Annotated in this window: 53 protein-coding genes, 1 tRNA gene and 1 riboswitch (2 of these 55 cut by a window edge); of the genes, 28 read left to right on the forward strand and 26 right to left on the reverse strand. The window is 68.6% G+C overall.

The window, feature by feature from the left end; genetic code table 11:
- From U1T56_RS10120 to U1T56_RS10130, 3 genes are all read left to right on the forward strand, one after another.
- Positions 1-112, forward strand: the end of a protein-coding gene (locus tag U1T56_RS10120; protein ID WP_418159344.1) for a Spy/CpxP family protein refolding chaperone. Its footprint begins 437 nt before the window's first position; the window shows 112 of its 549 coding nt (coding positions 438-549); its start codon lies off the left edge, out of view; the stop codon is at positions 110-112.
- A 73-nt stretch (positions 113-185) separates the two neighbouring features.
- Positions 186-347: a DUF411 domain-containing protein gene (locus U1T56_RS10125; RefSeq protein ID WP_418159345.1), complete on the forward strand. Its 162-nt coding sequence runs from the start codon at positions 186-188 to the stop codon at positions 345-347.
- Positions 348-677, forward strand: coding sequence for a DUF411 domain-containing protein (locus U1T56_RS10130; RefSeq protein WP_418159346.1), 330 nt, complete (start codon positions 348-350; stop codon positions 675-677). It begins immediately after the preceding gene.
- Between the two features lie 12 nt (positions 678-689).
- Here the strand turns inward: U1T56_RS10130 and lon are convergent, their stop codons facing one another.
- Together lon and U1T56_RS10140 are read right to left on the reverse strand one after the other, a co-directional pair.
- On the reverse strand, positions 690-3,065 hold the full coding sequence (lon, locus tag U1T56_RS10135; RefSeq protein ID WP_418159347.1) for an endopeptidase La: 2,376 nt from the start codon (positions 3,063-3,065) through the stop codon (positions 690-692).
- Between the two features lie 15 nt (positions 3,066-3,080).
- A complete protein-coding gene (locus U1T56_RS10140; protein ID WP_418159348.1) occupies positions 3,081-3,497 on the reverse strand; it encodes an Hsp20/alpha crystallin family protein in 417 nt (138 codons plus the stop codon).
- 172 nt (positions 3,498-3,669) lie between these two features.
- Between U1T56_RS10140 and U1T56_RS10145 the strand changes: the two genes are divergently transcribed.
- From U1T56_RS10145 to U1T56_RS10155, 3 genes are all read left to right on the forward strand, one after another.
- Positions 3,670-4,044 (forward strand): uracil-DNA glycosylase family protein, encoded by a 375-nt coding sequence (locus U1T56_RS10145; RefSeq protein WP_418159349.1) that lies wholly within the window; start codon positions 3,670-3,672, stop codon positions 4,042-4,044.
- 52 nt (positions 4,045-4,096) lie between these two features.
- Complete coding sequence (locus U1T56_RS10150; RefSeq protein ID WP_418159350.1) at positions 4,097-4,276, forward strand: hypothetical protein; 180 nt, start codon at positions 4,097-4,099, stop codon at positions 4,274-4,276.
- A gap of 93 nt (positions 4,277-4,369) precedes the next feature.
- Positions 4,370-5,275 (forward strand): hypothetical protein, encoded by a 906-nt coding sequence (locus U1T56_RS10155; RefSeq protein ID WP_418159351.1) that lies wholly within the window; start codon positions 4,370-4,372, stop codon positions 5,273-5,275.
- Between the two features lie 13 nt (positions 5,276-5,288).
- On the opposite strand, the gene U1T56_RS10160 is transcribed toward U1T56_RS10155, so the two are convergent.
- From U1T56_RS10160 to U1T56_RS10190, 7 genes are read right to left on the reverse strand one after another with little or no spacing between them, the layout of a single operon-like run.
- Positions 5,289-6,287, reverse strand: coding sequence for a formate dehydrogenase subunit gamma (locus tag U1T56_RS10160; protein WP_418159352.1), 999 nt, complete (start codon positions 6,285-6,287; stop codon positions 5,289-5,291).
- A 17-nt stretch (positions 6,288-6,304) separates the two neighbouring features.
- Positions 6,305-6,940: a formate dehydrogenase FDH3 subunit beta gene (fdh3B, locus tag U1T56_RS10165; protein WP_418159353.1), complete on the reverse strand. Its 636-nt coding sequence runs from the start codon at positions 6,938-6,940 to the stop codon at positions 6,305-6,307.
- A 12-nt stretch (positions 6,941-6,952) separates the two neighbouring features.
- Positions 6,953-9,850 carry a formate dehydrogenase subunit alpha gene (locus U1T56_RS10170; protein ID WP_418159354.1) on the reverse strand — a complete coding sequence of 966 codons (2,898 nt, stop codon included), beginning with the start codon at positions 9,848-9,850 and terminating at the stop codon, positions 6,953-6,955.
- 18 nt (positions 9,851-9,868) lie between these two features.
- Positions 9,869-10,075, reverse strand: coding sequence for a twin-arginine translocation signal domain-containing protein (locus tag U1T56_RS10175; RefSeq protein WP_418159355.1), 207 nt, complete (start codon positions 10,073-10,075; stop codon positions 9,869-9,871).
- 12 nt (positions 10,076-10,087) lie between these two features.
- On the reverse strand, positions 10,088-10,720 hold the full coding sequence (locus tag U1T56_RS10180) for a TorD/DmsD family molecular chaperone (RefSeq protein ID WP_418159356.1): 633 nt from the start codon (positions 10,718-10,720) through the stop codon (positions 10,088-10,090).
- The gene (locus U1T56_RS10185) at positions 10,717-11,262 is read right to left on the reverse strand and encodes a DUF3306 domain-containing protein (protein ID WP_418159357.1); all 546 of its coding nucleotides are present in this window, start codon (positions 11,260-11,262) and stop codon (positions 10,717-10,719) included. The genes U1T56_RS10180 and U1T56_RS10185 overlap by 4 nt, the downstream gene beginning before the upstream one ends.
- The gene (locus U1T56_RS10190) at positions 11,255-11,773 is read right to left on the reverse strand and encodes a DUF3305 domain-containing protein (RefSeq protein WP_418159358.1); all 519 of its coding nucleotides are present in this window, start codon (positions 11,771-11,773) and stop codon (positions 11,255-11,257) included. The genes U1T56_RS10185 and U1T56_RS10190 overlap by 8 nt, the downstream gene beginning before the upstream one ends.
- 156 nt (positions 11,774-11,929) lie before the next feature.
- Here U1T56_RS10190 and U1T56_RS10195 point away from each other — a divergent pair, with 156 nt between their 5' ends.
- Entirely contained in the window at positions 11,930-12,319 is a 390-nt protein-coding gene (locus U1T56_RS10195; protein WP_418159359.1) for a hypothetical protein, read from the forward strand.
- 6 nt (positions 12,320-12,325) lie between these two features.
- On the opposite strand, the gene xylB is transcribed toward U1T56_RS10195, so the two are convergent.
- The 8 genes from xylB to U1T56_RS10235 all read right to left on the reverse strand — a co-directional run bounded on the left by xylB (position 12,326) and on the right by U1T56_RS10235 (position 21,608).
- Complete coding sequence (gene xylB, locus U1T56_RS10200; protein WP_418159360.1) at positions 12,326-13,801, reverse strand: xylulokinase; 1,476 nt, start codon at positions 13,799-13,801, stop codon at positions 12,326-12,328.
- Positions 13,802-13,820: 19 nt separating this feature from the next.
- Positions 13,821-14,675, reverse strand: coding sequence for a sugar phosphate isomerase/epimerase family protein (locus tag U1T56_RS10205; RefSeq protein ID WP_418159361.1), 855 nt, complete (start codon positions 14,673-14,675; stop codon positions 13,821-13,823).
- Positions 14,676-14,703: 28 nt separating this feature from the next.
- On the reverse strand, positions 14,704-15,762 hold the full coding sequence (locus U1T56_RS10210; protein WP_418159362.1) for an ABC transporter permease: 1,059 nt from the start codon (positions 15,760-15,762) through the stop codon (positions 14,704-14,706).
- Positions 15,763-15,773: 11 nt separating this feature from the next.
- Positions 15,774-16,775: an ABC transporter permease gene (locus U1T56_RS10215; RefSeq protein WP_418159363.1), complete on the reverse strand. Its 1,002-nt coding sequence runs from the start codon at positions 16,773-16,775 to the stop codon at positions 15,774-15,776.
- Positions 16,768-18,258: a sugar ABC transporter ATP-binding protein gene (locus tag U1T56_RS10220; protein ID WP_418159364.1), complete on the reverse strand. Its 1,491-nt coding sequence runs from the start codon at positions 18,256-18,258 to the stop codon at positions 16,768-16,770. Before U1T56_RS10220 ends, U1T56_RS10215 begins: the two co-directional genes overlap by 8 nt.
- Positions 18,259-18,317: 59 nt before the next feature.
- Positions 18,318-19,325, reverse strand: coding sequence for a substrate-binding domain-containing protein (locus U1T56_RS10225; RefSeq protein ID WP_418159365.1), 1,008 nt, complete (start codon positions 19,323-19,325; stop codon positions 18,318-18,320).
- Positions 19,322-20,446 carry a LacI family DNA-binding transcriptional regulator gene (locus U1T56_RS10230; RefSeq protein WP_418159366.1) on the reverse strand — a complete coding sequence of 375 codons (1,125 nt, stop codon included), beginning with the start codon at positions 20,444-20,446 and terminating at the stop codon, positions 19,322-19,324. The genes U1T56_RS10225 and U1T56_RS10230 overlap by 4 nt, the downstream gene beginning before the upstream one ends.
- A 97-nt stretch (positions 20,447-20,543) precedes the next feature.
- Positions 20,544-21,608: a D-TA family PLP-dependent enzyme gene (locus U1T56_RS10235; protein ID WP_418159367.1), complete on the reverse strand. Its 1,065-nt coding sequence runs from the start codon at positions 21,606-21,608 to the stop codon at positions 20,544-20,546.
- Positions 21,609-21,963: 355 nt separating this feature from the next.
- Between U1T56_RS10235 and U1T56_RS10240 the strand changes: the two genes are divergently transcribed.
- The 5 genes from U1T56_RS10240 (at position 21,964) to U1T56_RS10260 (ending at position 28,966) form a co-directional block, all read left to right on the forward strand.
- The gene (locus U1T56_RS10240; protein ID WP_418159368.1) at positions 21,964-23,592 is read left to right on the forward strand and encodes an OpgD/OpgG family glucan biosynthesis protein; all 1,629 of its coding nucleotides are present in this window, start codon (positions 21,964-21,966) and stop codon (positions 23,590-23,592) included.
- Between the two features lie 18 nt (positions 23,593-23,610).
- On the forward strand, positions 23,611-24,336 hold the full coding sequence (locus U1T56_RS10245) for a ribonuclease activity regulator RraA (protein ID WP_418159369.1): 726 nt from the start codon (positions 23,611-23,613) through the stop codon (positions 24,334-24,336).
- Positions 24,337-24,439: 103 nt separating this feature from the next.
- Positions 24,440-25,639: a ChaN family lipoprotein gene (locus tag U1T56_RS10250; protein WP_418159370.1), complete on the forward strand. Its 1,200-nt coding sequence runs from the start codon at positions 24,440-24,442 to the stop codon at positions 25,637-25,639.
- Entirely contained in the window at positions 25,636-27,606 is a 1,971-nt protein-coding gene (locus tag U1T56_RS10255) for a M1 family metallopeptidase (RefSeq protein ID WP_418159371.1), read from the forward strand. The genes U1T56_RS10250 and U1T56_RS10255 overlap by 4 nt, the downstream gene beginning before the upstream one ends.
- 19 nt (positions 27,607-27,625) lie before the next feature.
- Positions 27,626-27,811, forward strand: a riboswitch (cobalamin riboswitch).
- Positions 27,812-27,907: 96 nt separating this feature from the next.
- On the forward strand, positions 27,908-28,966 hold the full coding sequence (locus tag U1T56_RS10260) for a HoxN/HupN/NixA family nickel/cobalt transporter (protein ID WP_418159372.1): 1,059 nt from the start codon (positions 27,908-27,910) through the stop codon (positions 28,964-28,966).
- Between the two features lie 64 nt (positions 28,967-29,030).
- Here U1T56_RS10260 and U1T56_RS10265 read toward each other — a convergent pair whose 3' ends face one another.
- The 4 genes from U1T56_RS10265 to U1T56_RS10280 all read right to left on the reverse strand — a co-directional run bounded on the left by U1T56_RS10265 (position 29,031) and on the right by U1T56_RS10280 (position 32,705).
- Positions 29,031-29,939, reverse strand: a complete 909-nt coding sequence (locus U1T56_RS10265) for a hypothetical protein (RefSeq protein ID WP_418159373.1) — start codon at positions 29,937-29,939, stop codon at positions 29,031-29,033.
- Between the two features lie 81 nt (positions 29,940-30,020).
- Positions 30,021-30,965, reverse strand: coding sequence for a sulfotransferase domain-containing protein (locus U1T56_RS10270; protein ID WP_418159374.1), 945 nt, complete (start codon positions 30,963-30,965; stop codon positions 30,021-30,023).
- 193 nt (positions 30,966-31,158) lie between these two features.
- On the reverse strand, positions 31,159-31,392 hold the full coding sequence (locus U1T56_RS10275; protein ID WP_418159375.1) for a CopG family antitoxin: 234 nt from the start codon (positions 31,390-31,392) through the stop codon (positions 31,159-31,161).
- A 188-nt stretch (positions 31,393-31,580) separates the two neighbouring features.
- Positions 31,581-32,705: a mitochondrial fission ELM1 family protein gene (locus U1T56_RS10280; RefSeq protein WP_418159376.1), complete on the reverse strand. Its 1,125-nt coding sequence runs from the start codon at positions 32,703-32,705 to the stop codon at positions 31,581-31,583.
- Between the two features lie 182 nt (positions 32,706-32,887).
- Between U1T56_RS10280 and U1T56_RS10285 the strand changes: the two genes are divergently transcribed.
- From U1T56_RS10285 to U1T56_RS10295, 3 genes are read left to right on the forward strand one after another with little or no spacing between them, the layout of a single operon-like run.
- Positions 32,888-34,192: a paraquat-inducible protein A gene (locus U1T56_RS10285; RefSeq protein ID WP_418159377.1), complete on the forward strand. Its 1,305-nt coding sequence runs from the start codon at positions 32,888-32,890 to the stop codon at positions 34,190-34,192.
- Entirely contained in the window at positions 34,155-35,867 is a 1,713-nt protein-coding gene (locus U1T56_RS10290) for a PqiB family protein (RefSeq protein ID WP_418159378.1), read from the forward strand. Before U1T56_RS10285 ends, U1T56_RS10290 begins: the two co-directional genes overlap by 38 nt.
- Entirely contained in the window at positions 35,864-36,481 is a 618-nt protein-coding gene (locus U1T56_RS10295) for a PqiC family protein (protein ID WP_418159379.1), read from the forward strand. The genes U1T56_RS10290 and U1T56_RS10295 overlap by 4 nt, the downstream gene beginning before the upstream one ends.
- A 14-nt stretch (positions 36,482-36,495) precedes the next feature.
- Here U1T56_RS10295 and U1T56_RS10300 read toward each other — a convergent pair whose 3' ends face one another.
- A complete protein-coding gene (locus tag U1T56_RS10300) occupies positions 36,496-37,098 on the reverse strand; it encodes a cupin domain-containing protein (protein WP_418159380.1) in 603 nt (200 codons plus the stop codon).
- Between the two features lie 151 nt (positions 37,099-37,249).
- On the opposite strand from U1T56_RS10300, the gene U1T56_RS10305 reads away from it, so the two are divergent.
- The 6 genes from U1T56_RS10305 (at position 37,250) to U1T56_RS10330 (ending at position 42,782) form a co-directional block, all read left to right on the forward strand.
- On the forward strand, positions 37,250-38,134 hold the full coding sequence (locus U1T56_RS10305; RefSeq protein ID WP_418159381.1) for a nitrilase family protein: 885 nt from the start codon (positions 37,250-37,252) through the stop codon (positions 38,132-38,134).
- Positions 38,135-38,158: 24 nt separating this feature from the next.
- A complete protein-coding gene (locus U1T56_RS10310; protein ID WP_418159382.1) occupies positions 38,159-39,412 on the forward strand; it encodes an ABC transporter substrate-binding protein in 1,254 nt (417 codons plus the stop codon).
- A gap of 88 nt (positions 39,413-39,500) precedes the next feature.
- Entirely contained in the window at positions 39,501-40,361 is an 861-nt protein-coding gene (locus U1T56_RS10315) for a branched-chain amino acid ABC transporter permease (protein ID WP_418159383.1), read from the forward strand.
- Positions 40,358-41,365 carry a branched-chain amino acid ABC transporter permease gene (locus U1T56_RS10320; RefSeq protein WP_418159384.1) on the forward strand — a complete coding sequence of 336 codons (1,008 nt, stop codon included), beginning with the start codon at positions 40,358-40,360 and terminating at the stop codon, positions 41,363-41,365. Before U1T56_RS10315 ends, U1T56_RS10320 begins: the two co-directional genes overlap by 4 nt.
- On the forward strand, positions 41,362-42,081 hold the full coding sequence (locus U1T56_RS10325) for an ATP-binding cassette domain-containing protein (protein ID WP_418159385.1): 720 nt from the start codon (positions 41,362-41,364) through the stop codon (positions 42,079-42,081). The genes U1T56_RS10320 and U1T56_RS10325 overlap by 4 nt, the downstream gene beginning before the upstream one ends.
- A complete protein-coding gene (locus U1T56_RS10330) occupies positions 42,081-42,782 on the forward strand; it encodes an ABC transporter ATP-binding protein (RefSeq protein ID WP_418159386.1) in 702 nt (233 codons plus the stop codon). The genes U1T56_RS10325 and U1T56_RS10330 overlap by 1 nt, the downstream gene beginning before the upstream one ends.
- 345 nt (positions 42,783-43,127) lie before the next feature.
- On the opposite strand, the gene U1T56_RS10335 is transcribed toward U1T56_RS10330, so the two are convergent.
- Positions 43,128-43,883, reverse strand: coding sequence for a DUF2238 domain-containing protein (locus tag U1T56_RS10335; protein ID WP_418159387.1), 756 nt, complete (start codon positions 43,881-43,883; stop codon positions 43,128-43,130).
- 301 nt (positions 43,884-44,184) lie between these two features.
- On the opposite strand from U1T56_RS10335, the gene ipdC reads away from it, so the two are divergent.
- Both ipdC and U1T56_RS10345 read left to right on the forward strand, forming a co-directional pair.
- Positions 44,185-45,816, forward strand: a complete 1,632-nt coding sequence (ipdC, locus tag U1T56_RS10340; protein WP_418159388.1) for an indolepyruvate/phenylpyruvate decarboxylase — start codon at positions 44,185-44,187, stop codon at positions 45,814-45,816.
- Positions 45,816-47,984, forward strand: coding sequence for an AMP-binding protein (locus U1T56_RS10345; protein WP_418159389.1), 2,169 nt, complete (start codon positions 45,816-45,818; stop codon positions 47,982-47,984). The genes ipdC and U1T56_RS10345 overlap by 1 nt, the downstream gene beginning before the upstream one ends.
- Positions 47,985-48,002: 18 nt before the next feature.
- On the opposite strand, the gene U1T56_RS10350 is transcribed toward U1T56_RS10345, so the two are convergent.
- Positions 48,003-49,187, reverse strand: a complete 1,185-nt coding sequence (locus U1T56_RS10350; protein ID WP_418159390.1) for a type III PLP-dependent enzyme — start codon at positions 49,185-49,187, stop codon at positions 48,003-48,005.
- A 356-nt stretch (positions 49,188-49,543) separates the two neighbouring features.
- On the opposite strand from U1T56_RS10350, the gene U1T56_RS10355 reads away from it, so the two are divergent.
- From U1T56_RS10355 to U1T56_RS10375, 5 genes are all read left to right on the forward strand, one after another.
- The gene (locus tag U1T56_RS10355) at positions 49,544-50,176 is read left to right on the forward strand and encodes a flavin reductase family protein (protein ID WP_418159391.1); all 633 of its coding nucleotides are present in this window, start codon (positions 49,544-49,546) and stop codon (positions 50,174-50,176) included.
- 316 nt (positions 50,177-50,492) lie between these two features.
- Positions 50,493-50,984 (forward strand): YbaK/EbsC family protein, encoded by a 492-nt coding sequence (locus U1T56_RS10360; protein ID WP_418159392.1) that lies wholly within the window; start codon positions 50,493-50,495, stop codon positions 50,982-50,984.
- Between the two features lie 50 nt (positions 50,985-51,034).
- Positions 51,035-51,127: transfer RNA gene (locus U1T56_RS10365), tRNA-Ser, on the forward strand.
- Between the two features lie 393 nt (positions 51,128-51,520).
- A complete protein-coding gene (locus U1T56_RS10370) occupies positions 51,521-53,422 on the forward strand; it encodes a potassium transporter Kup (RefSeq protein WP_418159393.1) in 1,902 nt (633 codons plus the stop codon).
- Positions 53,423-53,608: 186 nt separating this feature from the next.
- A complete protein-coding gene (locus U1T56_RS10375; RefSeq protein ID WP_418159394.1) occupies positions 53,609-54,568 on the forward strand; it encodes a sulfotransferase domain-containing protein in 960 nt (319 codons plus the stop codon).
- A gap of 25 nt (positions 54,569-54,593) precedes the next feature.
- Here U1T56_RS10375 and U1T56_RS10380 read toward each other — a convergent pair whose 3' ends face one another.
- Both U1T56_RS10380 and U1T56_RS10385 read right to left on the reverse strand, forming a co-directional pair.
- Positions 54,594-54,986 carry a response regulator gene (locus U1T56_RS10380; protein ID WP_418159395.1) on the reverse strand — a complete coding sequence of 131 codons (393 nt, stop codon included), beginning with the start codon at positions 54,984-54,986 and terminating at the stop codon, positions 54,594-54,596.
- 36 nt (positions 54,987-55,022) lie between these two features.
- Positions 55,023-56,636 carry the 3' portion of a sensor histidine kinase gene (locus U1T56_RS10385; RefSeq protein WP_418159396.1) on the reverse strand. The gene runs 447 nt beyond the window's last position, so the window shows 1,614 of its 2,061 coding nt (coding positions 448-2,061); the start codon falls outside the window, past its right edge; it ends in the stop codon at positions 55,023-55,025.

The raw sequence follows: 56,636 nt of genomic DNA on the forward strand, positions 1-56,636 counted from the left end.
CGATGCCATGAAGGCGGTGCAAGCCGCGGCGGCGAAGCTCTACGAGCAGCTCCAGCCCCAGCAGCGGGCCGTGTTCGACCGCTACGTCGCCATGGGCATGTGGATGATGTAGGATCGGGCCGGGCCTACCTGCCGGAGGCTGCCCACGGGCGGGCGGCTCCCCTGCCTCGAAGGGGCATCAGCCGATGCTCGCTCGCCGCGATCTGCTCGCCGCCTGGGCCAAGCACCTCGAGGCCGCCGGGTTCCAGACTCTCGTGCACGAGCTGGACGATCCTGCCCCGGTTCGTGCTGCCGCGGGCGTGCCGGACGACCTCGGCGGCTGTCACGCGGCCAAGATCGCAGGCTAAGTGGTCGAGGGCCATGCTCCCGTCGCAGCGGTGCAGCGCCTGCTTGCCGAACGGCCTGCGGCCCTCGGCCTCGCCGTGCCCGGGATGCCGCCGGGCACGCCAGGGGTGGAGGCCGAAGGCCAGCCCGCGCGGTGGTTCGACGTGAACGCGATCGCCTTCGCCGCCGACGGCAGCCGCGCGGTGTTCATGGCGGTGCGCCCGTGGCCCGCCACTGTCCGCGACGGCAACAGCGGGCTCGAGATCGGCATCCTGCGCTCGACCGCCTCGGGTGCTCCAGCACAATCCCGCTCGCTCCAGCCCGAGGCGGCGGAAGCTTCCAGCCGCTCGTAGGCCGCATCATCGTCACGATGCGGCCGCAACCCGTGGCTGCTCCTCCTGCCCTTCCAGGGCCGCCGCCAGCACGTCGTCCACCTGCTCGCACCAGACGAACTGGAGCCCCTGGCGCGCGGCTTCGGGGATCTCCTCGAACTCCTTCCGGTTGCGGGCCGGGAGCAGCACCTGCTTGATGCCGGCGGCGTGCGCCGCCACCACCTTCTGCTTGATCCCGCCCACCGGCAGCACGAGGCCGCGCAAGGAGATCTCGCCGGTCATGGCGACGTCGGCGCGCACCTTCCGCCCGGTCATGAGGGAGGCGAGGGCCGTGAACATCGCCACACCGGCCGAGGGGCCGTCCTTGGGGATGGCACCTGCCGGGACGTGGACGTGGATGTCCGAGCGCTCGAACAGCCGCTCGTCGATGCCGAGCGAGGCGGCGCGCGACTTCACGAGGCTGAGCGCGGCCTGGGCGCTCTCGCGCATCACGTCGCCGAGCTGGCCCGTGAGGATCAGCTTGCCGCTGCCCGGCACGCGCGTCGCCTCGATGAACAGGATGTCGCCGCCCGTGGGCGTCCAGGCGAGGCCGGTCGCCACCCCCGGCACGGCGGTGCGCTCGGCCACCTCGCTCTCGAACCGCCGCGGACCCAGGATGGTGTCGAGATCCTCGGGCTGGATCACCGTCTTCTCGGTGCGCCCCTCGGCGACCCGTACGGCGACCCAGCGCAGGACGGCGCCGATCATCCGCTCGAGGTTGCGCACGCCAGCCTCGCGCGTGTAGTCGCGCACGATGGCATGGAGCGCCGCGTCCGTGATCTCGACCTGCTCCGGGGTCAGGCCCGTGGCCTCGAGCTGCCGGCGGACGAGGTAGCGCTTGGCAATGCCGACCTTCTCGTCCTCGGTGTAGCTCGGCAGCTCGATCACCTCCATCCGGTCGCGCAAGGGGCCGGGGATGGTGTCGAGCACGTTGGCCGTGCCGATGAACAGCACCCGGCTCAGGTCGAACGGCACGCCGAGATAGGCGTCGCGGAACGTGCTGTTCTGCTCGGGGTCGAGGACCTCGAGCAGGGCGGCCGAGGGATCGCCGTGGAAGCCCACGCCGAGCTTGTCCATCTCGTCCAGCATCATCACGGGATTGCGCGTGCCGGCTTTGCGGATCGCCTGGATGATGTTGCCGGGAAGCGCGCCTACGTAGGTGCGCCGGTGGCCGCGGATTTCGGATTCGTCATGGACACCGCCCAAGGAGACGCGCACGAACTTCCGCCCCATGGCTCTCGCGATGCTCTGGCCGAGGCTGGTCTTGCCGACACCGGGCGGGCCGACGAAGCACAAGATCGGGCTGCGGCCCTGAGGCGCCAGCTTCTTCACCGCCAGGAACTCGATGATCCGGCGCTTGATCTTGTCGAGGTCGTAATGGTCCTCGTCGAGCACGCGCCGGGCCTCGACCACGTCGATCCGGTCCTCGGTCTCCTTGTTCCAGGGCAGCTCGATCAGCCAGTCGAGATAGGTCCTGATCATGCCGTGCTCGGCCGCGGCCTCGGGCATCCGCTCGAGCCGGCGCAGCTCCTTTCGCGCCTGCTCGGCGACCTCCTCCGGCATCCCGGCCGCGTCGATCGCCTTCTTCAGGTCCTCGATCTCGGCCGCCGTGCCCTCGTCCTCGCCGAGCTCGCGGCGGATGGTCTGGAGCTGCTCGCGCAAGAGCGCCTCGCGCTGGCGCTTCTCGAGGCTGCCGCGGGTCGATTCGCCGATCTCGCGCGAGAGCCGCAGCACGCTCAGGCGATAGTTCAGGAACTCGAGCACCCGATCGAGGCGGCGGACGAGGTCGAACGTCTCGAGCACCTCCTGCTTCTCGGACGGGGTGATGTCCATCGTGCTCGCGACGAGATCCGCGAGCTGGGCCGCGGAGGGGATGGCGCGGATCGTGTCGGCGAGCTCGCGCGGCGCCTGCGGCAGGAGCTCGACCGCCTCCAGCGCGCGCTCGCGCAGGAGCATGAGCCGCGCCTCGATCTCGGGCCGGTGCTCGTCCGGCTCCGCGATGCGCTCGACCCGGGCGGCGAGGAAGGGATAGCCGCCCACGAACTCCAGGATCTTGAAGCGCTGCTGCCCCTGGCAGATCAGATGATGGCCGCCGTCGGGGGCGGTGACGTAGCGCAGGATCTGACCCGTGGTGCCCACACGGTGGAGATCGAGCGGCGTGGGCTCTTCGACTCCGGCCTCGCGCTGGAGGATGATGCCCACCGGCCGCTCGGCGCGCACCGCGGCCTGGGCGGCCGCGATCGAACGCGGCCGGCCCATCGTCACCGGCACCACCGTGCCGGGGAACAGCACGAGATTGCGCACCGGCACCAAAGGCAGGATGTCGGCCGGGAGCGGGTTCGTATCGGTGGGGTTTCGTTCGTCTGCCATTCGTGCTTCTCCCGCTCAGCCGATCTTGCGCAAGGTCAGGGTGAGGCAGCCCAGCGTGAGATCGCGCCGACCGATCTCGTAATGTCCCGGTGGTAGGGTGATGCGGCGCTCGAAGCAGCCGTAAGGGGTCTCCAGACGATGGATGACGCCCGTGCCGGGCGGGAGCGGCAAGGACCGCTCGCCCGCCACGACGAGCTGGTTGCCCTCGATCCGGATCTCGACCTGCTCGGGCGACACGCCCGGCAGCATTACCTGAATCCATATCGCGCCGTCGACCTCGAGCACGTCGACGGGCGGTTCCCAGCAGGTGGGGCCGGAGGCAGGCTGCCCGCCCGAGCCCGGCCGGAACATCGCCCGGTGGACCCGCTCGGCCCGATCCAAAAGCTCCAGGGCTTGCGCCCACATCCGGTTCCGCATCTCGTCGCGCCCCATGGACCCGCTCGCTCCTCGCAGACCCTACTCGTCACATCGCAGGACTGCCTCATTCCGGCTCCCGCCTCAACGCCCGAGGACGGGTCCGGTTGACGTTCGACCCATCAAAGATAGGCGACAAAGCCGCCTGTCGACACCCGTGCCCGGCGAAAAACCGCCCTCCAGAAGCCGCATGAGACGCCACGAGCCTGCGCTCGGCAGAACATCACACCGTGCCGGGTCCAACAACCAGTTCCAGCACCTCCTCGCGGAAGCCGGGCTCGCCCCGCGTCTGCTGCGGCCCGAGGAGAGGCAGCACGTGCCGTCGGGGCTCGGCATCGGCCTCACCAACCTCGTCATGCGGCCCGACCAGAAGCGCCGCCGATCTCACGCTGCCGGAGCCGCGCGCCGGCGGCCGGCCGGATGCGCCCTGGGCCTGCAGCAGGATGCGCCGTTTCCTCTTGCTCGCGATTTCGTGCTCCCTTCGCCGAGCGAACTCGTGCGAACGTCGTTCGCCGAGAAGCTGGTCTGGTACCGGGGGCTCGCCCGGCTGGCGGCGGCACGGTAGCATCGGCGCCGCTCGGCCGTTCGAAAGGCAGGAAGCAGGAAGTGAGGTGGCGATGAAGGCATTCCTTGCAGGAGCCGTGCTCGCGGTTCTGCTCGCGGTCGGCTCGTCCTACGTGCTCGAGAACTATTTCAGCCGCAGCGCCGTCGAGGCGTTCTCGGCGCCCAGCGCCCGTGTCGTCGAGCCCGTGACCAGCGGCGAGCTCGAGGAGCTGCCCGACCGTCCACGGCAGTAAGGGCCGGAACAGCGGCGACGGTCGGACCCACGGACCTTTGCAGAGGCCTCGCCTTGTGCCAATGAAAGCACGATAGATTCAAGATAGAGAACCATGCAGCTTTCAGTTGGGCAAGGCGAGGATCGGTCCGTCCTCCTGTTCCACCCCTGCCCGAGCGAGCCGGGCTGTCCCTACTGTGCGGGCTCGCCACCGCCGGGGGGCTTCGACTGGTCGTTCCTGGGCGGTGCTTACTGCATCTCGCTCGCGAGCCGGCCCGACCGGGCGACGAGCGCGGCCGAGCAGCTTCACAAAGTGGGCTTGTGCCGGCTCGTCACGTTCTACCGCCCGACCAGGCATCCGAAGTCGCCCAAGATCGGCATCTGGGAGTCGCACCGGGCAGTGGCGCTGGATGCGCTGGAGAAAGGGCTCGAGACGGTGCTCGTGCTCGAGGACGATGTCCGGTTCGCGCGCTTCGTGCGCCCGCGCACGGTACGCGCGGTTCAGCGCGCCCTGGCCCGACTGCCGCAGGACTGGATGATCTTCTTCCTCGGCCACTGGGTCCTGCGCGCCTGGTTCGTGCGGCCCAACGTGCTGCGCAGCGCTTCCGCCTGCACCCATGCCTACATCGCGAGCCGGCGGCTCCTGACCTGGCTGCGCGACCACCCGTTCGGAACGGCACCGATCGTCCGCATCGCCGGCACGGGCATCGATGCGGCCTTCGCCGCCCTTCCCGGCACCTATGCCTATTTCCCGATGCTCGCGACCCAGACCGCGAGCCGCAGCGACCACCTCACCTACAAGCCCGGACGGAAGAAGGCCTGGAAGCTCAAGCACCTCTTCACCCGCTCCCGCTTTCGCGAGCGGATGCTGTCCGGACTGATGCGGCCGAACGAGCTCGCGATCGTGGCGCTCTCGCCCCTGTTCTATCTGATCGAGCGCTTGCGAGGGCCGCTCCTGGTCCGGCCCGCGACCCCACCGCTGTCCGACCCTGCGCTCCCCGGCAGGCAGCGGGACGCCTGATCGGCTTCGAGCCTCACTCCGCCGGCAGGCTGCGTGGCACCTCGCCCCGCTCCTGCAGCTCCTCGTACCAGCGGCTGTGGTGCTCGCGCGCCCAGTTGGCGTCGACCTCGCCACGCCCCATGGCGTCGAAGGCACCCTCCATCCCGAGCGTGCCGATATAAATGTGGGCGACGATGACGGCGGCGAGCACCGAGGCCACGAGCGCGTGGACGGCGTGCGCTGCCTGCATCCCGCCGATGCCGGTGACGGCGAACGGCGCCATCAGCATGAAGCCGGTGATGCCCAGCGCGATCCCGCCCAGCACCACGGCCCAGAAGATCAGCTTCTGGCCGGCGTTGAACCGGCCGGCCTCGGGATGGACCCGTCCGCCCGAGAACAGGCCGCCGCCCTGCTTGATCCAGTCGATGTCGGCCCGCTCCGGCAGATTGTCCTTAATCCACAGGATCAGGATCAGGAACACGCCGACGAGGAACGGCACGCTGAAGAAGTTGTGGGCGAGCTTCGACCAGTCGGCGAGCGCGGAGAACCACCCGTGGCCCAGGAGCGGGATCAGGACCGGCCGGCCGAAGGTGATGACGAGGCCGGTGAGCGCCATGACGATGAAGCTCACCGCCGTAAGCCAGTGCGCCATGCGCTCGAAGCCGTTGAAGCGTTGCACGAGATAGCCCGACCAGCCGCGCTCCAGCCGGATCCGACCCCTGACGAGATAGAAGGCGGCCAGCGCCAGCACGGTGCCGATGACGAGGACGGTGGCAACGGTGCGGAAGATGAACAGCCGGAACGAGCGCCACTCGCGGCCTTCGGGCTGGATCAGGGTGGCGAGCTTCTCGTCGGGAATGCTCACCCGGCCGACGATCTTGTCCGGCTCCTGCCGATAGATCGGAACGTCCTCCTTCTTGGTCGGCGAGTTCGGACCCGGAACCTGATAGAGCTGGGCCACGGACGGGAAGCTCAGGAAGAGGGCCAGCATCAGGCAGAGGGGTGCGAGCCAGAAGGCGATACGCTTCCTCATGGTTCTCCTCCCGCCGCTCAGCTCTTGCCGATCCCGACCCGGCCGGGCGAGAAGGCGTTGCCCCAGTCCTCGTCGGCATAGGCCGTGCTCCAGCCCCAGGCCCCGGAGCCGTAGCCACGGCGCACGCTGCGCTCGCGGTAGATGTCCTCGAGCACCGCACCGTCGCCGGCCATCAGCGCCCGGGTCGAGCACATCTCGGCGCACAGAGGCAGCTTGCCTTCGGCGAGCCGGTTCGAGCCGTACTTCGCGTACTCCTCGGGCGTGTTGTCCTGGACCGGCCCTGCGGTGCAGAACGTGCACTTGTCCATCTTGCCCCGGCTGCCGAAGTTGGTGGCCTTGGGGTATTGCGGCGCCCCGAACGGGCAGGCGTAGAAGCAATAGCCACAGCCGATGCAGAGATCCTTGTCGTGCAGCACCACGCCGTCGGCCGTCTGGTAGAAGCAGTCGACCGGGCAAACGGCAGCGCAGGGCGGATCGCTGCAGTGCATGCACGACATCGAGATCGAACGCTCGCCGGGGTTGCCGTCGTCGAGCGTGACCAGCCGGCGGCGCTGGATGCCCCAAGGCACCTCATGCTCGTTCTTGCAGGCGGTGACGCAGGCGTTGCACTCGATGCAGCGCTCGGCGTCGCACAGGAACTTCATGCGGGCCATGTCCGTACCCCCTTACGCCGGCTCGACGCGGCAGAGCGTCACCTTGGTTTCCTGCATGAAGGTCACGGGATCGTAGCCGTAGGTCGTGACCCCGTTGCAGGGCTCGCCGAGGACGATGGGATCGGTGCCGGGCGGGTAGTTCTCGCGCAGGCTCGCCCCTTGCCAGTAGCCCGAGAAGTGGAACGGCATGAACACCGTTCCCGGCCCGATGCGGTTGGTGACGAGGGCCCGCACCTTGGCGCGGGCATCGTTCTCGGGGCCGTAGACCCAGATCCAGGCGCCGTCCTCGATTCCGAGCCGCTCCGCGTCCTTCGTGTTGATCTCGGCGAACATGACCTGCTGCAGCTCGGCGAGCCAGCGGTTCGAGCGTGTCTCCTCGCCGCCGCCTTCGTACTCGACGAGGCGCCCCGAGGTGAGGACGAAGGGGAACCTGTTCGGGACGCCGTGCTCCTGCACGCCCATCTGCAGGCTCTTCGCGAGCTGGACCAGGCGGAAGTCGCGCCGGTCGTCGATGGCCGGAAAGCGGGTGACGAGGTCGCGACGCGGCGTGTAGATCGGCTCGCGGTGCACCGGCACGGGATCGGGCAGGTTCCAGGCGACGCAGCGCGCCTTGGCGTTGCCGTAGGGCAGGCAGCCGTGCTTGAGGGCGATGCGGATGATCCCCATCGAGAGGTCGGTCTGCCAGCTCACCTCGTCGACCTTGTCGCCGCCGATGAGCTCGATCACCCGCCGTTCCTCAGGCGTCAGTTCCTTGTCCCAGCCCAGCTTCTTGAGCACGGCCATCGTGAACTCGGGATAGCCGTCCTTGAGCTCCGAGCCCTTGGAGTAGGAGCCCTCGGCGAGGAGGCTCACCCCGTTGCGCTCGACGCCGAAGCGTGCGCGGAAGGTGCCGCCGCCCTCCATGACGTGCTTGGAGGTGTCGTAGAGGATGGGCGAGCCCGGATGCTTCCATTCCGGCAGGCCCCAGCACGGCCAGGGCAGGCCGTAATACTCGCCCTTGAGCGGCCCCCGCGTCGCCTGCATGGTGATGCGGTCGAAGTCGGCCTGGTACTGCATGTGCAGCTTCAGCCGCTCGGGTGAGGAGCCCGTGTAGCCCGTGGAAAGGCAGCCGCGGTTGATCTCGCGCGTGATGTCCTCGGAGACGGGCTTCGTGCCGTTCACCGTGATCCGCTTGAACATCGCGTCCGCGAAGCCGAGTTTCCTGGCCAGGAGATACATGATCTCGTAATCGTCCTTCGACTCGAAGATCGGCTCCACGAACTTCTCGCCCCACTGGATCGAGCGATTCGAGCACACGCGCGAGCCCGAGGTCTCGAACTGGGTGCAGCCCGGCAGGACGTAGGTGTTGTCCTTGCGGTCGGGAATCGCGGCAAAGGTCGTGGGATGCGGGTCGGCGATGACGAGGAGCTTCAGCTTCGCGAGTCCTTTCACCATCTCCGGCATGCGCGTGACGGTATTGCCGCCGTGGCCGAAGCAAACGAAGGCCTGGATCGGGTTCGGCTGGTCGATCTGGCCGGGTTCGGCCAGGACGGCATCGAACCAGCGCGTGGTCGGGATGCCCTTCTTCTCCATGAGGTCCTTGGAGGCGAAGCGGCCCTTCAGCCACTCGTAATCCACCTCCCAGACCCGCGCGAAGTGCCGCCACGCCCCTTCGGTGAGGCCGTAGTAGGAAGGCAGGGTCGAGACGTCGAGCCCCATGTCCGTGGCCCCCTGCACGTTGCAGTGGCCGCGGTAGATGTTGGCCCCGCCGCCGGCAACGCCGATGTTGCCGAGTGCCAGCTGCAGGATGCTGAAGGCGCGCACGTTGGCCGTGCCCACGGTCTTCTGCGTGGCGCCCATGCACCAGATCAAGGTGCTCGGCCGGTTCTTCGCCATCGCCTCGGCGACGCGCCTGAGCTGCTCGCCGGGTGCGCCCGAGACCTGCTCGACGAGGTCGGGCGTCCACTTCTTCACCTCGGCACGGACCTCGTCCATGCCGTAGACGCGCTGGCGGATGTACTCCTTGTCCTCCCAGCCGTTCTCGAAGACGTGCCACAGGATGCCCCAGACCACCGGGATGTCGGTGCCGGGGCGGATGCGGACATATTCGGTCGCATGCGCGGCCGTGCGGGTGAAGCGCGGGTCGATGACAATGAAGGGGGCCTTGTTGCGCTCCTTGCCGCGCAGCATGTGCTGCATCGAGACCGGGTGCGCCTCGGCGGGGTTGCCGCCGATGATCACGAGGCACTTCGAGTTCTGGATGTCGTTGTAGGAGTTGGTCATCGCGCCATAGCCCCAGGTGTTGGCGACACCTGCGACCGTGGTCGAATGGCAGATGCGGGCCTGGTGATCGACGTTGTTCGTCCCCCAGAACGCCGCGAACTTGCGGTAGAGATAAGCACCTTCGTTCGAGAACTTGGCCGAGCCCAGCCAGAACACCGAATCCGGTCCCGCCTTTTGACGGATGTCGAGGAGCTGGTTGCCGATCTCCTCGATCGCCTGCTCCCAGGAGATCCGCCGCCAGTGGCCGCCCTCGAGCTTCATCGGGTATTTCACCCGCCGCTCGCCCTTGGTGAGCTCGCGCACCGACGCGCCCTTGGCGCAGTGCGTGCCCTGGCTGATCGGGCTGTCCCAGCCCGGCTCCTGCCCGACCCAGACATCGTTCTGGATCTCGCCGATCACCGTGCAGCCCACCGAGCAGTGGGTACAGATGTTCTTGCGCGTGATCACCTCGATGCCGGGCATGATCGGTCCGGCCTCGGCCTTCTGCACCATGGCGGGGCCGAGCGAGCCCAGGGCCGCGAGCCCGCCTGCGGCGATCCCGGAGCGCTCGAGGAAGGCGCGGCGGCTCACCGGGGCGTCGGCCACGGCGGCGAAGGCGTTCGCGAGGTGACGGCGGATCGGCGCCCCGCTGTTGCGCTTGACGAGCATCGGCCTGCCTCCCGGCTCTCAGAGACGGTTCAGTTCGTAGTAGCGCCTGACGTGATCGTTCTCTTGGTAGCGGGATTTCACCTGCTCCTGCGGATTCTCCTTGACCTCTGCAGCGCCCGCCGTGCCGGGCAGCGCCGCCGCGGCACCCGCCGCCGCGATGCCGGCCCCGCGCAGGAAATCGCGCCGCTCGATGCCGGATGCCTGCCGCTTCTGCTCCTGCCTCATCGTTCCGCCTCCTTACCTTCCCGCTCCCATCACGGCGCTCTCCGGCTCGATCGGCGCCGTCATCGCGAAAGCCTGCTCCTCGATCGTCATGAACAGCCGCCCGAGCGTGCCGAGCGGGCGATAGAGATCGGCCGCGCGGGCCGATTCCAGATCCTGGAAGAACCGTCCGGCCCAGGGTGCCAGATAGCCCTCGAAGAACCCGCGCTCCCGGCTCCCGCCCTCGGTGCCCGCGAGCTCGCCGCGGATCAGGCCGGCCATGATCTCGCAGATGGTGGCGATGTGGTCCTCGGGCTCCGCCACGCCGGGCCGCCGCTCGATGCCGAGCGTACGCATCTCCTGCCTGAGGCGCGCGAGAGGCCGGTCGTTGAGGAAGCCCGTGAGATAGTAGGAGGCGTAAGGGACGAGCTCGCCGCGCTCGACGCCGATGAAGAGCGCGTTGTACTCGCGCTCGGCGCTCGTGGCCGTGCTCGCCCGCGCCCGCGCGGCGAGCTGCTGCACCACTTCGCCCACGGGCGAGGGCGGCAGGCTCAGGCTGCCCACGCGGGCGAGCAGATCCTGGTCCGGCGGCCGCGCCAGGAGGACTGCCAGGAGCGTGTAGAGCCCCACCCGTGCCAGCTCCACCTCGTCGGCCGCCGCGTTGCTCATCCCGCCTCCTGCGCTTTCGTCTCCGCGATCTCGATGACCGCTGGCGGCGCCGCGGTCGCGACGAGCTCCAGCACCTGCTCGTGCTCCAGAAGCGGCGGCGGCTTCTCCGGCGGTGGCGGAGGCTCCTCCTCGGTTGGCTCCTGCTTCTCCTCGAGCGCGTTCAACACCGACCGGCACAGCTTCACGACGTCGTCCGCCGGCAGGAGAGCGCCATAGCCCGGAGCATTGCAGTCCCAGTCGTACTCGGCGAAGCCGCGGAACCCGCTGATGACGGGATCGGTGGTCCAGGCCTTGCGCAGGGCCAGGCGCTGCAGCTCCTCGGGGACACCCTTCCTCAGGAATGCCGTGTAGTCGCTCTCCGCCGTCAGGGTCTCGACCGGCGGCAGGCCCTCGAGGTCGAGCGTCTCGGGCTCCGCGACGGGAAGGTCGTCGGGTGGCAGCTCCTCCTCCGGCACTGCGGCGGACTCGGGCGGCGCTTCGGTCTCGAGCCGGGCTTCGTGCTTGAGGCGCGACCAGCGCGCGAGGAAGCCTTCCTCAGCCATGCCGGCCCTCCTGCCGCAGAACGGCGGGGCGACGCCCGAGCATGTCCGGATCGGCCCGGTCGCGCTGGCGCTTCAGGAACGGCCGCTCGACATGGTGCCGGTCGATGAAATCCTGCATCCAGGCAGCGACCGGCTCGGGCAGCGGCACGGCCTCGATCAGATCGTCTCCGGCCTCGGCATGGGCCTCGATCTCGCCCGGATCGACCGTGGCCTCGCGCAAGGCCACGCCGCGCTCGGCGTCGCGGCGCAGGACGACGTAGACCGCCGGGCGCGAGCTCGAGAGATTGTCGCGATAGCTCGCGGTCTCGCCGGGGAACAGCTCGAGCTCGACCCGGCCCACGTAGAGCCGCCGCCAGCCTTCGCCTTCGGCCATCACGGTCCAGGGCTCGAGCGCGTCGTCGACCCCGGACGGCAGAAGGCCGACGACCCGCCACTCGTCCGTCTGCCAGCCGCGCGGAACCCGGCGATGCTCGAGCACGACCCCCAGGCTCAAGCGCTCGGTGCGGCTCACGTCGTGCGCCCTCTTCCGGCTTGCGGGCCTGCCACCCCCGACGGCTTCATGCGCCCTCTCCCCTGCCGGCACGAAGCAACTTTCAGCTTAGCGAAACCCTGGCCCGAATGGAACGTTCCATGACGTGAGGCGTTGCGGAAGTCGAAAGGAGCTCACGTGCGCACCGTGCTCCCCACCCTGGCGATCATGACCCTGCTCGCTGCTCCGGCCTTGGCGCAGCAGCCACAGTCGGCGCAGCCGCAGGCGGCGCAGCCCGCCCCGGTGCAGCCGCAAGCGGCACAGCCTTCGGCCGAGCAGTCGCTGAAGCAGGATCCGAACGTCGTGCAGAGCCAGGGCCCGCAGCCCTCGCCGCAGGGCACCCGGGTGCCGGAGCCCAGCCCGAGCGATACGGGCAACGTGACCCTCACCCAGGCCCTGGAGCAGGTCTGGAACGCGCCGGTGGATCTGCAAGGGAACGCGATCCAGCGGCCGAACCCGCTCGGGAGCGGACCGCCGCCGGCGAAGAATCCGGACGCCGGCCGCCTGCCCGAGGGTGCGAGGCCCTGAGCCGGCTCACGCGCCGGCGAGCCGGAATTCCTCTTTGAGGCTGCGATAGAGCCGGCGGAAGCGGGCATCCAGCGGCCGGTAGGCGGCGACCAGATCGGGCTCGGGCTCGATCACGGCCGCAACGGGCGGCTTCCTGCACACCTCCTGCGGACTTTCGCCGGTGAGCGCCAGGCGTGCGAGGCGGGCAGCGCCGAAGGCCGGGCCCTTCTCGCTGCCGGCATAGAGGGTGATCGGCCGGTTCAGCACGTTGGCGAGGATGCGTATCCAGATCCGGCTCCGTGCCCCGCCGCCGATCGCCGCCACCTGCCCCGGCACGGTGCCGGCATCGGCGAGGCAGTCCTGTGCCTCGGCGAAGGAGAAGGCGACACCTTCGAGCACGGCCTGGACTACGTCGGTGGCCGAGCTGTCGGGGTCGATCCCGAACAGCACGCCGCGCGCATCGGCATCGTTGTGTGGTGTCCGCTCGCCGGTGAGATAGGGCAGGAACAGAAGCCGCGAGGGGCCGCGATAGGCTGCCGTCACGCGGGCGAGGAGCGCTCCGATGTCGGTCTCGCCCAGGAGCCGCGCCGCCCAGGCGAGGCAGCTCGCCCCGTTGAGGAGGGCGGCCGTCTGGGTCCAGCGCCCCGGCAGCGCATGGCAGAAGGCGTGGATGAAGGCCTCGGGATAAGGCCGGTAGCTGTCGGCCGCGACGAGATATTGCGCGCTCGTTCCGATCGAGCAGAACGCATCGCCGTCCTCGACCGCGCCGATCCCGATCCCACCCGCGGCCGCATCGCCCGCCCCGCCGGCCACGAGCACACCCCGCGGCAGGCCGAGCCGGTCCGCGATCTCGGGCCGGATCGTGCCGGCCGGGTCCGAGCCTTCGACGAGACGCGGCACGTGCGCGAGGGTCAGGCCGCTGGCCGCCAGGATCTCCGGCGACCAGGCCCGCCGCGCCTCGTCGAGCCAGAGTGTCCCCGCCGCATCCGAAAGATCGGTGACGTGCTCGCCGGTGAGCTGCAGCCGCACGTAGTCCTTGGGCAGGAGCACCCTCGCGATGCGCGTCGCCACTTCGGGCTCGTGCGTCCGCAGCCAGAGCAGCTTGGGCGCGGTGAAGCCCGGCATGGCGGGCACACCGGCGATCCTGCCGAGCCCCGGCACGCGCTCCTCGAGCACGCGGCACTCGACCACGGCGCGCGCGTCGTTCCACAGGATCGCGGGCCGCAGCACGCGATCCTCGGCGTCGAGGAGAACCGCCCCGTGCATCTGTCCGGAGAGGCCGAGCGCCTCGACGGCAGCGAAGGCCCGAGGCTCGGCTGCCCGCAGCCTTCCCAGCACCGTCTCCGTCGTGGCCCACCAGGCGGCGGGGTCCTGCTCGGACCAGGCCGGCCGCGGCCGCGAGGTCGCAAGCGACGCTTCGGCCTCGGCGACCGCCCGCTCCGTCTCGTCCACGAGCACGGCCTTGACGGCCGAGGTGCCGATGTCGATGCCGATGAAGGTCATGGGCGGCCGCCGCTCGGGCTCAGGCGAGGAGGCCGTGCTTCCTCGCGAGATCGCGAAGGAACGGCACGCCCTGCTCCAGCACCTCCTGCCGGCTCTTCGCGACCGGACGCCAGACCGAAAGGGCGGCTGCGATCTCGGGCGGGAGGGTGATGAAGCTCTCGCCGACGAGGTCACCCTCGAAGCCCGCGTCCCTCAGACCCTCGAACACGTCCTCCCAGTCGATCGTGCCGGTGCCGGGGACGCCGCGGTCGCTCTCGGAGAGATGGATGTAGGAGGAGCGCCTGCCGGCCTTGCGGATGCCGTTGCCGATGCCCTTCTCCTCGATGTTCATGTGGTAGGTGTCGAGGTGGATCGTGACGTTGGGCTCGTCGATCCGCTCGAGGAGCATCAGCGACTGCTCGGCCGTGTTGAGGAGGTGGGTCTCGTAGCGGTTGCAGGGCTCGACCCCGAGCCGCATGCCGTAGCCACGCGCCTTCTTCGCGATCGGCTTCAGGGCCTTCACGATGTTGGCGTATTCCTGCTCCGTCGGCGGCTTGCCCGAGCGCCAGCCGAGCGTGGAGTAGGTGACGCCGCAGAGAATGTCGCAGCCGAGCGCGTGCGCCACGTCGAGCGCCCGGTGCAGGAAAGCCTCGCCGCGCTCGGGATGAAGCGCGGCATTGTCCTCGGCCGGCAGGCACAAGGAGGCCGAGGGCTGGACATGGTAGCGCTCGAACAGGCGGCGCGAATGCTCGACGTCGATGCTCTCGGGGGAGAGCAGCGCCACCTCGATCACCTCGAGCCCGTGCTCGGCCGCTTCCGGCACGCACAGTTCCGCCGCCTCGCGCGTCCAGTTGGCGGTCCACAAGCTCGAATGCATGCCGAAGCGTATCGTCACCGTCGTTTCCTCCCGCAGGATTGCCGGATCAGGCACGCCGCCGCCCGGCCCACTTCTCGGCGAGCCAGGGAGCGACGAGGAACTTGACGCCCATGACCACGATCAGGGTGAGGCCCCACATGGCGAGCGTCAGGTGCTGGCTGAGGCCCAGGAGATTGCAGCCCGAGGAGATCACCTGCAGCACGACGAGGGCCAGCATCAGCCCCGAGATCCGGCCGAAGCCGCCGTCGGGGTCGACGCCGCCGAGCACGGCCGCGACGATGGTCACGAGGAGATAGGACTGGGCGTAAGCGGCGCTCGCCGAGTTGAAGCGGGCGAGCATCAGGCAGGCCGCCACGAAGCAGAGCACGCTCGAGAACGTGTAGACGCCGATCAGGACGCGCCGCGTGTCGATGCCGGAATAGCGCGTGGCCTCGAGGTTCGAGCCCACCATGTAGACCGAAACACCGAAGGCGGTGCGCGTCAGGATCAGCCCGACCGTAACAGCGGCCGCGATCAGCACGAGGAACGGCACCGGCACGCCGAGCACGATCCGGCTGCCCACCCATTGGAAGACGTCCGGGAAACCCGAGATCACCGTGCCGCGGGTGAGATAGATCGAGATCCCATCGATCAAGGACATGGTGCCGAGCGTCACCAGGATCGGGTGCACCCCCATGGTGGCGACGAGAAAGCCCGTGACGAGACCGATGGCGAGAGCAAGGGCGAGCCCCGCGAGAAGTGCCAGCGCCACGGCCAGCGCCACCTCGGGCCCGGCGGCCCCGGCCGGAGCCAGGCTCTTCATGATGAAGGCCATGAGCAGCGCGCACTGGTTCGTGGTCGCGATGATGGCGAGGTTGAGCCCGCCCGAGATCAGGGGAAGCACCATGGCGAGCGCCAGAAGCCCCAGCTCGGGGAGCTGGAACATCATCGACTGCACGGTGCCGAAGGTCGGAAAGCGGTCGGGCAGCAGCAGCGAGAACAGAAGGACGAGGCAGACGAGCAGGAGGGCGAGGCCGCCGGCACCACCCGGAAAGGCGTTCCTCGCCAGGCGGGTGAGCGCCGAGAGATCGCGATCCAAGGGACCCGGAGCCACGGTTTCGCGCATGGGGCTCTATCTCACGCCGCGACCGCGACGCGGCGCTGCCGCCGCCGCGACCGGCTCGAAAGCCCGGTGATCGAGGTCGAGACCAGGATCACGAGGCCGATGACGATCTGGAAGAAGTAGGGCGAGACACCGAGTAGGTTGAGCCCGTTCTGGAGCATGGCGAGAAGGAGGATGCCGAGGAGCACGCCCCCCACCGAGCCGATGCCACCCGTGAGGCTGGCTCCGCCGAGCACGGCCGCCGCCAGCACGTTGAGCTCGCCGCCGACCATGGCATTGGGCACGGACTCGCCGACCCGGTGCGCCTGGAGCAGCCCGCCCAGGCCCGCCATGATGCCGAGATAGCCATAGGCCAGAAAGCGCATGCCGGCGATGTTGATGCCGAGCCGGCGCGCGGCCTCGAGATTGCCGCCCATGGCGGTGAGCTGGCGGCCGGCCGAGGTACGCGTCATGAAGAGCCAGGTGACGAGCGCGGCACCGGCCGCCACCACGATCGGCAGCGTGATCCGCACGAGATCGCCGTTCGCGGTCTCGGTCTGGAAGAACACCACCCGGCTCGACCACCAGTCCGGGAGCGCATAGATCGACTTTCCCCCTGTGATCCACATCAGGAGCGCGAAATAGACGCTCATGGTGGCGATCGTGATAATGATCGAGGTCACGCGCAGATAGTGGATCAGGGCGGCGTTGATGCAGCCCAGGAGGAGCCCCACGGTGAGGCCGAAGGGGATGCACACATAGGCCGGCAGGCCCCAGTTCGTCGCGACATAGGCCGTGGCGTACTGCGCGACCGAGGCCGTGGCCGCGAACGAGATGTCGATCCCGCCCGCGACCAGCACGACGAAGACGCCGAGCGCCAGAACGGTCGTGACCGAATAGCTCTCGACGAGATCGACGATGTTCTGGAGCGTGAGGAAATAAGGGGTCGAGAGCGTCAGGACGATGCCCAGGAGCAAGATGACGAGAAGGAGGAGCCCTTCCGTATGCTCGATCAGGCGGCGCGCGAGGTCACGCATAGACCTGCTCCTCGAGAGCGTGCTCGGCGATCCGGCCCGGCACGTGCTCGCCCACGATCCGCCCCTCGCGCATGTGCAGGACCCGGTCGGCGTTGTAGTAGACTTCCGGAATCTCGTCCGAGATCAGAAGGATGCCGACTCCTTCGGCGGCGAGCGCGTGAACGATCTCGTAGATCCCGCGCTTGTTGCCGATGTCGACACCCACGGTGGGCGAATCCAGGATCAGCACCTTGGGCGAGGTGGCGAGCCACTTCGCCAGCACGATCCGCTGCTGGTTGCCGCCCGAGAGCTGCTGCACCGGGTTGTCGAGCCCCGGCAGCTTGATCTTGAGCCGCCGCGCCCAGTCGGCAGCGAGTGATCGGCGTCGCGCCGGCGGGACCCAGCCGAGCGCCCCGGCGAGCCGGTCGAGCGAGGCCAGGGCCAGGTTGTCGGCCACGCTCTGGCGCATGTTGAGGCCGAGATGGAGCCGGTCCTCGGAGACGTAGGCGATGCCGGCCCGGATCGCGTCCTGGTTCGAGCCCAGGGCCAGTGGCTTGCCGTCGAGCCGGATCTCGCCCGCATCGGGCCGGGTCATGCCGAAGAGGGAAAGGGCGAGCTCGGTACGGCCGGCGCCGAGGAGGCCCGTGATGCCGAGGATCTCGCCGCGCCGCAGCGTGAAGCTCACGTCCGCATACTCGCCCGCACGGAAGAGGCCCCTCACCTCGAGGAGCGGCGGCGCTTCGCTCATGTCGCGTGCGGTGATCACGTGTTCGATGGAGAGCCCGGTCATCAGCTCGCCGATCCGGCGCGCATCGACCTCGCCCGCGGCATAGGTGCCGACCTTGCGGCCGTCGCGCATTACCGTGACCCGCTCGGCGATCTCGACCACCTCGTCGAGGCGGTGGCTCACGAACACGACGGCGATGCCGTGCGCCTTCAGCCGGTCGACGATGGCGAGGAGCGATCTCACCTCGGCCCGGGTGAGCGATGCCGTGGGCTCGTCCATGAACAGGAGCCGCGCGTCGGCGGCGAGCCCGCGGCAGATCGCGACCACCTGCCGCTCGGCGATCGGCAGCGAGCCCACCTTAGCATCGAGCGGCAGACTGAAGCCGAGCCGGCTCAAGACCTCCTGCGCCACCGCCTCCAGGCGGCCGTAGGCCACGGGCTTCGCGAGTCCGCCCAGATGCGCATCGATCGCGATGTTCTCGGCGACCGAGAGGTTCGGGAAGAGAGAAAGATCCTGGAAGATGACCTGGATGCCGAGGCGATGGGCGAGCGCCGGGTCGAGCTGCTCGTGCACCTCGCCCGCGATCTCGATCCGGCTGCCGGGATCGGGCGCGTGCACGCCCGCCACGAGCTTGATGAGCGTGGACTTGCCGCAGCCGTTCTCGCCGACGAGGCAGTGCACCTCGCCGGGGAGCACGTCCCAGTCGATGCGATCCAGCGCCAGCACGCCGCCGAAGCGCTTGCTGACCCGGGTCAGGCGCAGGAAGGGCTCGCTCATCGAAGCTCACCGGCAGCAGAGAACGGGGCGCCGCCAGGGGCGCCCCCTCGGATCATCGCTCAGAGTCCCATCTTCACGAGCTCGTCGATCGTGTCCTTGTTGATGGGCTGGAGCTTCTGGGCGAGAATGTTGCGGGTCGCGGGATCGACCTTCACCGGCCCGAGCCCCGGAATCTCCATCCCGTCCTTGGGCGTCTCGTCCTTGGCCAGCATGGCGCCGACATAGACGATCGCCTCACCCGCCAGCATCGGGTTCCAGATGAAGCCCTCGCGGATGGCGCCGGACTTGATGTACTTCGCTCCCTGGCCCGGCGAGAACGGCCCGACGACCGCGATCGACTTCTCCTTGCCGCGCTCCTCGACCGCGCGCGCCGCCCCGATCGGCCCTTGCGAGCCGAAGGCGAGGATGCCCTTGAGGTTCGGATTCGCGCGCATCTGGTCGAGCGCCGTCTTGTAGCTGTCGTCCAGGCTCTCCGCGACGCCGAAGCGGTCGGCGACCAGCTTCATCTCGGGATACTTGGCCTTCTGGTACGCGATCGCGGCGTCGGCCCACTTGTTGTGGAGCGGCACGGTGAGCGAGCCGACATAGACGATGTAGTCGCCCTTGCCGCCCATGGCCTTGGCGAGCGCTTCCATGTGCTGCTCGCCGAAGCCCTGGACCGTGGTGAGCTCGATGTTCCAGTCGTTGTTCTTCTGGTCGGGGCTCTCGTGGGTCAGCACCTTGATCCCGGCTTCCTGTGCGCGCTTGAACACGGGCTCGAGCGCGGTCGCGTCGTTCGGGACCACCGCGATCACGTCCACTTTACGGGCGATCAGGTCCTCGACGGCGCGCACCTGCTGCGCGGCATCGGCCTGGGTCGGGCCGATCATCCAGGCATCCACGCCGAGCTCCTTGCCCATCTTCTGGATGCCGACCTCCATGGCGTTGAACCACGGAATGCCGCCGATCTTCACCACGGTGGCGATCTGCGGCTTGCCGGCGGCAAGGGCCAAGCCGCCCTTCGCCGCGATCAACGCCGCCGGTGCGGCGACGCCGAGCGCGAGCAAGCGACGTCGTGTCGAGGTCATGACGAGCAACTCCCTGTCGTGGCGGCAGCGCTTTTGCTGGACGAGCTGCCAATGCGCACTTCCGGCGGCACCGCCACCGAGCCTCGCCAGATCAGGTGGCAGGGTAGCCGGAGATGGCATGGGGTGCCGGCCACGGTATCCTCCGCGGCCGGCCCGATCCGCTCGGCGAGCCGCTGCCACGCCATGTGCGCGAGCTCCGGCACCGGCTGGCGGACCGCCGTGAGCGGCGGACGGAAGACTTCCATCCAGTCGTAATCGTCGAAGCCGATCAGCGAGAAGTCGTCGGGCACGACGAGCCCGATGTCGGCGCTGGCCCTGAGCACGCCCAGCGTCAGCACGTTGTTGAGCGCGAACACCGCTGTCGGCCGCGGCTCTCGGGCCAGCCTCGCGGCGACGGCCGTCGTGATCTCCTCGGGCTCGAACCCGGCCTCGAGCGTCTCGAGCTCCGCCCCGTCCACGGCGGCCACCTCGGCCTCCACACCCGCGAGCCGCTCGCGCATGTTGCCGAGCGCCAGCGAGGAGGCGATCGCGAGCACGCGGCGATGGCCGAGCGCCAGAAGACGGTGGGCCGCCTCGGCGGCGGCCGCCGCATTGTCGACCGCTATCGTGTCGACGGGCTCCCCTTCCTCGAGCGGCCGGTCGACCACGACGAACGGCACACCCTCGCGCTCGAGCAGACGGCGTGCGCCGAACCGGCCGTCGCACGGCACCACGATCAGTCCGGCCGGCCGCCAAGCGGCGAGCGCTGCGACCTCGCGCTCCTCCTCGAGCGGGTCACCGTTGCTGGCCCCGACCAGGAGCCGCTTGCCAGCCGCGCGCGCCTCGCGCTCCAGCCGGTCGACGAGGCAGGCGAAGAACGGGTTGGTGAGCTCGGGCACGACGGCGCCCACCACGTTCCGCTCGGTGCTGCGCAGGCTCGACGCCGCGACGTCCGGCCGATAGCCCAGGGCCTCGACCGCCCCGAGCACACGCTCCCGGATCGCGGGATCGACGTTGCGCCGCCCGGTGAGCACGTTCGACACCGTCCCCGGCGACACGGCGGCAGCCTGCGCCACGTCGCGGATCGTAGGCCGGCGCAGCATCTTGGAACCGTTGCGGCTGAGGGACGGCCTCTCGGCCAAGGCGACCTCCCGTAAATCGTTTTAACGAAGCTTAGCGGCCTTTGCCGGCAAATCAAGCGCGTTATCGGGCCGCTGTCGCCTGCGTAGAAGTACTTAGTTACTGCACCCGGCCGCGCGCCTCGACCCGGAAAGCGCGCTCCACCCGGTCGCCGCGCACGCCGTAGACGACATCGTGCAGGTTGCTGACGGCGCAGGCGTGGTTCGGAACGATGGTGACCCGCTCGCCGATGCGCGGGCGCGCGTTGCTGGCGCTGCAGTCGACGTGCCCGTGCTCCTCGCTGAGCTTCGCGAGCACGAGCTGCGGGTACTCGACGATGTGGCCGAACCCGTCGAGGCCCAGCGTGTCCGAGGAGAGCGTCTTCGAGCCCGCGTCCAGGATCGCCCGCCCGTCGGTGGGACGCGAGACCACGGTGGCGAGGATGCGAAGCGCGCAGTCCTCGAGCGTGCCCACGCCCAGCCCCGCCTGGTAGCGGTCGCCGTAGACGTAGGTGCCGGGCCGGTGCTCGGTGGCGCACCGCACCTCCTGCGCCCGATAGAGGTCGGGAGTGCCGCCGGTGCTGACCACCGCGGGCTCGAGCCCGGCGCGCGCCAGCGCCGCGATCGCCGCCTCGAGCCAAGTGTTCGTCTCGGCCGTGCGCCCCTTGGCCGGATAGGTCATGAGGCCTTCGAAGCGCAGCCCCTGCAGCCCGTCGATCACCTTGGCGAGCTCGACCGCCTCCTCGGGTGTCTGCACGCCGCAGCGCTCGCCGCCGGTGTCGCACTCGACCAGCACCGGCAGGACGAGTCCGGCTGCCTGCATGGCCTCGGCCAGCTCGCCCGCCACCACCGCGTTGTCGGCCGTCACGGCGAGCCGTATCCGGCGCGCCAGCTCCACGAGCCGCCGCATCTTGGCGGCACCTAGCAGGTTGAAGGTGAGGAGAATGTCGTCGAGGCCGTTGTCGGCCATCACCTCGGCCTCGCCCAGCTTCTGGCAGGTGATGCCCACGGCACCCAGCTCGATCTGCCGGCGCGCGAGATAGGAAACCTTATGGGTCTTGATGTGCGGCCGCAGCTTCAGCCCGTGCGCGTCGGCGTGGGCCTGGGCGCGCGCGAGATTGTCCTCGGCCTTGTCGAGGTCGACGAGCACGGCCGGGGTATCGAGATCGTCGATCGTCCACGGCATCGCCACCTCTCCTAAAGTCTCCGGTCACGAGACTTGTGAGCCGATGCCGCGTCCCTGGCAAGACTCGGCCATGCCCGCCCGGTCTGCAGCCTTGATCGACCGGAAGCGGATCGTCTACGTGGTCGCGGGTGGACGACCGCATGGATCGGCGATCGATCCGTCGGCCACGGCCTTTTGCCGATCACGTCCATGCCGGGCACGAGACCGCGAGCCGCCACGGGCTCGTCCGCACGCTTCGGCACGTCGCCTTGACAGAACGGAGCCTTGATCGGACACCACGCCTGCGGGATGTCCAGCGCCGCTCTCGTCCGCCTGCGGCTTCAACCCGTCCTGTCGATCCTCTGCGGAGAACAACATGCCGCTCATCAAGCCCGTGCGTCGCCGTGCTGTCCTGCAGTCGGCCGCCGGTACGATCGGGTCCCTGCCGTTCCTGCCCATGCTCCATCGAGCCGCTCTTGCCGCCGATCCGAGCCTCGACTTCGGCCCGGCCGAGCCGTTCAGCTTCGAGCTTCTGATCGACCGGGCGCGCCGGATGGCCGCCAAGGAGTATGTTCCCCCGCCGCGTCCGGCACCCGAGGTGGTGCAGCGCATCGACTACGACGCACACGGCAAGCTCCGTTTCAAGCCGGAATACGCACTCTTCGGCGACGGCCCCGGGATCTACCCGGCGACGTTCCAGTTCCTGGGCGGCTTCTTCCCGAAGTCGGTGCGGATGTACGCCGTGGAGGGCGGCGAAGCGCGCGAGATCCGCTATCGGCCGGAATACTTCACGATCCGACCGGACAGCCCGGCGCGCGAGCTGCCGCCCGACGCCAACGGCTTCGCGGGCGTGTGGTTCCACGAGAGCAGACTCGAGGGCGACTGGCAAAAGCGCGAGCCCTGGGCCACCTTCCTCGGCGCCTCCTACTTCCGCGCCATCGGCGAGCTCGGCCAGGTCGGCATGTCGGCGCGCGGCGTCGCTCTCAACGTCGCGAGCGGCACGCCCGAGGAGTTCCCCGACTTCGTCGCGCACTGGATCAGCCCCGCCGTCAACGAGGGCGATCCCGTCATCCTCCACTCGCTCCTGGATGGTCCGAGCATCTGCGGTGCCTACCGCTTCAAGCTCTACCGCACCCGGAGTGTCTTGATGGAGATCGAGAAGCACCTTTTCCTGCGCAAGGACATCGAGCGGCTGGGCATCGCCCCCCTCACCTCCATGTTCTGGTACGGCGAGTACGGCCGCGAGAAGATCGCCGACTGGCGCCCCGAGGTGCACGATTCCGACGGGCTCGCGATCTGGAACGGCGCCGGCGAGCGGCTCTGGCGCCCGCTCAACAACCCGACCCGCATCTTCCACACGAGCTACCTCGACAACAACCCCAAGGGCTACGGTCTGATCCAGCGCGACCGCAACTTCGACCACTATCTCGACGGGGTGGGCTACGACCGCCGCCCCTCGACCTGGGTCGAGCCCATCGGCGACTGGGGCAAGGGCATGGTCCAGCTCGTCGAGATCCCGACCGACGACGAGATCCACGACAATATCGGCGCCTACTGGCTGTCCGAGCGGCCGACCAAGGCCGGCGACGCGCTCGCCTACAGCTACAAGCTGCACTGGGTCGACAAGCAGCCCTACTTCCCCTGGGACCAGCTCGCCCACGTCTCCGCGACCCGCATGGGCCGCGGCGGCCAGCCCGGCAAGCCGCGGCCGCGCGGGGTCTACAAGTTCCAGGTCGAGTTCCTGGGCGGCAAGCTCGGCGAGCTGCCGTTCGGCGTCCTGCCCGAGCCCGTGATCTGGGTCTCGCGCGGCACGACCTCGCTGGTCCTCATGGAGGCCGTGCCCGACAACGTGCCCGGCCATTGGCGCTTGTTCTTCGACCTTACCGTCGACGGCGAGGATCCCGTCGACATGCGGGTCTTCCTCAAGCAGGGTGACAAGCTCCTGAGCGAGAACTGGATCTGGCTGTTCGAGCCCCGGATGCTCAAGAATCTGTGGTCGGCCTGAGGCCCGAGGGAGGATGTCATGACGCTGACCGCCGAGAATCGGGAGCGCCTGAAGCGGGTGAGCGTGGCGACGCTCACCACCTGCCTGTTCAAGCGGGGCTTCAGGAACGCCTTCATCCAGGGCGTGCACCCGATCAGCCCGGACGGTCCGCGCATGGTGGGCGAGGCGTTCACGCTGCGCTACATCCCGGCGCGCGAGGACATCGACGTCCTCGACGCCTATGCCGATCCCGAGCATCCGCAGCGGAAGGCGATCGAGACCTGCCCGCCCGGCCACGTGCTGGTCATCGACAGCCGTAAGGATGCCCGCGCCGCCTCGGCCGGCGACATCCTCCTGACCCGTCTCATGGTGAGAGGTGTCGCGGGCGCCGTCACCGACGGCGGCTTTCGCGACACGCCCGCGATCGCGAAGCTGGGCTTTCCCGCCTACCACGCCAGGCCCTCGGCGCCGACCGGGCCGATCCTGCACCATGCGTGCGATCTCCAGGTGCCGATCGGCTGCGGCGACGTTCCGGTCTATCCCGGCGACATCGTGGTCGGCGACGGTGAGGGAGTCGTCGTCATCCCGGCTCGTCTCGCGAACGAGGTCGCCGAGGAGGCGGTGACCATGACCGAATACGAGGACTTCGTCGAGGAGCAGGTGCGGCAGGGTCGCCGCCTGCCGGGCCTCTACCCGGCGACTCCCGAGAGCCGGCGCGCGTTCGAGGCCTGGCGCCGGACCAAGGGCGAGGCGACCGGCGGCTGACAGGACGACCGGCTCGGGCCTCCTGCCGGGCTCGGCGGCACGGATCCCGATCCGAAGCGTTCGTGGCTTCGTACCACGCCAGCAGCATCGAGAGGGTGGGCTCATGTCGTGGATGCTTCCGGCCGTGCTGCTCGGCCTCGTCGGTCTGGTGCTCGCGGCCCCGGCCGGAGCGGCGTCCGCCCGAAACGGAGCGGCCGCCTGTACGGCCGGAACGTGGCTCGATCCGGCGACGGGCGCCACGCGGCCGCACGATGCGGTGCTGGCGGAAGCGGCCGCGCGCAGCGTCGTGCTGCTCGGCGAAACGCACGACAATCCCGAGCATCATCGCTGGCAGCTCTCGGTGTTGGCGGGCCTCCTCGCGAGGCGGCCCGACCTGGTGATCGGTTTCGAGGCGTTCCCGGCCGAGGTGCAGCCCGTGCTCGATCGCTGGGTGAAGGGCGAGCTCGGTCCGCAAGACTTCCTTGTCCAGGTGGACTGGAAGCGGAACTGGGGCTTCGATCCGGCGCTCTACCTGCCTTTGTTCGAGCTGGCCCGCCTCCACCGCATCCCGATGGCGGCGCTCAACGTGGATCGGGCCTTCGTCAGCCGGGTGGGCCGGGAGGGCTGGGCCGCGATCCCGCGCGCCGAGCGCCATGGCCTCGGCGATCCCGTCCAGCCGTCCACGGCCTATCTCGCCCGGCTCGCCCGCAGCTTCGCGCAGCACGCGCGCGAGGCCGGCGGTGCGGCGCCGACGGATCCGCGGAACGATCCCGCGTTCCGCCGCTTCGTCGACGCACAGCTCACCTGGGACCGGGCGATGGCCGAAGGACTGGCGCGGGCACACGGGCGGAACGGCGCGCCGCTCGCGGTCGGGATCGTCGGCAGCGAGCACGCGCGCCAGCGTCATGGCGTGCCGCACCAGCTCGAGGATCTCGGCGTCGGCGATACGGCCGTCCTCCTGCCGCAGGATCTGACCGAAGGCTGCGAGGAGCTCGCCCCGGACGAGGCCGACGCGGTCTTCGTCGTCGCTGCCGTGCCCGCAGCCGAAGCCCCGCGGCCGCGGCTCGGTGTGCGGCTCGAGGCGAACGGCGACGCGGTGAGCGCCGCCGAGGTGCTGCCCGGCAGCGTCGCCGCCGCGAGCGGGCTTCTCCGGGGAGATGTCTTCGTTCAGGCTGCGGGCACCCCGATCCGGGCCGCGAGCGACCTCGTCGAGATCGTGCGCAGCGTGGCGCCCGGCACCTGGCTGCCGCTCGTCGTCCGGCGCGACGGACGCAGCATCGAGGCCGTGGCGAAGTTCCCGCCCGCAGCGGAGGCCGATCGATGAAACGCGCGGCGGCGCTCGGCTTTCTCCTGGCCGTCCTGGCCTCGCCCGTGGCGGCGTCGAACCGGGCCGAGGTCCGCTTCCAGCCGGAGACGGGCAGGATCGAGGCCGAAGCGTGGCTCGCGCTCGGACCGGCGGCCGGCGAGATCGTCTTCCGGCTGGCGCCGGGGCTCGCCGTGCGCGAGGCCTCGCTCGACGGCAGGCCGGTGACGCTGGATCTGGCCGATGGCGCATGGCGCCCGACGACATCGGCTGTTTCCGGGCAGGTCTTGAAGGTGCGCTATGGCGGAAGCCTTCCCGGCGAGCCCACGGCGGAGCTGCCCCTTCTCGGGCCTGCGGGCGGCTTTCTTCCTGCCGGCAGCGCCTGGCTGCCCGAGGTCGAAGGCGCGCCCGCGGCACCTTTCGATCTCACGCTCGACGTGCCGCAGCCCTATGCCGCCGTCGCCACGGGGCGTCTCGTCGCGGAGAGCACGGCGGACGGGCATTATCGCGCCCGGTTCGAGGCGGAGCCGGCGGGCGAAGGACCGTCCGCCTTCGTGGGCGTCCACATCATCCGCGAGCGCCGGGCGGGAGCCGTTGCCTTGCGCACCTACTTCCCGCCCGAGGCGGCCGGGCTCGCCGACCTCTACCTCGCCAACGCCGCCTCCTATCTCGAGATGCTCGAGGCGCGGATCGGACCTTATCCTTACGCGGGCTTCGCCGTCGTCGCCGGGCCTTTGCCGGTGGGACTGGGCTTTCCCGGCCTCGCCTACGTCTCGCAGCGCATCCTGCCGCTTCCTTTCATGCAGACCACGTCCCTTGCGCACGAGCTCCTGCACGGCTGGTGGGGCAACGCGGTGGGTGTGGCTTACGCGGCGGGCAACTGGGCCGAAGGGCTCACCACCTACATGGCCGACCACGCGCTGGCCGAGCAGGAGAGCCCCGAGAAGGCACGGGCCATGCGCCTCGCCTGGCTCATGGACTATGCGGCACTGCCGTCCGAGCGGGACATCCCGCTCCGCGCGTTCGTCGCGAAGGAGCACGATGCATCCCAGATCGTGGGCTACGGCAAGGCCGCGTTCGTGTTCCACATGCTGCGCCGACTTCTGGGCGAAGAGGGCTTCGGTCGCGCGGTCCGGAGCTTCTACGCGGCGGAGCGCGGCCGGCGCGCCGCCTGGGCCGATCTGGAACGCAGCTTCGCGGCCGTCGCCGATGCGCCGCTCGATCGCTTCTTCGCGCAATGGCTCGAGCGTACCGGTGCTCCCCGCCTCGAGCTCGGCGAGGCACGGCCGCGCCGGAAGGATGGCGGCTGGGCGGTCGATCTCGTGCTCCGGCAGGCCGAGCCGCCTTACGCGCTCGCCGTTCCGGTCGTGATCGACACCGATCAGGGCTCCGTCCGCCGGACGGTGACACTGGAGAGCGCCGAGGCTGTGCTCACGCTCGATCTCCCGAGCCGCCCGCACCGGCTCGCCGTCGACCCGGAGCACGACCTGTTCCGCCGGCTGTCCCCTGGCGAGGCGCCGCCGATCTTGCGCGACGTCACGCTGAGCGGCCGGACGGTGGTGCTCACCGCTGTCCCGGACACGGCGATGACGGGTCTGGCAGAGGAACTCGCCCGACGTCTCCTCGACCTGCCCACCGACGCCGGCCTCGTGGCCGATCCGAAGCGGCTCGAGGACGCGCCGGTGCTCGTGGTGGGCGTGGCTCCCGCCGTCGCGGCGAAGCTCGCCGCAGCCGGCCTGTCTCCGGCTCCGCCCGAGATCGCGGGACGCGGCAGCGCGAGGGTATGGGCCGCGCGGCGTGCGGGCGGAGCACCCGTCCTCGTGGTCGAGGCGAACGATGTCGGAGCGCTCCGAGCCCTCCTGCGCCCTCTGCCGCACTACCGGCGCGACGGCTGGCTCGTGTTCGACGGCGAGCGCGTGATCGCGCGCGGTGCCTGGCCTGCAGGCGAGAATCCGCTCACACGCTCCCTCGATGCCGCTCGGGATTGACTTCCGGGCCGGTCTCCTGGATCGTTTCGCGCGCGATGGTGCCTTGCGAGGTGAAACGGGAACGCGGTCGAAAGCCGCGGCTGCCCCCGCAACTGTAGGCGGCGAGGCGAGCGCCATGATGCCACCGGGCTCTTCGGCCTTCGGGAAGGCGGCGCTCGGCGTCCGAGCCGCGAGCCAGGAGACCGGCCATCGTCAACGTCGATGCGGGAAGCCGCCGGACGGGGTGTGTCGGCGGTGGATGCCGGGGCAGTCGCCTCGAGCCCTTGCTTCTTGCGTCGGCACGACCCTGGAGCGAGGGCCCATGAATGTTGCCGTTGTCCGCCTCTTCGACGACCGTGCCGCGGGGCTACGCGTGAAGACGGCCCTGATCTTCGCGGGCCTCGTCGGCGCCAACATCGCCGCCTGGATCTGGACCTGGATCGCATTCGCCGGCTACCCGGCGCTCCTCGGCACGGCCCTGCTCGCCTATGCGTTGGGCCTGCGCCACGCGGTGGACGCCGACCACATCGCCGCCATCGACAACGTGGTCCGCAAGCTGATGCAGGAGGGCAAGCGGCCGCTCACCGTCGGCTTCTTCTTCGCGCTCGGCCACTCGACCGTGGTCTTCCTGGCGGCCGCCGGCATCGCGCTCGCGGCGAGCCTGCTCCAGAGCCAGCTCGACTGGTTCAAGAGCTTGGGCGGGCTGATCGGCACCAGCGTCTCGGCCCTGTTCCTGCTCGCGATCGGCATCGCCAACCTGCTGATCCTCAGAGGTGCCTGGACCGCCTTCCGCCGGGTGCGTCACGGCCGTGCGCTCGATGCGGGCGACCTCGATCCGCTCGCGGCCGGCGGCGTGCTGGCCCGGATGTTCCGGCCCGTGCTCCGGGTCGTGACCCGGAGCTGGCACATGTACCCCTTGGGCTTCCTGTTCGGCCTCGGCTTCGACACCGCGACCGAGATCGGCCTCCTCGCCATCTCGGCCGCCCAGGCGGCGCAGGGCATGCCCCTCACCTCCACCCTGGTCTTCCCGGCCCTGTTCACGGCCGGGATGGCGCTGGTCGATACGCTGGACAGCGTGCTGATGGTGGGTGCTTACGGCTGGGCTTTCGTCAACCCGGTCCGGAAGCTCTGGTACAACCTGACCATCACCGCGATCTCGGTCGTGGTGGCGCTCCTGATCGGCGGCATCGGGGCGCTCGCCCTGATCGGCGAGAAGCTGGGCCTCGACGGCGCCTTCTGGGATACGATCATGACCCTGCACGACGACCTCGCCAATGCGGGCTTCGTCGTGATCGGTGTGTTCGTCGGCGCTTGGATCGTCTCGGCGCTGATCTATCGCTGGAAAGGTTACGACCGGCTCGGCGTCGGCCCCGCCGCCTGAAAAGACGGATGCCCCGGCGACATCGCCGGGGCGCTCCGATCCGGCCCCTGCTTCCGGCTCGGGCTCAGGCCGCCCTGGCGAGGACCTGCTCCACGGGCGGGGTGCGCTTGATCACCTCGAACGCGTCGTGGCGCACGTGGTTCGCCGCCATGTGCTCCTTCACGATCTCCTCGGTGAGGAGCCCGTTTTCGAGGCACTCCTTGACATAGGCGAAGAAGAGCTGGGTCTGCCGCTCGTCCGGATGCTCCTTGTAGGAGCCCAAGAACGCGTACTCGCCGAACAGCTTGCGGCGCAGACGCGAGAGCAGCATCAACGGATTGCGCGGATCGTTCTCGGCCGGAACGAAGTCCACCGGCAGGCCCGACTTCCAGGGTTGGGTCCGCCGCCGTGTGTTGTGGATCATCTTCGTCCTCGACGTCAGCTTGTCGAAGTCGTTCCACTCGGGCTCGATCAGGCCGATCGTGCTCGGGTCCTCGTAGCCGAGGTTCATCCACGTCTTGTATTCGCGCTCGCGCCGGAACAGCTTGTCGAAGTCCTCGGCCACTTTCCAGTGCTTCAGCTTCGCGCAATCGAGCAGCATCACCGAGGAGGCGAAGTGCGGCGGGTTGCCGCGCGTGCGGCACATGATGGCCTTGCCCTGCATGTCGCGCGCGAGCAGTTCCCACACGTCGCCCACCGCGAACACGTCGGGATCGACCACGACCGCCCGGCCCTCGTAGCCCATGAGCTCGGGCGGCATGAAGCGCAGCGGCGTGAACGACTGCAGGTCCTCGTTCAGCCAGGTGCGGGTATCGTTGTCACGGTTGTACTCGCGGCCCTCGTACTTGCCGAAGATGTCCATGTGATCCTTGAGCTCGATGAGCTTCACATCGAACTTGTCGGCATGCTTCGAGTTGCGGCGCATCGAGTGCATCGAGACCACGGCGCCGATATACTGCTTGTGGTTCGTGTGGATGAAGACGCAAGGCTTCATGACGGACAATCTCCGTGGGGTGCCGCTCAAGGGCGGGCGGCGCTCTTCTAGCACAAGGTGGAGAATGCGAACATCGGCGGCTCAGGCCGAGGCGGCGGTCGGAACCGGAGGCTTCTCGGACGCGAGATAGCCGAAGCCGGGCAGGAGCCGCTCCTCGACCATGGCGTCGAGCGCCCTTATCTGCGCCTCGTCGAAATAGTCCCTGTAGCCGCCGACCTTGGCGCGCCGGACCTTGAAGCTGTCCGGGTTCGACCTGTCGCCGGGCTTCATGCGCGAGCCCGCGAGCCAGAACACCCGCTTCTCCTCGAGCTTGCGCATGTTCTCCACACTCGCGAACTGGACGCAGTCCTGAAGCTCGGCGTCGGTCGGGGTCTGGCCCATGAACTCGAGCACGCGGCGGAGCTGGCCTGCCGTGTCGTGCCGCAGATCCTCGTAGCGCACGATCAGGAGCTGCTTCAGGTTCGGAAGCTCCCTGGCCCAGCCGTTCATGAACTCGATCACCTTGGGCAGGCCCGCGTTCTCGTCCATCGCGAACTCGAAGATCGGCACGTCCTTGCCGTGCTCGGGGTACTGGTTGAGCCCCTTCTTGCGCGGCCGCATCCGGAACTTCCACTGGTGATACTGCGAGACGGCCACGTCCTCGGGCTGGCGCACGAGGAGGATCACCTTCTTGCCGTAGAAGTCCCGCTTGCTGTCGAGATTGCCGGTATAGTCCCGCAGATAGTTGTCGTGGGTGAAGAAGACCCGCGGGATCCCCTTGTCGCGGCGGTTCAGGTTGTCGAAACCGATGAAGGCCGAGGGCCTGAGGCCGAAGCGGAGCTGGAAGAAGCGCGAAAGCAGCACGCGCAGCCAGGTCCGGCCGCTCTTGCCGAACGAGACGACCACGACGTCGGCGAGCTCGAGCTTCCTGAACTCCTCCTTGCCGCGCAGCCAGCGCTCGAGCCTGCGCTTGCGTTCCGCCGGCAGGAAGAAGGCGAAGAGGAGGATCACCTCGCGGTAGATCCGCTTCCAGAGAAAATGGAGCATCGTCGATCCAAGCTGCTTGCGCGGTCGGAAGACCAGACCGCCCTATACCGGCCGGAGCCGGCGGGTGCAACGCGACCGGCCGCACGCCCGACCCGGCGCCGCCGCGGCACCGACGACGGTGGCCACGATTCACCGGCCGCATGTGGTAAGGCGGCCACCCCTGTCAAGAAGCACCCGTCGAGGGCCGGTGCGGTTAGCCCTCGGCTGTCCGGCGCTCGCGTGCCGGCGGCTGCGTCGTCACGACCCGCTCGATCGCCTGCCGCATGAAGCGCTGGTAGGGGATGCCCTGCTGCGCCGCGATCCGCTTCACCTCGTCGAGCAGGACGGCGGGCAACCCGAGGCTCACGGCCTTGTCCTCGCGCCGCAGCTCGAAATGCACGGGCTTGAACTGGGACAGGTCGTATTCCGCCAGGTCCGCCGTCTCCACGAAACGGTTCGGTTTCCCCATCGGTTCTGCAGACCGGGATTTTCCTTTTCATAAGACCCGACCTCGGCTGCATGCATGTACCGGGCGCCGATGGGTCTGATGAGGATCTTTCCTGCTCGTTCCCGGAAGATGAAGACCAGAAAGACGAACCGGCCGGCCCTGGCGCGCCCGATGAGCCTGAACCGCTCTTACCCGAACAGCCCGCGGATCCGGGCCACGACCGGGGCCAGCTCGTCGGCGAGCGGTCCTTCGGCCGGACGGAACGGTTCGCCCAGCCGCACGGCGAGGCCGCGCCGGATCAGCAGGCGATGGATCTCGCCCAGGTCCCGCACGTAGCCTGCGCTGTCGAAGCGGTGCAGAAGGGATCGGGTCAGCCGGCCGAGAGGCCCGCCCCCGCCGCCCGCGAGTTCGGCCAGCGCTACGCGCATCCGCCGCCCGAAACCGCGGGCGAGCGGCAGCTCGAAGATCGCGAGCGGCTTGCCGAGGCTCGCCACCTCCACCATCATCGAGACGCTGTCGCCCGTGACGACGAACCGGTCGGCATGGGCGAGGAGCCCGAGATAAGGATTCGCGCTCCCCGTCTCCGCCGACCAGCGATAGAAGCGCGCTCCTTCCGGCAGCCCGGCCTCGAGCGCCGCCACGACCTCGGGCCGCGTCCGCCGGCTGGTCGTGAGGTAGAGCGAGCCACCGTCCCGCGCCCGGAGCCGCTCGAGCTCGCACAGGAGGTCGCTTGCCGCCTCGGCGTCGAAGCGATAGGGCTTGGTCTCGCCGCCGACGAGGACGGCCGTGAGCGGCCGCTGCAGGTCCGCCAGCCGCTCCCGCCAAGCCTCGCCCGCCGCCGCCACTCTAGCGGGGTCCGCGCGCATAAGAGGCAGATCGAGCTGGACGAGATTGTCGCGCGGCGGGATCCTGAACTGGCCGGGTGCCACGATCAGGGCGAACCGCTCGGGCCAGCGCTTGGGCGGCCCGACCAGGACGATCCGCGTGCGTCCGCCGCTCCGGTCCTGCACCCACAAGGCGGCCATGGACGGCCGGCGGCCGATGGTGACGACGAGATCGGGCCAGGGCGGCTCGAGCCGGTCCGAGCGCGCGAGATCGAGGTGGTCCAGGGTCGGCGCGAAGGCGGGCTTGCCCAGGACCCACTCGGGCTTGGGCAGCACCCGCCGCACCTCGTAAGGCCAGCCTAGCGCGTCGGCCAGCGTCTTCGCCTGCGCGTTGTCGCCGAGCTTGTCGCCGATCAGGAGCCAGGTCCGGGGTGCTGGCGCCGCTGCGGGCGGTACATCGCTGCTGGAGGTAGGAAGGATAGCGGCCATGGCCGGGCGCTTAGCACGCGCGGGTGATCCCTGCCACGATGCACGCACTGCAATGCTGCAGCGCCAGCGCCACGCACGCGATGAAGATTCGATGATGACGCTTCGTTCTTCTCGGACATCGATGGACCGAGGAGGCGAACTTTGCCAGAACCTTCCTCGAACCGTCGGAACCGGATCGCCCGATGCTGTCGGCCACGCTCGCTCGCGTCCCAGCCCTGCCCTCCCCGTCGGAGCAGGAGGAGATGATCGCATGCCATGCGTGCGGACTCGTGCACCGCCTGCCGCCGATGACGCACCGCACCATCGCCACCTGCACCGCCTGCGGCACCCCGATCTGCCGCCGGATCGAGCGCTCGATCGAGAAGACGCTCGCCCTCTATCTCGGAGCGCTGCTCCTCTTCGTCGTCGCCAATGCCTTCCCGTTCATGACTATGTCGCTCGAGGGCAACGCCACAGCGACCACGATCCTCGACGGCGCTCGGGCTCTCTACCGGGAGGGCATGTGGCCGGTGGCGCTGGTGGTCCTCCTCACCGGGACGGTGATGCCGCTCCTCAAGATCACCGGCATGCTCTACGTTCTCCTGCCACTGCAGCTCGGCGTGCGGCCCAAAGGACTCTCCGCCGCCTTCCGCTGGATCGACAAGCTCCATCCCTGGTCGATGATGGAGGTCTATCTTCTGGGCGTGATCGTCGCCTACGTGAAGCTCTCGGATCTCGCCACCATCCACCTGGGCTATGCGCTCTATGCTTTCGTCGCCGCGATCATCCTGATGGCGGCGGGCGACGCCGCGCTCGAGGCGCATGCGGTCTGGCGGCGCCTCGCTCCACAGGCAGGACCGGAGGTGCTGCACCACCGCCCCGGCACGGAGCTCGTGAGCTGCCACGAGTGCGACCAGCTCGTGCGCGTTCCGGCGCACGCGCACGACCTCGCCTGTCCGCGCTGCACGGCCCCACTTCACAAGCGCAAGGTCGACAGCATCACGCGCACCTGGGCACTCGTGCTCACGGCTGCGATCCTCTACCTCCCGGCCAACCTCTATCCGGTGATGACCGTGGTCTCGTTCGGCCACGGCGAGCCCGACACCATCCTCTCCGGCATCATGACGCTGCTCGCGGTCGGCATGTGGCCGGTAGCGCTGCTCGTCTTCTTCGCCAGCATCACCGTGCCGGTCCTGAAGCTCCTGGGTCTCGCCTGGCTCCTGATCACGGTCCAGCGCGGCTCCACCTGGCGCCCGCGCGACCGCACGCTCATCTATCGGATCATCGAGGGGGTGGGGCGCTGGTCGATGGTCGACGTGTTCATGATCGCGATCCTCACCGCGCTCGTGAGCCTCGGCAACATCGCCACCATCGTGCCCGGCCCCGGCGCCATCGCGTTCTGCGCCGTGGTCATCGTCACCATGCTCGCCTCGATGTCCTTCGACCCGCGGCTGATCTGGGATGCGATCGATGAACGAAGCGACCACGGCCGCGCGCTCCGAGCCTGAGCCCCTGCCCACGCCGCCCGAGGCCAGGGTCAGGCGGCGTCGCGGCATCTCGCTGGTCTGGATCATCCCGCTCGTGGCAGCGCTCGTGGCCGGCTTTCTCGCCTGGCAGAGCTGGATGAGCCAGGGCCCCACCGTCACCATCACCTTCGAGACCGCCGAAGGTCTCGAGGCCGGCAAGACCAAGGTGAAGTATCGCGACGTCGACGTCGGCACGGTCGAGACCGTGTCGATCGGCCCCGATCTGCAGCACATCACGGTCACGGCCAGCATGGTGCCGGGTGCCGCCCCGTACTTGCGCACCGGCACCAGGTTCTGGATCGTCCGGCCGCGCATCGGCGTCGGCGGCGTGTCGGGGCTCGGTACGCTCCTCTCGGGCGCTTATATCGAGGTCGAGCCCGGTGACGGCGATCCCGCCCGGCAGTTCACCGGCCTCGAGGAGCCGCCGCCGATCCGCTCGAGCGTGCCGGGCCGCCGCTTCGTGCTGACCGCCGACACGCTGGGCTCGGTGAGCCGGGGCGCGCCGGTCACTTATCGCGGCGTCGAGGTCGGCCAGGTGCTGGGCTATGAGCTGGCGCAGGAGCACGGCATCGACGTCACCGTGTTCATCAGGGCCCCTTACGACGACCTCGTGCGCACCAACACGCGCTTTTGGAACGCGAGCGGGTTCAGCCTCACCACGAACTCGCAGGGTGTCAGCCTCGACGTCGCCTCGCTGCAGTCCCTGCTCATCGGCGGCATCGAGTTCGAGACGCCGCCGGCGGCCGTGCCTACGGCGGTCGCCGAGGCCGGCACGCGCTTCCAGCTCTTCGCGAGCCAGAGCGCCGCGAGCCAGGCGGCCTTCACCGAGAAGGTGCCGTTCCTGGTCTACTTCGACGGCTCGGTCCGCGGGCTGCATCCCGGCGCTTCGGTCGAGTTTCGCGGCCTGAAGCTGGGCCAGGTGACCGAGGTCCGGCTCGAGTACGACGAGGCGACGCAGCGTATCCGCATCCCGGTGCTGCTCGAACTCGAGCCGCAACGCCTCGCCGAGTACGGCACCACGATCCTACCCGAGCCCGAGAACTTCGGGCTGATGTCGCGTCTGGTGCAGCAGGGCCTGCGCGCCCAGCTCGCGACCGGCAACATCCTGACCGGCGAGCTGTTCGTCGATCTGGTCTTCGTACCCGATGCGCCACCTGCCGGGCTCGACACCAGCGGCACGGTGCCGGTGATTCCCTCCGTGCCCAACACGCTGGAAGCTTTGCAGGCTTCGCTCACCCAGATCCTGAACAAGCTCGCGAGCCTGCCGCTCGACCAGCTCGTGGCGAGCCTGACCAGCACTGCCAAGAGGCTCGAGCAGGTGGTCGACTCGCCGGACGTCAAGCAGGCGATGCAGTCCCTGAGCGCGTCGATGGCGCAGCTCAAGGAGACCATCGCCCGCATCGACCGCGAGGGCGGACCGGTGCTGGCGAGCCTGAAGGCTTCGGCCGATGCCGCCGCCGCGACCCTCCGCCAGGCGGAGACGACGATGAGCTCGTTGCAGCGGACGCTGGGGCCGAACTCGGTGTTCACCAACAATGTCGAGGACGCGATGCAGGAGCTGACGCGTGCGGCGCGCTCGATCCGGGTCTTCTCGGACTATCTCGAGCGCCACCCCGAGGCGCTGATCCGCGGCAAGGCGGGGACGGCGGCGCGATGATGATGCTGCAGCGGCGCTCGTGGCTATCCTTGGCGGCAGGCCTGGCACTTGTGCTTTCGGCCTGCGCCGGCACCACGCGGCCCACGAGCTTCTACACTCTCTCGGCCTCCGCCGAGCCGGCGCCCGCGACGACGGCCCGCAAGGGCGGCCTCGTCGTCGGGCTGGGTCCTGTGACCCTGCCGCAATATCTCGACCGGCCCGACATCGTCACCCGTGAGAGCCGGAACGAGATGCGGCTGGCCGACTTCCAGAAATGGGCCGAGCCGATGGAGCCGATGCTGACCCGGGTGCTGGCGGAGGATCTCTATGCGCTCTTGAACGCGCGCGACGTCGTTCCTCTGCCGCAGCGCCGCGAGGCGCGGTTCGACCGGGTGATCGAGGTCGACGTCAACCGCTTCGACGCGGACCGGGCCGGGCGGGTCGTACTCGACGCGCGCTGGCGGGTCTATGACGGCGCCAGCGAGAAGCTGGTCGCGAGCGGCCGGTCGGTCGTGGCCGAGGCGGGAGCACCCGTCCCGGACTATGATGCGATCGTGGTCGCGATGAGCCGGGCCGTGGGCAGGCTGGCCGAGGAGATCGCGGCTGCCGTCGCCGGGCGCGCTCCTTCCTCTTAGCGCGCTCCGTCCTCTTAGAAGGTCGGCGGCGTGTTCACCCAGACGATGCGCGCCACGTTGCTGCCGACATTGCGGTAGCTGTGCGGCAGGTCGGAGCGGAAGAAGAAGCTGTCGCCTGCGGTCAGGCAGAAGACGTGGCCGTTCACGGTGAGCTCGATCTCGCCCTCGACCACGTAGCCTATCTCCTCCCCGTCGTGGCGGATGGAGCCGCCATTGTCCGCCCCTGGCGCCACCACGTGCACGTTCGCATCGAGAGAGCGTCCGGCCGCGAAGGGTGCGATCTGCTCGAGGCTGATTCCGCCGGCCTGGGCGCCGCCACCGATCCGGATCGTCGGGCGTTCGCCTGCGCGGCGAACGATCACCTCGTCCACAGCCGGATCGCTGTAGAGCTCGGCGATGCTCGTCCCGAGCGCCAGCGCAATGCGATGCAGCATCCGCAAGGACGGCATCGCTTTGCTGGTCTCGATCTTGGAAAGGAGGCTCTCCGAGCAGCCGACGACTACGGCCACGTCGGCGAGCCGCAGCCGCTTGGCCAAACGGGTACGGCGCAGCCGGCTGCCCAGTTCGGAAGGCATCTCCTCGGAGAGCGCCGCCGCGTCGGCGACAGAGTATGGCATGGGGGTCGTTCACCTACGAGGCTCGCACACAGCGACGAACGGATTGAGCATCATTCAAGTCACTTGACTAGACCACATTCAGCGTTCAGCTTTCCCTCCAAGCTCGGCAGGCAAGGACCGAGACGGCAACCGAGCGAAGGGGAGGTTCGACGTGACCGATCGAAAAGGTCGGCAGGAAGCGGTGGTCCGCGTCGCCTGCATTCAGATGGAGCCGCGGGTCGGTGATAAGGCACACAATGTCGAGCGGAGTCTCGAGCTGATCGAGGAGGCGGCAGACCAGGGCGCGAAGCTCGTCGTCCTGCCGGAGCTCGCGAACTCCGGCTACGTGTTCGAGAATCGCGAGGAAGCGTTCGCGCTGGCCGAGCCCGTGCCTAGCGGCGAGACTGTCCGCGCCTGGGCGGCGGCCGCGAAGCGCCACGACTTTTATCTCACCGCCGGCATCTGCGAGCGCGACGGCGAGGCGCTCTACAACAGCGCCGTCCTGATCGGGCCCGAAGGTCATATCGGCACGTTCCGCAAGGTGCACTTGTGGAACGAGGAGAATCTGTTCTTCGAGCCCGGCAATGTCGGCTTCCCGGTGTTCAAGACTCCGCTGGGCCGGATCGCCATGATCATCTGCTACGATGGCTGGTTCCCGGAGAGCTGGCGTTTGTGCGCGCTGCAGGGTGCGGATATCGTCTGCGTCTCGACCAACTGGGTGCCGATCCCGGGGCAGGACCCCAAGCGCGAGGCCATGGCCAACATCCTGTGCATGGCGGCCGCGCACTCGAACTCGATCTTCGTCGCCGCCGCCGACCGGGTCGGCACGGAGCGCGGCCAGCCCTTCATCGGCCAGAGCCTGATCGTGAGCTACACGGGCTGGCCGATTGCCGGGCCGGCAGGGCGCAGCGGCGAGGAGATCATCTACGCCGACTGCAACCTCGCTGACGCGCGCCGCAAGCGAAACTGGAACGAGTACAACCAGGTGCTGCGCGACCGCCGCTCGGATGTCTACGACGAGATGCTGGGCTCGTCTGCGAGGCCCGGCTGGTACTGAGCGCGGGAAGGGAAGACGAAATCCATGATCAAGATCACCTGGCGCCATGACGGCGTCACGCGCCGGGGTTTCCTCGGTGCCACTGCCACGGTAGGCGCTGGCATCGTCGCGGCACCCTATATCGTGCGCCAAGCCTGGGCAGCGACGCCGATCCGGATCGGCGTCATCTCGCCGCTCACGGGTGCCTGGACCGTCTACGGCAAGGCGCACTTCGCCGGGTTCGAGCTGGCCGTGGACGAGATCAACAAAGCCGGTGGCGTGCTCGGGCGACCGATCGAGATCGTCGTCGGCGACAGCAAGACCGAGCCCAGGATCGTCGTCGAGCAGGCGAACCGCTTGATTCGCCAGGAACGCGTCGATCTCCTCGCTGGCACCTTCTCGAGTGCCGAACGCAATGCGGCGGGGCCGGTCGTCCAGCAGAGCGGCAAGATCCTGCTCTACCCCACTTGGTACGAAGGGCAGAGCCAGGAATTCTTCCCCGGCGTGTGCAACAAGAACATCTTCATGTTCGGCCCCGAGCCCTCGCAGCAGGTTTGGCCACACGTCGAGCACGTGATGAAGAGCCATGGCAAGCGGTTCTTCCTGATCGGCTCCGACTATGCGTGGCCGCGCGAGACCAACAAGATGTTCAAGGAGAAATTCCAGGAGCTGGGAGGCGAGGTCGTCGGCGAGGTCTATATCCCGTTCAACACCCCACAGTATGAATCGGTCCTGCGTGACATCCGCAACGCCAAGACGGAGGTCGTGTTCCATACGCTCACCGGCTCGGATACGGTCAATTTCCGTCGCCAGTTTCACGCAGCCGGCATGTCGAAGGATATCGCGATCTGGACCGTGGATGACGAGGAGGTGGTCACAAGCGGCCTCGGGCCCGAGGTCTCGGCCGGGACCTATGTCAGCTTCGATTACTTCATGACCATCCAGCATCCGAACAACAAGATCTTCCTCGAAAAGTTCTTCGCCAAATACGGCAAAGACGCGCTGATGAACACGGTAGGCGTGGGCATGTACAACGCCGCTCACATGGCGGCGCTCGCGATCGCCAAGGCGGGTTCAACCGACACTGCCAAGGTGCGCGACGCGCTCAAGGACCTGACCTTCGACGGAGCGCCGCAGGGCCCGGTGCGGATGCGCGGCGAGGACCACCAAGCCGTGCTGCCGTCCTACCTGATGCAGGTGCGTCAGGGCTGGACGGGGGTGAGCGACATGTTCGAGGAGGTCCGCTCGCTGCAGACGGTCGAGCCGGTGCCGGCCAAGTGCAAGGCGCTGCCGCTCTGAGCCTCGTGCGCGTGGGCCTCAGCCGCGGCTGCCGTGGCGGGGCCCACGTCATCTTGCTTTGCTTGTGCGCTAGGGAACGGGGGGCCCGGTGCTCGCATCCATCCTGAGCGTCGCCGTCGACGCCGTGCTGATCACGCTGGTTCTGGCGCTCGCCGCCTCTGGGCTCGCGGTGATCTTCGGCCTGATCGGCGTCATCAATCTCGGTCATGGCGCCATGCTGACGCTGGGTGCCTACTTCATGTGGTGGGCGACCGCGCACGGCACCCCGTTCGTCCTAGCGGTACTGCTGGCGGCATTGGGCGTGTGCCTCGTCGGGCTCCTGCTCGAACACCTTCTGATCCGCCATTTCTACGACGAGCCGTTCGAGACCCTGCTCCTGACCTGGGGCTTCTTTCTCGTCTGCACCGAGGTGATCAAGCTCGCCTTCGGTACCGACTTCCGCAACGTCGCCAACCCTTTGTCGGATACGATCACCGTGCTCGGCCTCGAGCTTCCGGCCTACCGCTCGCTGGTGGCATTGCTCTCGCTCGTCCTGCTCTTGGCATTGGCGGCAGTGATCTTCCGCACCGGGATCGGCATCAAGGTACGAGCGCTCGTCCAGAACCGCGAGGTCGCGAGCCTGCTCGGCCTCGATGTCGGCCTCGTCTACAAGCAGGTATTTGCCGCCGGCACCTTCCTCGCCGGGCTCGCCGGCGCCCTCATCAGCCCGATGCTAAGTATCGACCCCTATATCGGCAACGTCTTCCTGATCCGCTCCTTCTTCGCGGTAACGGTGGGCGGGCTCGGGCAGATCCTGGCCGGTACGCTCGTCGGCAGCTTCGTCATCGGTGGGGCCGAAACCCTGTTCGCGCTCGTCTCAAGCCAGGTCTTCGCGCAGACCGTGGTGTTCGCGCTCGCCATCGTCCTGCTCCGTTTCCGGCCCGCAGGCCTCGTCGGAGGTCGCCGATGAACGCCACCGCGCTACCGGCCGCCGTCATGCCGGCGGGACACCGCCTGGGCGCCTGGGCGCCGGCAGTCGTCGTCTTTCTAGCGCTGGCGCTGCTGCCGGTCGTGTTCGAAGGCTACGTTGTCTACATCCTGCCGCAGTACATGCTATTCGGGGTCATGGCGATGTCGCTCGCCCTGCTCTGGGGCCAGACCGGTATCCTGAGCTTCGGCCAAGCCGGCTTCTTTGCCATCGGCGGCTATGCCATCGGCATCGGCATGAGCCACGAGCTGCCGATCAACCCTGCCTATATCGGCATCCTGACCGGCATCCTGGTCTGCGCCGTCACGGCGGCCCTGATCGGCTACTTCCTGTTCAGCGCCGGCGTGCGCGACAGCTACTTCGTGCTCGTGACGCTGGCGCTGTCGATAATGGTCGAGCAGATCGCCGTGAGCCAGTCGGAGCTGACCGGCGGCTGGAACGGCATGTTCATCATGCGCCCGATACTCACCGCCCCTGGGCTCGAGCTGCCGCTCGACGGCGACGTGTCGATCTATTACGTCGTCTTGGTCGTGGCGGCCGCCGTGTACGCGGGTCTTAGGGCGCTGACGACGGCGCGTTTCGGCAAGATCCTGGTCGGAATCCGCGAGAACGAGACCCGGATGGAGGCGCTGGGCTACCGCACGGTGCTCTATAAGACGGCCGCCTTCGCGCTCTCCGCTGGTATCGCCGGCTTGGCCGGCGCTCTCTACGGTACCCATGCCGGCTTCGTCTCTCCCTCCCTGGGAGGTGCCCTGTTCTCGACTGAGGCGGTGGTCTGGGTCGCCGTCGCCGGCCGGTCCTCGCTGCTTGCAGCCTTTCTCGGCGGTGTCATCGTCTCCTCGCTGTCGAACTATCTCTCGGCGTTGACACCCGGCCTGTGGCAGCTCTTCATGGGCCTCCTGTTCATCGCAGCGATCACCCTGTTCCGTGGCGGCATAGCAGGCTTCCTCGGTCGGCTGCCGGCACGTCGGAGGGCGATGCCGTGAGCCCGATCCTCGCGGTGCAGGGGCTCGGCAAGCGCTTCCAGGGGCTGGTCGCCAACACCGATATCGCCTTCACGCTCCAGCCAGGCGAGATTCGCTCGATCATCGGCCCGAACGGAGCGGGGAAGACCACCTTCATCAGCCTGATCTCGGGCCATCTGACGCCCACGACCGGACGGATCCTCTACAAAGGCAGCGACGTGACCGGGCTTTCCGTCGCACGCCGGGCCCAGCTCGGCATCGCGCGGAAGTTCCAGACACCCAGCCTGTTCGACAGCCTGAGCGCTTACGAGAATATCGAACTCGCCGTGCTGCGCTCCCGTCCGCGCTCGCGCGGCCACGCAGCACGGATCGGCGAGGTCTTGGAGCTTGTCCGGCTCGCCGACCAGCGCCATGCGGTAGCCAAGCATCTGTCGCATGGCCAGCGGCAATGGCTTGAGATCGGGCTGCTGCTGGCCAACAACGCCGAGCTCCTCCTGCTCGACGAGCCGACAGCCGGCATGACGGCCGAGGAGACCCATGCCACCGGGATCCTGGTCCGCTCACTGGCGCGCGAGTTCGGACTCTCGGCGATAATCATCGAACACGACATCAACTTCATCCGCGATCTCGACGCGCCGGTGACAGTGCTGCACCTCGGCCGGGTTCTGGTCGAAGGCAGCTTTGCTGCAGTGGCGGCTGATCCGCGCGTGCGCGACGTCTATCTGGGCAACGGCTGATGGCACTTGAGGTCCACGACCTGACCGCGGGCTACGGCTCGATCACCGTGCTCCGCGGCATCTCGCTGCGGGTCAAGGACGGCGAGATCGTAGGCGTGCTCGGCCGCAACGGCATGGGCAAGTCCACTCTGATCCGCGCCATCTCGGGCCTGGTGCCGGCGAGTGCTGGCATCATCCACTTCGCCGGCGAGGACATCACGCGCGCACCACCGCATGTTCGCGCCCGCCTGGGCCTCACCACCGTCGTTCAGGGGCGGGGCATCTTCCCGCGCCTCACCGTGCGCGAGAACCTAGAGATGGGGCGGATCGCCGGCGGCGGCGCCAAGCGATCGCGCCTCGACGAGGTCCTGGGCTACTTTCCCCGGCTGCGGGAGCGCATGACGCAGCTCGCCGGCACGATGAGCGGGGGCGAGCAGCAGATGCTGGCAATCGGCCGCAGCCTCATGACTGATCCCAAGCTGATGCTCCTCGACGAGCCCTCGGACGGGATCATGCCGGCGCTCGTGCACCAGATCGCGGAGACGCTGGTTGCGATCAACCGTAACGAGGGCATGAGCATCGTCATCGTCGAGCAGAACGTGCCGATGGTCTTCCGCATGACCCGGCACTGCGTCATTCTGGAGAAGGGCAAGGTAGTGGCCGAGGGAGATCGGGAGCACCTCGAGACGAGCGAGGTCATGCGACAGTATTTGGCCGTTTAGCCGTCCCGCTCTGCGGAAGATTGTTGGGAGCCGTGGCAGAAAGCGGCCTCGGCCCGGGAGGGTGCTGCCTCGAAGTCGAGCATGCCCTGTAGGCGCGCCCGGTCGTCCAGAAAGACAGCCGGCTTCGACCGTGCCGAACAGGGGACCCAGAAGACCGGACGGGATACGGGATAGGAATCATCACGTGGCTCGGGCCTTCTCGGATTGAGCAAAGGACCGCGGCGGCAAGCCGCGGGCGGCGGGCGCAGCAGTACCCGCGCCTCGGCGACGGTGGCGGGCCGGCGGCCGTACGCGGGGCACGAGACCGATCATCTGCGAGCGGCGCGTCCGGCTTTCCACGGGTTCCTACTCGGTGCCGAGCCGGGCGAGCGCCACCTCGCCCAAGGGCTCCATGCGCTTGACGCGCAGGCTCCGGGTCCATTCGCGGGTGAAGTCGCGCTGCCAGCGCCAATTGATCCACAAGGTCACGCTCATCGTGACGAGAGCGCCGAGGCCGGCCAGCGCCATGTCCTTCTGCGCGTCCCACGGATCGCCCTGACTTCCGAGATAGGCGACACCGAGATCGCCGCCGAACGCCGTGGCCGCTGCCCACTCGATCAGCTCGAACAGGGCCGAGGTCGAGAGCGTCAGATCGAGCGGCAGGAAATAGGCCCAGAAACCCCGCGCATCGGCCACGCGGAAGAACAGCTCGCGCATGGGATAGGCGAGGAGCAGGCCGTAGGAGAAGTGGACGAGCCGGTCGAAATGGTTGCGGTCGAGCCCTAAGACCTCGTTGAGGCGAAAGCCGAGCAACGCCTCGGTCCAGTCGTCGTAGGGAACCTCGGCATAGGTGTAGTGCGCCCCCACCGAGTGCAGGCCGAGGAACAGGAGGATCAGGCTCCAGGACAGGCGCGAGAGCGGGAAGAAGCGCAAGGACGCCGCCAGCGCCGGGACGAACAGGACGAGCAGCACGTTCTCGAGCGCCCAGTCGGCCCGATCCCTGGGCGTCACGGCGAGCAGGAGCCAGATCAGGGCGAAGAGGGCGAGGGTGACGAGACAGTAGCGCCGGTGCCCCGGCGGCAGGTGATAGGCAGGAAACGAGCGGGTGGCGGGTGGTGGCATGTTCGTTCCCGACGGCGCCCGGGCACGGCGCCCGCGACCAGCCATAGGGCCTGCCGCCGATGCGGTCCAGGACGGGAAGCTGCCATGCTGCCCGATATGGCGCTGCGGCGTCGATCTCCTCCGCCGTCACCGCCATCGGCTGGAAACGTGCCGCTGCGATCCGGATCGACGGCGCCCGCCACGGCGCCGAAGCTGCGGTCGCTCGGCAGCGCACGGGCCTCCGGGCGTAACCGACGTTTTCTTGCCCGGCTCCTCGGCGTATGGTGCCGCAGGTGAAGCAGAAGCCGGGAGGCGAGGAACCGTGCGCGTTGCGGAGGCGCTGCTGCAGGCATTGAGGACGTACGGGGCCGGCCAGATCTTCGGCATTCCCGGCGACTTCGCCCTGCCGTTCTTCAAGGTGATCGAGGAGAGCGGGATCCTGCCGCTCCACACGCTGAGCCACGAGCCGGCGGTGGGTTTCGCGGCCGATGCCGCCGCTCGCTTTCGCGGCAGCATCGGCGTCGCGGTGGTGACCTACGGTGCGGGCGCCTTCAACTGCGTCAACGCGGTCGCGGGTGCTTTCGCCGAGAAGTCGCCCGTGGTCGTGATCTCGGGGGCGCCCGGCCGGGCCGAGAGCCGTTCGGGCCTCCTTCTCCATCACCAGGGCAGGACGCTCGACACCCAGTTCCGGGTCTATCAGGAGATCACCTGCGCCCAGGCGCGGCTCGACGATCCGGCGACAGCACCGGCCGAGATCGCCCGCGTGCTGACGGCCGCGATCGATCAGTCCCGGCCGGTCTACATTGAGCTGCCGCGCGACATGGTGGCGGCCGCGTGCGGACCCGTCCCGCCTTATGCCGAGACGCCGGCCGACCCCGAGGCGGTCGCGGCCTGCGCCGAGGAGATCATGGCCCGGCTCCAGGCGGCGAGCCGGCCGGTCGTGATGGTCGACGTCGAGGTCCGCCGCTACGGGCTCGAGGCCAAGATCGCGGAGCTGACGCGGCGCCTGGGTGTGCCGGTCGTCACCACCTTCATGGGCCGTGGCCTGCTCTCGGGTACCGACACGCCGCTCGCCGGGACCTATCTCGGCGTCGCCGGCGATCCTGCGGTCACCGAGCTGGTCGAGGGCTCGGACGGGCTCCTGCTCTTGGGCGTCATCCTGAGCGACACCAATTTCGGCGTGAACGCCGGCAAGCTCGATCTGCGCCGCACCATGCAGGCCCTCGACCGGCAGGTCAGCATGGGCTTTCATCAATATCCGGGGATCCCACTCGCGGCGCTGGTGGATGCGCTGCTCGAGCGTGCGCGGCCGCTCGGCCATGCCCACGCTGCCCCGCCGACATCCTACCCGCGCGGCCTCGTCGCCGACGGAGCACCGATCGCACCCGACGATATTGCGCGCGCCGTCAACGATCTGTTCGACCGGTACGGACCGATGCCGATCGCGGCCGATATCGGCGACTGTCTGTTCACGGCCATGGAGATCGACCACACCGACCTCACGGCACCCGGCTACTATGCCGGCATGGGCTACGGTGTCCCGGCCGGCATCGGTGCTCAGCTCGCCACCGGCCGGCGCACGCTGATCCTGGTCGGCGACGGTGCCTTCCAGATGACCGGCTGGGAGCTCGGCAACTGCCGCCGGCTCGGGATCGACCCGATCGTGATCCTGTTCAACAACAGGAGCTGGGAGATGCTGCGCGCCTTCCAGCCGGAATCGGCCTTCAACGATCTCGACGACTGGCGGTTCGCCGAGATGGCGGAGCCGCTGGGCGGGCACGGCCGGCGCGTCGCCACCAGGGCCGAGCTCGCGGCGGCGCTGGAGGAGGCCGCCCGGACCCGCGGCCGCTTCCAGCTCGTCGAGGCCATGATCCCACGGGGGGTGCTCTCCGCCACGCTCGCGCGTTTCGTCAGCGGCGTGAAGCGGCTGCACACGCCGGGAGAAGCGCCCTGATGCTGTCGAGCCGGGTCCTGAGATCGATCCTCCATGCCATCTTGCGGATTCTTTACCGCTACGAGGTCCGCGGGATGGAGCACACCGCGATCATCAGGCCCGGCGAGAAGGTGCTGGTCGTCGTCAACCACATCTCGTTCCTGGACGGTGCCTTCCTGATGGCGGCGCTGCCGCGGATTCCGGTGTTCGCCATCAACACCGATATGGCGAACCGCTGGTGGCTGAAGCCGTTCTGGCGGGTGGCGAACCTCCACCCTCTCGACCCCACGAACCCGCTCGCCGTGAAGGAGCTGATCAACAAGATCAACCAGGGCCGGCCCTGCGTGATCTTCCCGGAAGGGCGCATCAGCGTCACCGGTGCTTTGATGAAGATCTATGCCGGCCCCGCCTACATCGCCGACCGGACCGGGGCCGCGATCATCCCCGTACGCCTGGACGGCCCGGAGCTGACACCCTTCAGCCGGCTCAAGCAGGGCCAAGTGACCCGGCACCTGTTCCCCAAGGTGATCGTCACGATCTGCGAGCCCTGCCGGCTCGAGGTCGGCCCGGGCTTGCGTGGCAAGGAGCGGCGTAAGGCCGCCAATCTCCAGCTCTACGAGATCATGTCGACGATGGTGTTCCGCACCACGCATTGGGGCGACACCCTGTTCGAAGCGCTTCTACGTGCTCGCTCCCGGCACGGCTGGCGCTATGTCGCCGTCCAGGACACGAGCGGCATCCAGATCGACTATATGCGGCTCGTGGCGGGGGCGATGGTGCTGGGCCGGAAGCTCGCTGCCGAGACCAGGCCCGGCGAGCGGGTCGGCGTGCTGCTTCCCAATGTCAATGCCGCCGCGGTCGTGTTCATGGCGCTCCAGGCGATGGGCCGCGTGCCGGCCATGCTCAACTTCTCGGCCGGTCCCGCCAACCTCGAGGCCGCGGCCGTCATGGCCGAACTCGGGCTCGTCGTCTCCTCGGCCGAGTTCGTGCGCAAGGGCAAGCTCGAGCCCGTGGTGGCGGCGATCGGTTCGCATGCCAGGCTTCTCTGGCTCGAGGAGGTGCGCGAGACGATCGGCCGGATGGACCGGCTGCGTGGCTTCGTGGAAGGCCTGCTCGCGCGAAAGATTCACGGACGACTGCGCCTGAAGCGCGACGATCCCGCCGCGGTCCTGTTCACCTCGGGCTCGGAGGGGCGGCCGAAGGGCGTCGTCCTCAGCCACCGCAACATCCTCGCCAACTGCGCCCAGCTCTCGGCCCGCGTCGACTTCAACCAGCTCGATCGCTGCTTCAACGCGCTGCCGATATTCCACAGCTTCGGGCTCACCGGCGGCATGCTCCTGCCGATCCTGGGTGGGGTGCGGGTCTACATGTACCCCTCGCCGCTCCATTACCGGCTGGTGCCGGAGATGGTCTACGACAGCGACTCCACGATCATCTTCGGCACGAACGCCTTCTTCAAGGGCTATGCCAGGATGGCCGATCCTTACGACTTCCGCTCGCTGCGCTACGCCTTCGCCGGCGGCGAGGCCGTGCAGGAGGAGACGCAGCGGTTGTGGTTCGAGAAGTTCGGCATCCGCATCCTGACCGGCTACGGCGCCACCGAGACGGCACCCGTGATCGCCGTCAACACGCCGATGCATTATCGCGCCGGCACGGTCGGGCGTTTCCTTCCCGGCATCGAATGGCGTCTCGAGCCCGTGGCCGGTCTCGAGCGGGGCGGACGCTTGTGGGTCAAGGGGCCCAACGTCATGCTGGGCTATCTGCGCTACGAGCGGCCGGGCGTGCTGCAGCCGCCCGAGGACGGCTGGTACGACACGGGCGACATCGTCGACGTCGACAAGGACGGTTTCGTCTCGATCATCGGCCGCGCCAAGCGCTTCGCCAAGATCGGTGGCGAGATGGTGAGCCTGGGGGCGATCGAGGATCTCGTCGTCTCGCTCCGGCCCGAGGGTCATCACGCGGTGATCGCCCTTCCCGACCCGCGCAAAGGGGAGCGTCTCGTCCTCGTCACCAACGACGAGACGCTCGAGCGTAGTGAGATCCTGGCAGCGGCGCGCAAGAAGGGCATGAGCGAGATCACGGTGCCGGCCGAGATCGTGCGCATGCCGAAGCTGCCGGTGCTCGGCACCGGCAAGACCGACTATCCCGAGGTGCAGAAAATCGTCACGTCCTACCTGTCGGCGGCGTGAGCGCGGCCCGGGCGGCCTTCAAGCCGCCCGGGCGTGGAGTGCCGCTCGCGGCGCTTCCGGCCGCGAGGGGTCCTTGAGATACCAGCCCGCATCCTCGAGGAAGGCCATCCGATCGCTCTCGAACCCGTTGAAGCGGGTCTTCAGCGCGTTCGAGTAGGCGCCCATCATCCCGACCTCGACCCAGTCGCCGTCGTCGGCATCGGCCGGCAGCCAGTGCGGGCCCGGCATGCTGTCGATGCTGTCGCAGGTGGGCCCGAAAAGGTCGAAGCCGACCAGGCGATGGTCGACGGTGCGGCCCGGCCGCACGAGGCGCAGCGGAAACTGCGGGCCGACCCACTTGAGCTCGGCCAGGTTCCCGTAGACGCCGTCGTTGAGATAGAGGCTCTCGCCCCGGCGCAGCTCGATCCGGGTCAGGACCGAAGCGCCGTCCGCAACCAGCGCCCGGCCGGGCTCGCACTGCAGCCGACAGCTCAGCCCGTGCCGTGTCACCGCCTCGACGATGGTCGCCACGAACGCCTCGAACCGGGGCTCGTCGCCCTTGTAGACGGCGGGGAAGCCGCCGCCCACGTCGAGATGATCGACGGGCCCCGCCCGGCGCACCACCTCCGCGGCGAGACCGATCGCCCGGGCGAAGGCGCCCGTGTCGACGCACTGCGAGCCGACGTGGAAGGTGATGCCCACCTCCCTGGCGTAAGTCCGGGCAGCACGGACGAGAGAGCTCGCCTCCTCGACTCCTACACCGAACTTGCCCGTGAGCGTGAGCAACGCTCCCTCGCCCGGCACGGCGAGCCGCACGAACAGCTCGAGGTCGGTGGCGCAGCCCGTGGCCGCCACGATCTTCGCGAGCTCGTCGGCATGGTCGAACACGAACCGGCGCACGCCGTGCTCGTAGTAAGCCTCGGCGATGGCGCCCACGCTCTTCACGGGGTGCATGAAGTGACAGCGCGCCTCGGGCAGGAGAGCCCGCACGGCGCGGATCTCGCCGATCGAAGCGGTGTCGTAGTGGCGGACGCCGCCCTCCCAAAGCGCACGCAACACCTCGGGCGCATCGTTGCACTTGACGGCGTAGAGCACGTCGCCGGGAAAAGCGTCCAGCATCCGCCGGGCGCGCACCTTGATCAGGTGCGGCCGGAGACAGACGACCGGATCGACCGGGGAACGATGCGAAAGCAGCGCCGCAGCGCTCCTGAAGGTGTCAGCCATACCGACCTCCCAACCCCTGGAAGAGTCAAGACGATCAGAATGCCGCCGCCGCGCGCGCCGCAGTGCTTAGGCTTCTTTTCGGGGGCCTCATATGGGGCAGATGCCTCCCCCTGTAAAGGGGAATTTTACCTTGCGTCCGAACGTCGCAAAAATTGGTTAGACCTTTGTAAAGAAAGGATTAAACCAGCATCCGGCAGCCGAGCGGCTGCCGCGACAGCCCAAGCGAGTTGCAGGAACCGGCTGGCCGGCCGCTGGTTCCGGCGGCGAGCGCTTCGGAATTCGATCGGGTCTCCCCGGATCGAGCCGTTCCCCGGCCGGTCGCCGGATCGACACCTCATCCTGTCTGGATCACCACGATGTTCTACCGCCCCGACGAGTCGCACGGCCTGCGCGCGAACCCCTTCAACGCCATCGTCGTGCCGCGCCCGATCGGCTGGATCTCGAGCCTCGACCGGGAGGGCCGGGCGAATCTGGCGCCCTATTCCTTCTTCAATGCCGTCGCCTACCGGCCGCCGCAGGTGATGTTCTCGGCCACGGGCCCTCACGAGCACGGCGGCTTCAAAGACTCGGTCAGGAACATCGAGGCCACGGGCGAGTTCGTGGCCAATCTCGCCACCTGGAACCTGCGCGAGGCCATGAACGCGAGCTCGATCGCCGCTCCTTCCGGCTTCGACGAGTTCGCCCATGCCGGGCTCACCAAGGCGCCCTCGGTCGTGGTGAAGCCGCCGCGCGTCGCCGAGAGCCCGGTACAGCTCGAATGCGTGCTCTCGCAGATCGTCGAGCTCGAATCGCCCTCGCCCGAGCAGCCCAACCGCATGATCATCGGCCGCGTGGTCGGGATTCACATTGCCGATACGGTGATCGAGGACGGCAGGGTGCTGGTCGAGCGGCTCGATCCGATCGCCCGCCTCGGCTACGATCAGTACATGCGGGTGCACGACGTGTTCGCCATGACCCGTCCGCGCTGGCAGGAGAACGGGAAGAGCTGAGCCGATCGTCGGCGTTCGATGCCTTCGCTCGCCCACCACGCGCAGCGCCAGAAGCGCCGGTTGCCTCGCTCTGGCGGCGGGTGTCCGCCTCGTGAGCCCGAGCACGACCACGAGACTCCCTTCTCGTCCGCCCATGACGATCGACATGCGATCGGGTTTTGCACCCTCCTCGTGATCTCGGCTTGGCTACGGCGCGCCGCTCCGTTATCGGGTGGGGCGAGATCGTGCGGCCTCGCGCTCGACCGTCAGTCGGCGAGCGGAGCGTCCCGACGATGATCGGCTCCGTCGCGGGTCACACCATGGAGTTGTCTTCGCCGTGAGCGCCCTTCTCACCAGCGCCTCCGTCCGCCGCGTGCGCGATGCGCTCGCGGCCGCAGGCATCGAGGATCGCATCGTCGAGCTCGCCGACACCGCGCGAACCGCCGAGGACGCCGCCAGAGCCTGCGAGGTGCCGGTGGGAGCGATCGTGAAGTCGCTGCTGTTCGAGATCGACGATGCTCCGGTGCTGGCGCTCGTCGCTGGCGACCGGCGCTGCGACGTCGCGACCCTGCCCGCGGTCCTGGGCCTTTCCGGCAAGGCCAGGCGCTGCGATGCCGCGAAGGTCAGGAGCATCACGGGCTTCGCTATCGGCGGCGTGGCGCCGGTCGGCCATCTGACGAGGCTGCCCACGGTCATCGACGCGAGCCTCGGCCGTTTCCAGCGTCTGTTCGCAGCGGCCGGCCATCCCCACTGCGTGTTCGCGACCTCGCTGCCCGAGCTCGCAGGGCTCACGGGCGGCATCGTCTCGGAGCGCATCGCCACACTCTGATCCCCCGTGATTGACATGCGCCCGTCGCCGACGATACAAGCTCATCCCGTGGAGACGTGGCCGAGTGGCTGAAGGCGGCGGTTTGCTAAACCGTTATAGGGTCTAAAGCCCTATCGGGGGTTCGAATCCCCCCGTCTCCGCCAGAACTCCCGACTTCCTGATTACGTTCTGGTTTTTTTTCCGGTGATCCGGAACGTGGCGTGTATCACGGCGATACAGGCCATGGCGAGGGCTGGCGATCGATGGGCTCAGCCGGCGATGCCTGCACCAATGCGCCGGGCGGGAGCTTCCTCGCCACGCTGACGAACACAGATCCAGACCGATGGACCACCTCGAGCCCGCCCGCGATTGCCGCCACGTCGGCGGAAACGGCCCCATCGCCGCGAGATCGCCGCTTCCCCGCCGGAGAGCCTGGTCTAGGATGTGACGATGTGGTGATCGTGGACAGGTCATGGCCGACGCCATCCACGGCCGAGGAAAAGGGAGCCTGAGGACTACGAGAGCCACGGTCGGGCAACCATCCGCACGGAGCCTGCATGGTAGCCGCCAGCAAGACCGCGACGGCAGCTCGCGCCTTTCCCGTGGCGCAGAGCAGCCTCGCCCTCGGCGCGCTCGGTGTCGTCTACGGCGATATCGGCACCAGCCCGCTTTATGCCTTCCGCGAGGCGCTGAACTCGGCCGGCACGGGCGATGCCGCCGTCCTCGGCGTGCTCTCGCTGATACTCTGGGCGCTCATCCTGGTCATCTCGGTCAAGTACGGCGTGTTCGTGCTGCGCGCCGACAATCACGGCGAGGGCGGCATCCTGGCCCTCCTGGCCCTGCTCAATCCCCGCCGCCCGAGCACGCACTGGCGTCATGCCTACGCGATCATGGCCGGCCTCCTCGGGGCCGGCCTGCTCTATGGCGACGGCGCCATCACGCCCGCGATCTCGGTCTTGAGCGCGGTCGAGGGCATCACGATCTACACCCCGCATCTCGAGAGCCTGATCCTCCCGATCACCGTCGCCATTCTCGCTGCCCTGTTCGCGGTGCAGCGGCAGGGTACGGCGCGGGTCGGCATCGTCTTCGGGCCGGTGATCCTGGTCTGGTTCATCGTGCTCGGGCTCCTGGGCCTCGGCGGGATCGTCCGCCAGCCGCACGTGCTCGCCGCCATCAGCCCGGCCCACGCGGTCGCCTATCTCGCCGACGCCGGGCCCGCGACCGCGCTCGCCGTGATCGGGGGCGTGTTCCTCGCCGTGACCGGTGGCGAGGCGCTCTATGCCGACATGGGCCATTTCGGCCGGTTCCCGATCCGTCTCGCCTGGTTCTCGGTGGTGCTGCCCGGCCTCGTGCTGAACTATCTCGGCCAGGGAGCGCTCATGCTGGGCGATCCGGCCGGGATCAGCAGCCCGTTCTACCAGTTGGCACCCGAATGGGCGCACTGGCCGCTCGTCGTGCTGGCGACCATGGCCACCGTGATTGCCTCTCAGGCGATCATCTCGGGCGCCTTCTCTCTGACCCAGCAGGCGGTCCAGCTCGGCTTCCTGCCCCGGATGCGCATCGTGCAGACCTCCCGCCACGAGCGCGGGCAGGTCTACGTGCCGTTCGTGAACTGGGGGCTCGGCCTGCTCACGGTCGGCACCGTGGCCGCCTTCCGCTCGTCGGACGCGTTGGCCGGCGCCTATGGCCTCGCCGTCTCGCTCCTGATGGTGATCACGACCGTGCTGACCGCGCTGGTGGCGCGGCGCTGGGGTTGGCGGCGCCGGACCGTCTACAGCCTCGTGGCCTTCTTCCTCGTGATCGACTTCGGCTTCCTCGCCGCCAACCTCGTCAAGATCGAACACGGCGGCTGGTTTCCCCTGCTCGTCGCCTCGGGCATCACCTTCATCATGCTCACGTGGTGGCGCGGGCAGCAGCTCGCCGAACAGGCGCGGGGTCCGTGGCGGATGTCCGCTGCCAGCTTCGAGGCGCTGCTGCAGGCGAACCCGCCGCATCGCGTTCCCGGCACCGCGGTGTTCCTGACCCGCTCGACCTCGAACATTCCACGTATCTTGGTACATCATCTCAAGCACAATCGGGTGCTGCACGAGCGGGTGTTCCTCGTCTCGGTCGTCACCGCCGAGGTACCGCGGGTTCCCCAGAAGCACCGGGCCGAGCACAGCGACGTCGCGTCCGGGATCTACCGCATCGTCCTACGCTTCGGCTTCATGGAGCAGCCGGACGTGCCCTGGGGCCTCATCCTGGCATCTTCGGCCCGGCAGTGCCCCGAGATCGATCCCAGCGAGGTGACCTACTATGTCGGCCGAGAGACGGTGATTCCTTCGGCGGCGCGGCCCGGCATGGCAGTCTGGCGCGAGGCGCTCTATGCCTTCCTGAGTCGGAACGCCGAGCTGTCGGCGGCCTATTTCGGCCTGCCGCTGGATCAGGTGGTCGAGGTCGGCATCCCCATCGAGATCTGAGAAGCCGCTGCGGGTGAGGAGCGGCTCGCGGCTTCGGCTCTTCGTGTGATCGCCGTCACAGCCGACAAGGCGGGCGGGAGCTAGAGCGCGAGCCTGTCGATGCCTTCGGTCCGCGGCCCGACGCACCCCAAGGGCCATCGAGGGCCAACCGATGATCGGGCGATGAGAAAGAAAAGGAACGAAACCGTGTCAGGGATCTCGCCACGCTGGCCACAGAAGACCCGCGAGCTGCACAACCACCACTTCGACTCGACCATCTGGAACGATTTCGTGTTCCGCGACGACGACATCGTGATCGGCACCTATGCCAAGTCGGGAACGACCTGGACCCAGCAGATCGTGGCTCAGCTCCTGTTCCAAGGGGCGGAGGATCTCCCGGTAGCCGAGATGTCGCCCTGGCTCGATCTAAGAGTGCCGCCCAAGGCGGTGAAGCTCGAGGCGGCCGCGGCCCAGACACATCGACGGTTCTTCAAGACACACCTGCCGGTCGATGCGCTCGTCTACTCGCCCAAGGCCAAGTACCTCTACATCGCTCGGGATGGCCGCGACGTGGTCTGGAGCCTCTACAACCACCACGCCAACGCCAACGAGCTCTGGTACCGGCTGCTCAACGACACGCCCGGCCGCATCGGACCGCCGATCGGCAAGCCGCCCGCGTCGATTCGCCAGTATTTCCTCGAATGGCTGGAAGGCGACGGCTATCCGTTCTGGTCGTTCTGGGAGAACATTCGCTCCTGGTGGGAAATCAGGGGGCTGCCGAATCTGCTGCTCCTCCATTTCGCCGAGCTCAAGGCGGACCTGCCGGGCCAGATCCGGCGCATCGCGGCGTTCCTCGAGATCCCGATCGACGAGCGGCGCTGGCCCGCGATCCTCGAGCACTGCAGCTTCGAGCACATGAAGGCCCACGGAAGCAAGAGCGTGCCGCTCGGAGGAGCCTGCTGGGATGGCGGCGCTCAGACCTTCGTCCACAAAGGCACCAACGGACGCTGGCACGACGTCCTCACCGAGGACGATTGCCGCCGCTACGAGGCGATGGTCCGCCAGCGGCTGGGCGAGGCCTGCGCCCACTGGCTCGCCACCGGCGAGCGGCTGGACAGAGACGCGTCGACGACGCACTGGAAACGGGATGCCATGGCGGCGTGTTGAGGATAGAGTACAGAGGAAGAGCCGGTCACTCCCCGGCCGGCCGGCAGAACACCTGCTCCATCTTGTGGATCAGGCTCGCTGGCGTGAAAGGCTTGGCAAGATAGGGAGCGCGCTTGAGGACCGGGTCGGCGAGGACGAGCTCGACATAGCCGGTGACGAGAAGGTACGGGATCGCCCGGCGGGCGAGCTCCTCGGCGATGGGCGTGCTGAGATGACCGCTCAGGTTGACGTCGAGCAGCGCCGCCTCGGGTGGCTGCCGATCGATCAGGCGCAACGCGGCGCCTACCGAGGGGGCCGGCCCCAGCACCTCGCAGCCGTGATCGAGAAGAATCTGCTCGATGGTCATCGCGATCAGCAGCTCGTCCTCGACGACGAGAATCCGCTTGCCCCTGAGGCAGGAGCCCGGCTCCGATGTCACGGCTTCTCGGCCCTTCCCTTCAGGCGTTTTTCGACCTCAAAGCGGGAACATCATATCCCATGTGACGCCTTCGGAAGCAAACGTGCATTCCGCCTTTCCCCCAAGATCGTAGCTCGTGGAGCGGCGGATCAGCTCGAGGCCGAAGCCTTCGGCCGGGCTCCCGGGGACGGGCGGGCCTTCCAGCTCGCGCCAGCGCAGCCGCAGATGCCCGTCCTCCTTCGTCCAGGTGATCTCGATCCGGCCGGTGGCGCCGACGAGCGCTCCGTGCCGCACCGCGTTGCTCACGAGCTCGTGGAGAACGAGGCCCAGCGCCAAGCCCTGTCGCGGACCGAGGAGGACCGATTCGCCCGTGATCTCCACCCGGCTGGCATTCCGGGTGAAGAGGGCGAGCTCGTTCTGGACGAGCGCGACGAGATCGATATGGCGCCATTCGCTGCGCAAGAGGAGATCGTGGGCGCGGGCGAGCGCGTGCAGGCGGCCCTCGTAGACCGAGCGGAACTCGGCGAGCGAGCGGCTGCGGACGAGGGTCTGGACCATGAGCGCCTGCACGACGGCGAGCGTGTTCTTGACACGATGGCTGAGCTCGGCCGTGAGCAGCCGGTGCTGCTCCTCGGCTTCCTTGCGCGCGTCGATGCTGCTGAAGGTGCCGACGGCGAGCACGATGCCACCGGAGACGTCGCGGATGGGAGCGGCGCTGATCTCGAGCTGGGTGATCGTCCCGTCGGCGCGCCGATGGAGCATCTCCTCGCGATCCACCGTCTCACCGTGCAGGATCGCGCGCATGATCGGGTGCTCCTCGCGCCGGTAAGGCGTGCCATCGGGATGGATCGCCCCGACCGGGACATCCTCGATTCCGTCGTTCGCGAAGGATGGAGGGTCGCCCAGGATTTCGAAGGCCTTGGCGTTGCAGAGCAGACGCCGGCCCGAGGGCGCCTCGACCAGGGCGACGCCGAGCGGCATCTGCTCGAGAACGGCACGGAGCCGGATCTCGTTGTCCTGAACGGCGCGGGCGACGGTCCGCTCGACCTCGGCCTGGTCGCGGAGCGCGATCTCGGCCTCGGCCAGCGCCTTGCGCAGCGTCTCGAGCTCCGCGATGGTAGCCTTGGGCACCGTCTCGACGGAGCCGCCGGCCGTGACGCTCCGGGCATGACGCGCCAGCGCCTCCACGGGCCGCAGCACACGCCGTGCCAGCGCCAGCGCCGCCGCCGCCGCCAGCGCCAGCAGCACGAGGCCGGCAAGGACGAGGCCGACCAGCGGCTTCTGCCAGCTGCTCTCGTAGGCGTCGAGCGGCTCGGCCACCGCGACCGTCCAATTACCATACGACAGGCGCTGGAGGGCCAGCGCCACCTTCTCTCCTTCCGGCGTGATGCCGACGACGATGCCATGAGACTCGGCGCTGGCCGCCGGATCGGCATACCAGGCAGGCGCCGGCTGTCCGGAGGAGCGGGGGCCGTCCCGCGAGTGGGTGATGATGGTTCGCCGGCTGTCGATCAGGACCGCGAAGCTGCCTCTGGACAGTTCGAGCCCGTGCAGGATCCGGGCGAGGCTGCCGGGCGAGAGCGGCATCGCCAGCACCTTGACCGTCTTTTCGTTGCGGACCACCGGCACTAGGACCGCCACGATCGGCTGACGCTTCGTGCGGCTCATGAA

The sequence above is a fragment of the Benzoatithermus flavus genome (genome assembly GCF_037908215.1).
GTDB classification, from domain to species: domain Bacteria; phylum Pseudomonadota; class Alphaproteobacteria; order Geminicoccales; family Geminicoccaceae; genus Benzoatithermus; species Benzoatithermus flavus.

Coding starts and splice junctions, on each gene's coding strand:
- U1T56_RS10280 (WP_418159376.1), bottom strand. CDS start 32,705: ATGGCCGCTATCCTTCCTACCTCCAGCAGCGATGTACCGCCCGCAGCG.
- U1T56_RS10370 (WP_418159393.1), top strand. CDS start 51,521: ATGGTAGCCGCCAGCAAGACCGCGACGGCAGCTCGCGCCTTTCCCGTG.
- xylB (WP_418159360.1), bottom strand. CDS start 13,801: ATGACCTTCATCGGCATCGACATCGGCACCTCGGCCGTCAAGGCCGTG.
- U1T56_RS10235 (WP_418159367.1), bottom strand. CDS start 21,608: ATGCCGTGGACGATCGACGATCTCGATACCCCGGCCGTGCTCGTCGAC.
- U1T56_RS10330 (WP_418159386.1), top strand. CDS start 42,081: ATGGCACTTGAGGTCCACGACCTGACCGCGGGCTACGGCTCGATCACC.
- lon (WP_418159347.1), bottom strand. CDS start 3,065: ATGGCAGACGAACGAAACCCCACCGATACGAACCCGCTCCCGGCCGAC.
- U1T56_RS10320 (WP_418159384.1), top strand. CDS start 40,358: ATGAACGCCACCGCGCTACCGGCCGCCGTCATGCCGGCGGGACACCGC.
- U1T56_RS10295 (WP_418159379.1), top strand. CDS start 35,864: ATGATGATGCTGCAGCGGCGCTCGTGGCTATCCTTGGCGGCAGGCCTG.
- U1T56_RS10175 (WP_418159355.1), bottom strand. CDS start 10,075: ATGAGGCAGGAGCAGAAGCGGCAGGCATCCGGCATCGAGCGGCGCGAT.
- U1T56_RS10220 (WP_418159364.1), bottom strand. CDS start 18,258: ATGAGCGAGCCCTTCCTGCGCCTGACCCGGGTCAGCAAGCGCTTCGGC.
- U1T56_RS10185 (WP_418159357.1), bottom strand. CDS start 11,262: ATGGCTGAGGAAGGCTTCCTCGCGCGCTGGTCGCGCCTCAAGCACGAA.
- U1T56_RS10260 (WP_418159372.1), top strand. CDS start 27,908: ATGAATGTTGCCGTTGTCCGCCTCTTCGACGACCGTGCCGCGGGGCTA.
- U1T56_RS10145 (WP_418159349.1), top strand. CDS start 3,670: ATGAGACGCCACGAGCCTGCGCTCGGCAGAACATCACACCGTGCCGGG.
- U1T56_RS10155 (WP_418159351.1), top strand. CDS start 4,370: ATGCAGCTTTCAGTTGGGCAAGGCGAGGATCGGTCCGTCCTCCTGTTC.
- U1T56_RS10265 (WP_418159373.1), bottom strand. CDS start 29,939: ATGAAGCCTTGCGTCTTCATCCACACGAACCACAAGCAGTATATCGGC.
- U1T56_RS10215 (WP_418159363.1), bottom strand. CDS start 16,775: ATGCGTGACCTCGCGCGCCGCCTGATCGAGCATACGGAAGGGCTCCTC.
- U1T56_RS10240 (WP_418159368.1), top strand. CDS start 21,964: ATGCCGCTCATCAAGCCCGTGCGTCGCCGTGCTGTCCTGCAGTCGGCC.
- U1T56_RS10310 (WP_418159382.1), top strand. CDS start 38,159: ATGATCAAGATCACCTGGCGCCATGACGGCGTCACGCGCCGGGGTTTC.
- U1T56_RS10250 (WP_418159370.1), top strand. CDS start 24,440: ATGTCGTGGATGCTTCCGGCCGTGCTGCTCGGCCTCGTCGGTCTGGTG.
- U1T56_RS10245 (WP_418159369.1), top strand. CDS start 23,611: ATGACGCTGACCGCCGAGAATCGGGAGCGCCTGAAGCGGGTGAGCGTG.
- U1T56_RS10355 (WP_418159391.1), top strand. CDS start 49,544: ATGTTCTACCGCCCCGACGAGTCGCACGGCCTGCGCGCGAACCCCTTC.
- U1T56_RS10170 (WP_418159354.1), bottom strand. CDS start 9,850: ATGCTCGTCAAGCGCAACAGCGGGGCGCCGATCCGCCGTCACCTCGCG.
- U1T56_RS10270 (WP_418159374.1), bottom strand. CDS start 30,965: ATGCTCCATTTTCTCTGGAAGCGGATCTACCGCGAGGTGATCCTCCTC.
- U1T56_RS10180 (WP_418159356.1), bottom strand. CDS start 10,720: ATGAGCAACGCGGCGGCCGACGAGGTGGAGCTGGCACGGGTGGGGCTC.
- U1T56_RS10285 (WP_418159377.1), top strand. CDS start 32,888: ATGCTGTCGGCCACGCTCGCTCGCGTCCCAGCCCTGCCCTCCCCGTCG.
- U1T56_RS10150 (WP_418159350.1), top strand. CDS start 4,097: ATGAAGGCATTCCTTGCAGGAGCCGTGCTCGCGGTTCTGCTCGCGGTC.
- U1T56_RS10125 (WP_418159345.1), top strand. CDS start 186: ATGCTCGCTCGCCGCGATCTGCTCGCCGCCTGGGCCAAGCACCTCGAG.
- U1T56_RS10140 (WP_418159348.1), bottom strand. CDS start 3,497: ATGGGGCGCGACGAGATGCGGAACCGGATGTGGGCGCAAGCCCTGGAG.
- U1T56_RS10225 (WP_418159365.1), bottom strand. CDS start 19,325: ATGACCTCGACACGACGTCGCTTGCTCGCGCTCGGCGTCGCCGCACCG.
- U1T56_RS10345 (WP_418159389.1), top strand. CDS start 45,816: ATGCTGTCGAGCCGGGTCCTGAGATCGATCCTCCATGCCATCTTGCGG.
- U1T56_RS10300 (WP_418159380.1), bottom strand. CDS start 37,098: ATGCCATACTCTGTCGCCGACGCGGCGGCGCTCTCCGAGGAGATGCCT.
- U1T56_RS10160 (WP_418159352.1), bottom strand. CDS start 6,287: ATGAGGAAGCGTATCGCCTTCTGGCTCGCACCCCTCTGCCTGATGCTG.
- U1T56_RS10350 (WP_418159390.1), bottom strand. CDS start 49,187: ATGGCTGACACCTTCAGGAGCGCTGCGGCGCTGCTTTCGCATCGTTCC.
- U1T56_RS10335 (WP_418159387.1), bottom strand. CDS start 43,883: ATGCCACCACCCGCCACCCGCTCGTTTCCTGCCTATCACCTGCCGCCG.
- U1T56_RS10255 (WP_418159371.1), top strand. CDS start 25,636: ATGAAACGCGCGGCGGCGCTCGGCTTTCTCCTGGCCGTCCTGGCCTCG.
- fdh3B (WP_418159353.1), bottom strand. CDS start 6,940: ATGGCCCGCATGAAGTTCCTGTGCGACGCCGAGCGCTGCATCGAGTGC.
- U1T56_RS10290 (WP_418159378.1), top strand. CDS start 34,155: ATGAACGAAGCGACCACGGCCGCGCGCTCCGAGCCTGAGCCCCTGCCC.
- U1T56_RS10210 (WP_418159362.1), bottom strand. CDS start 15,762: ATGCGCGAAACCGTGGCTCCGGGTCCCTTGGATCGCGATCTCTCGGCG.